Source organism: Lysobacter hankyongensis, from assembly GCF_039543145.1.
Lineage (GTDB): Bacteria > Pseudomonadota > Gammaproteobacteria > Xanthomonadales > Xanthomonadaceae > Lysobacter_I > Lysobacter_I hankyongensis.
This window is the reverse complement of the sequence record NZ_BAABJE010000012.1, coordinates 82,714-140,384: the sequence shown is the minus strand read 5'-3', so window position 1 is coordinate 140,384 and position 57,671 is coordinate 82,714. Positions and strand designations below refer to the sequence as shown.

Below are 57,671 nucleotides of genomic sequence, written 5' to 3'. Positions count from 1 at the left end.
GCGGTCGGCAGCGCCACCGCAGCCGCGCTGCGGCGTGCGGGCATCGCCGACGCGGTATCGCCCGAACGCATGGACAGCGAAGGTCTGCTGGCGCTGCCGCTGCTGCAGGACGTGCGCGGCCGCGACATCGGCCTGCTGACCGCCCCGGGCGGCCGCGACCGCATCGCGTCGGCGCTGCACGATCGCGGTGCGCGGGTCGTGCGTGCCGATGTCTACGCGCGCGAACCGGTCGCGCTGTCGCCCGCAGCGCTGGCGCGACTGCGCGCGTTCGATGGGCCGTTGCTGCTGCCGCTGAGCAGCGGCGAAGCCCTGCAGACCGCGCTGGCGGCCGCGCCCGACGACATCGCGGCACGCCTGCGCGGCGCATGCGTGCTGGCCGCGAGCGAACGTCTCGCCGCGCTCGCCCGCGACGCCGGCTGCACGGACGTGCGCATCGCCGCCGGACCGCGGCCTGCGCAGTTGCTGGCCGGCGCGGGCGCAAGCGCGGCCACGACCGCACAATCCCGTTAACATGCCGCGAACATCCATCCGGATGCCGCCGGCCAGCCCCCCATGACCGAAAGCACCGCCTCTTCCGCCGACACGCCCGCGAGCGACGCGCCCTCGCCCGCCGTCGTCGCGCCGTCGACGGCCACCACGACTCCGCCGCCCACCCGCCGCACCGGCTGGGCGTGGCTGGCGCTGCTGCTGGCGCTGGCCGGCGGCGGCGCATGGCTGTGGTACAGCGACCACCAGCGCGCCGAACGCGAACGCGCCGCGGAGATCGAAGCCGCGCAGCGGATCGAGGCGTTGGCGTCGCGGATCGAAGGCCTGCGCCGCGATGTCCGCGGCCACGGCCAGCGCCTGCAGCAGGCCGACGCCACCAACCGCGTGCTGCGCGACGAACTGCTGGGCATGGGCCAACGCGCCGCACTGCTGGAAGACCAGGTGAAGAAGCTCGCCGACGCCAACCGCGACGGCGCCCTGGCGCTGCGCATGGACGAGGCGGAACTGCTGTTGACCCTCGGCGAGCAGCGCCTGCGGCTGGCCGCGGATCTCGACGGCGCCCGCCGCGCCTATGCACTGGCCGCCGGCGTGCTCGACGGCATCGACAGTCCCCGCGCGCTGAACCTGCGCCAGGCGCTGGCGCAGGAACGCGCGGCGCTGGACGCCCTGAAGGACGATCCGCGCCGGGTGGCGCTGCGACGGCTCGATGCGCTCGCGACCGCGCTGCCCACCGCGGACACCCTGCCGCGACCGCAGGCGCCGGCCGCGAACGCGCCGTGGTGGGACCGCGTGCTGTCGCGGCTGGTCAGCGTGCGCCGCAGCGACGCACCGCAGGCGCTTTCCAGCCAGGACCGCGAAGCCGGGGAGATCGCGATGCAGCTGGAACTCGCATTGGCGCGCAACGCGATCGAACGCCGCGACGACACGGCGCTGCGCGCCGCACTCCAGCGCGCCGACGCCTGGCTGCTGCGGCTGTGGCCGGCGTCGCCGCAACGCCAGGCCGCGCGCAGGGAACTGCAGGCGCTGCGCGAGATCCCGCTGGCGCTCGAGATGCCCACCCTCGGCAGCACGCTGGCGCTGCTGCGGGCGGAGCGCGGCGGTTGAACGCGGACGGCGCATGAATCTCTTCCGCAACCTCCTCTTCTGGATCCTGCTCGCGCTGGCCGGCGCACTGCTCGCGCAGTTGCTGCTGCAGGACCCGGGTTTCGTGCTGGTGCGTTATCTCGGCACCACGGTGGAAGCGACGCTGGTCGGCGCAGCGCTGCTGTTCGCGCTCGCACTGTTCGCGCTGTGGCTGCTCTGGAAAGTGCTTGGCTGGCCGTTCCGGCTGTGGCGGCTGCGCCGCGAGCGCGCCGCGCGCACGCGACTGGCGGAAGGGCTGGATGCGCTGCATCACGGCCGCTACGCCGAAGCCGAAGCGCTGCTGGCGCAGGCCGCGCTGGACCCGCATTTCGAAGCCCCGGCGCGGGTGGCCGCCGCCCGCGCCGCCGCCGCGCGCGGCGATACAGCGGCCGCCACCGCGCATCTCGACGCGCTGGCCATGAGACATCCTGCGGCGCGCGCGATCGCCGCCGCGGAGATCGCACTGGCCGAAGGTCGGGCCGACGATGCGCTGGCCGCGCTGGAGGCCGTGACCGACAGCGCGCGGGCGCCGCGCGCCGCGACGCTGCGTGCCGATGCGCAGGCGGCGCAGGCCGCCCGCACCGGCGCTGGCTGAACGCACCGGAATGCCTTCACGCTCGGCTATGCTGCCCGCAATGCGCCACCTCCACGCCCGATGACGCCCCCCGTCCACGCCGCCCCCCGCATCGAGCTCGACGCGAACGACAGCGGGCTCGCGCGCCTGCACGGCGAATGGACCCTGCAGCATGCGCTGGCGATCGGCGACGCGCTGCGCGGCGTGCCGGAACGGGTGCGCCACCTCGACGCCAGCACGGTCGCGCGGCTGGATTCGCTGGGCGTGCTGCAGTTGCTGCGGCATGTCGCGCGCAACGGGCTCGACGACGACGCGCTGCATTTCCGCGACGATCACCGCGCGCTGGTGCAGGTGATCGAAGACGTGAAGGACGGACGGCCGAAGACCAAGCGGCCCTACGGTTTCGCGGCGGCGCTGGAACGTCTCGGCCGCGCGGTGCACGACAATGCCCGCGAAGTGGTCGCGCTGGTGAGCTTTCTCGGCGAAACCCTGGCGAAATTCGCGCGCACCGTCGCCCAGCCGCGGCGCCTGCGCCTGACCGCGACCGTCTTCCACATGGAACAGGTCGGCCTCGACGCGGTGCCGCTGGTGGCGCTGCTGTCGTTCCTGGTCGGCGCGGTCATCGCCTTTCTCGGCGCCAACATCCTCGCCGACTTCGGCGCGGCGATCTACGTGGTCGAACTGGTCAGCATCTCGTTCCTGCGCGAGTTCGCGGTGTTGCTGACCGCGATCATCCTCGCCGGCCGCACCGCGAGCGCGTTCACCGCGCAGATCGGCTCGATGAAGAGCCGCGAGGAGATCGACGCCATCCGCACGCTCGGCCTCGACCCGGTCGATCTGCTGGTGATCCCGCGCCTGCTCGCGCTGATGACGATGCTGCCGCTGCTGACCTTCATCGCGATGCTCGCCGGCATGCTCGGCGGCATGTTCGTCGGCCACACCAGCCTCGATATTCCGGTGCAGGCCTATTACGGCCGCATGCAGGAAACGATGGAGCTGCGGCACTTCCTGGTCGGCATGTCGAAGGCGCCGATCTTCGCGATGGTGATCGGCCTCATCGGCTGCCTCGAAGGCCTGCAGGTCAGCGGCACCGCGCAGTCGGTCGGCGAGCGCACGACCTCCAGCGTCGTCCAGACCATTTCGCTGGTGATCGTGCTCGATGCGTTCGCCGCGATCTGGTTCATGCACATGGGGTGGTGATGGACGCCGTCGACGCCGTCATGCCCATGGACGACAACACGCTGCGGCGCTTCGTGCAGGATTTGCTGCCTTCGGTCCGGGATTTCCACATCAAGAGGTTCAACGGTACGCTGACCATGGCGTTCGATGCGTTCGACGACTTCGTTGCCGCAAGCATCGGCGCTTCGAGCGCCAACATCGTGGCGACCGTGTTCAATACATTCGAAGGGAAGCATGCCATCCCCAGGACCATTGCAAGCTGTTCGATGCGCCTTGAACTGACGCCCGGCCTGAACGACGCACGGCTCGCATTTTTCTTCATGGAACTCGCGCTCCTGCGCAAAGCGGACGGCACGCTGCCCGAATCCTCGTTCCGGCCCCTCAATCGCGAGCCTCACGGAATCGAATCCCTGATCCGCGCAGGCGAGGACGCGCAATGACCGCCATCACTGCCCCATGACCACGCAAGACACCGCCGACGCCCCCATCATCCAGGTCCGCGGCCTGCGCAACCAGTTCGGCGATCAGGTCGTGCACGAAGCGCTCGATCTCGACGTGCGTCGCGGCGAGATCATCGGCGTCGTCGGCGGTTCGGGCAGCGGCAAGTCGGTGCTGCTGCGTTCGATCATCGGCCTGCGCGAACCCGACGCCGGCCATATCGAAGTGCTCGGCGTCGACGGCCGCTCGCGCGACAGCGAAGACCGGTTGCACATCGAGCGCAGCACCGGCGTGCTGTTCCAGGACGGCGCGCTGTTCTCGTCGCTGACCGTCGGCGAGAACGTGCAGGTGCCGCTGAAGGAACACCATCCGGATCTGCCCGAATCGCTGCTGTACGAACTGGCGCTGCTGAAGGTGAAGCTGGCGGGGCTGCCGCCCGATGCGCTCGACAAACTGCCGTCTCAGTTGTCCGGCGGCATGCGCAAGCGCGCCGGACTCGCGCGCGCGCTCGCGCTCGATCCGCCGCTGCTGTTCCTCGACGAGCCCACCGCCGGCCTCGATCCCATCGGCGCGGCGGCCTTCGACCATCTCACCCGCACCCTGCAACAGGCGCTGGGACTGACCGTGTTCCTGATCACCCACGATCTCGATACCCTGTACGCGATCTGCGACCGCGTCGCGGTGCTGGCCGAGCGCCGGGTGATCGCGGTCGGGCCGCTGGCGGAGATCGAACGTTTCGATCATCCGTGGGTGCAGGACTATTTCAACGGCCCGCGCGGGCGTGCGGCCCGCGACAGCCAACGCAGCATCGCCGCGAGGACATGACATGGAAACCCGCGCCAACTACGTGATGATCGGCGTCTTCACGCTCGCGGCGGCCGCGTTCATGCTGCTGTTCGGGCTGTGGGCGGCGAAATACACCTCCGACAAGGACTGGCGGTATTACGACGTGATCTTCGACGAAGCCGTCACCGGCCTCACCGAGGGCGGCAGCGTGCAGTACAACGGCATCGGCGTGGGCACCGTGGCCCAGCTGAGCCTGGCGCCGGACGACCCGCGCAAGGTCATCGCGCGGGTGAAGCTGCGCGCGGCCACGCCGGTGAAGGTCGATACCCACGCCAAGCTGTCGTTCACCGGCCTGACCGGCACCGCCTTCATCCAGCTCACCGGCGGCAGCCCGAAGGCGGCACTGCTGACCGCGCCGGGCGACGCGGTGCCGGTGATCCAGACCGAGGCGTCGGCGCTGCAGAACATCGCCGAGACCGCCAACAAGCTGGTGGCGCGGCTGGACAAGGTCCTCAGCGAGGACAACATCCACAACATCACCCAGACCCTCGACAACATCGAAAGCGCCACCGGTGCGCTGGCCGACCAGCGCGAGGACCTCGGCGCGCTGATCCGCAACGCGCGGGTGTCGAGCGAGAAACTGTCGGCGACGCTGGACACGACCAACACCGCGATCGCCGATGTCGACCGCGAGCTGGTGCAGAAACTGCCGCAGCTCATCGCCAAGCTCGACAGCACGCTCAACCGGCTCGATTCGGCCGCCGGCAATGCCAACGCGCTGCTCAGCGAAAACCGCGGCGCGATCAACAGCTTCACCCAGGACGGCCTGAGCCAGCTCGGCCCGACCCTGGACGAACTGCGCGCGCTGGTGCGCGATCTGCGCAAGATCTCCAGCCGTCTCGAAGACAATCCGGCCGGCTACGTGCTGGGCCGGCAGAAACCCAAGGAGTTCGAGCCGAAATGAGCCGCCTCTCCGCACGCGCATGCCTGCGCATCGCCGCGCTCGCCATCGCGACCGCATCGCTGGCCGGCTGCAACCTCCTGCCGAAGCAGGAATCGCTGGCCCTGTACCGACCCGAACCGACGATCGCCGCCGATGCCGCATGGCCGCAGGCGACCTGGCAATTGCAGATCGCCCGTCCCTACGCCGACACCGCGCACGATTCCGCGCGCATCCTCGTCCGCCCGCAGCCGGGCGAACTGCAGGTGTACAAGGGCGCGGCATGGACGCAGCCGGCGCCCGACCTGGTGCTCGACACCCTGCTGCGCGCGTTCGCCGACAGCGGACGCTTCGCCGGCGTCGCCCGTCGCGGCGAGGGCGTGAACGCGCAGTACGAACTCCTGCTGGATCTGCGCCGCTTCGAATCCGATTACGACGGCGGCACGACGCCGAGCGCGCGGATCGCGCTCGGCGCGCGGCTGGTCGACAACGCCGCGAACCGCGTCGTCGCCAGCCGCGTGTTCGACATCGACACGCCGGCCGACGGCACCGATGTGGCGCAGATCAATCGCGCCTTCGAACGCGGCCTCGGCGACGCCACGACGCAATTGATCGGCTGGACGTTGGCGGAAGGGCAGCGCGACGCACAGCGTCGGCGATGATCGGACGCCGGCAGGCAACCGCCGGCGAACAGGGCAGGCGCGACACCGCTCAGGGCCGCGGGCGGCTCAATCGCACGGCGAGAAGATCCTCCGGCGCCCATTCCGGAAGCGCACGTGCCGCGCATCGTTCCCCCGCACCGGTGCCGCAGAGCGCACCACGCAGCAGCTCGGCGCCGAGACGCAGCCCGGGACCCGCACCTTCGCGCGCTGCGATGCGCTCCACGGTTTGCCGCGCCGCCTGCAACCGTCGCGGATCGGCGCCGGGCAGGCCGACGGCGTGCCGCGCCATCAGCGCCAGCGCTTCCGCCTCCTGACGGCTGGGTTCGCGGATGGCGAGCAAGGCGTCGATCCGCGACCGCAACAGACGCCACGCACCCGCGGACTCGCCATCGAGGATGCGCTGGCGCGCGGAGGCGATCAGTCCATAGTCGGTCTGTTCCGGACTGCGCTTGCCGTCGTTGCAACGTTCGAAATAGGCGTTGGCGCGATCCCGGCGACGGGCTTCGGTCAACACCCATGCGTAAAAGCAGGGGTTGGGCGACGCGCTGATGTCCAGACCGGCGCGCTCCATCGCATCGATGCCCTCGACCGCGGCGTCGAGCTCGTCGCGCCAGAAATGCGATTCGACCTGGAGATAGAGCGCCCACGCCGGTGCCCGGGGGTGCGGATGCGGCGTCCGTTGCAGCACCTGGATTTCGGCCAGCGCATCGGTGTAGCGACGCGCGCCGACGACCTCGCCGACGACGAAATACGGATGCAGGCTGTTGCCGCCGTCGAGCCGCGCATCGCGGATGCGCTGTCGTGCGCGGCCGAGATGATCGCGCCACGCATCCGATCGATCGCGATCGATCCGGGCCAGCAACAACAGCGCCTCGATTTCCGCACGCAGTTGGCCGGACGCGCGCGCCTGCTCGACGATCGCGCGCAGTTCCTCGCGTCGGGCGACGAGCCCCGGCCCGGGCACGATCGGCGTCGCGCGCTGGACCCATACGCGGCTTTCGGCAGCCGACGCCTGGTCGCCGAGGGTCGCGAAATCGCGGGCGATCCGGGTCTGCGCCGCGGCGGCCGCTCCGCGTTCGCCGCGATGCATGTGCAACGGGCCGAGATTGGTCTGCAGACGCAGCGCCGCATGCAGCCAGCCGGCGCGCTGCGCGACGTCGCGCGCACGTTCGATTTCGTATTGCGCGCGCGGCAGTTCCTGCAGGCGCAGCAGCGCGAGGATCAGCGCATCCTCCTGCTCCAACCACTCGCCCGCACCCGCGGGCTGTGCGGACAGCCGTTCGATCTCGCGCAGCGCATCCTGGAGCTGCAGCCGTTCGACACGCGCGACCATGCCTGCGCGCGGACACGGCGCGGCGCCGAGACGATCCGGTGCGATCCGTGCGAGCAGGCGTTCGATGCGACAGCGACGCACCGGATCGGTTTCCTTCGCGGGAACCAGCGACTGCGCGGCCTCGCGGGCATCCTCGGCGCGGCCGTGTTCGAACAACAGGCCTGCCAGCGCGATGCGCGCATCGCCCATCCGCGCATCGAGCGTCAGCGCGCGCTGGAACTCCAGCAGCGCCGTCGCGCGATCGAAGCGCGCCTCGGCCAGGCGTCCGGCGACGTAGGCATCGGTGGCGGCGCCCGGCGCATGCGCGATGGCGGGCAGATGCCGGGTCAGCAGCGTCTGCAGGGCATCCAGCAGGCCTTCGGGCGGACCGCGGTAACGCTCGCGGATGCGCACGCGCCCCTGTTGGAGGATGAGTTCCGCGTCCAGCGTCTGCCGGTCGCCGCGTTTCACCCGCACCTGCAGATGCGGACCGCGGAACGGGTTGTCGACCTGCGCGCGCTGGAAGACCACGACATCGATATCGCGCAGATGCGCCTGTTCGATGGTCTTGCGCAGCAGCGTGTCGCGCAGCCACCCCAGCGATGGCGGCACCAGGACCGCAGCGCTCATCTCGACCTGCGGATCGAAGACGATCGCGCCCGCCGGCTGCCACCAGCGCCACAGCGGAATGGCCGCGGCCACGATCAGCGCTGCCAATGCGATGACGAGCGGAAAACGCCATCGGCGTCGACGCACCGCAGACGCGATCACCTGCGACGGAACGGATGCCGTCGCAGCGGCAGCACGCGCGGAAAGCGGCGCCGCGTCCGACGTAGGCGCGACATCCGTCGCCGCTGCCGATGACTCGACGGGCGGTGCGGCTGCGGTCACCCGGGCATCTTCCGGCACCACCAGCAGATAGCCGCGTTTGCTGCGGGTCTGCAGGATGTCCTTGCCTGTCGGCCCGAGCGCGCGGCGGATCTGCCAGACGCAGTGGGTGATCGCGGCATCCTCCACCACCCGCCCCGCCCAGACCGTTTCCAGGATGTCCTCGCGCGACACCAGCGCGTTGGCGCGCCGCGACAGCAGCAACAGCAGCGCCTCCGCGCGCGGCGTGAGACCGCTCGATCCGTGCTCGCCGGACACCGTGCCGCGATCGAGATCGATCGTCAGCAGGCCCAGCGTGAACCCGGTGAACACAGACCCGTCGCCCGGTTCCATCCGCCCTTCCCGTAGTGGCATGGGCCGAGTCTAGAGCCTCCCGGGCGCGTTTACATGTGCGTTACATCGCACACCCTGTCGATGGCTCGATCGTGCATGTCGTCGATACAGGATCGACGGCCGGCGACGACAACGGGACACGGGACACGACGGTCCGTGCCCCGTGGCGCACCGCATTCCGACACCGGATCACTCGACTTCCGGCGGCGTCGGTGGGGGCATCCTGCGGGCGGGACGACGCGCGCGCAGCCAGCGGCGCAGGCCGTACACGCCCAGACCCAGCGCCAGCCACAGCGGCCACACATGCACCAGCGCGATCACCAGATCCAGCACGCCATACCAGCCGATGCGCAGGGCTTCGAAGAGACGGGCGAAGAAGCCCGGGCTGTGCTTGCGGAACACGGCTTCGACATCGGCCATCTCGGTCTGCCGGATCTTCGACAGCTGATGCAGCGACAGCGTGATGGTGCTGAAGGCGACCCGGTCTTCGAACTGCTTCTGCTCGATCAGCGCTTCGTCGCGCTGCAGCTTGGCGCCGGTGCGGGCCGCGATCACGTCGGCCTTGCGGTCGAGGCGGTCGCCGTTGCGCACCGCATCGCCGAGTTCCTGCTGCGCCTGCTGCTCACGCTGCCATGCCAACTGGCGGCGCAGCAAATCGAACTGCGCGTCGGCGGCCTGGAACCCGCGCTGGTCGAGGAATTCCATCTGCGACGCGATCGCGCGCAGGAAGGCCTGGGTGTTCTCGCTCGGCACGCGGACGGTGAGGCTGCCGCGGACCGTGTATTCGGCAAGTTCGATGAGCTTGCCGTCGCCGGCCGGGCGGCGCTGCACGTTGAGCGTCTGCGCCGAGATATCGTTGCCTACGACGAAGCCGCCCTGCTGCGCGGCCGCGTCCTCGATGGCGAGCGCGGAGGTGTAGACATCCTTCACCCGGAACTGCGCCTGCGCGGTGCGGATGAACTTGCGCTCGCCATCCTTGTAGGTGGCGGCACTGGAACTGACCTGGCCGGCGTCGACGCGGGTCTCGGTCTCGACCTCCTGGCGCCGCGCGACCTCTTCGCTGGCGACGGCATTCGACGAGGCATCGGCCATTTCGGCGGACGCGACCGCATCGGCGGCCACGGCCTGTTCCGCCGGCGGCGCCATCGGCGCCGATGCGGGCATCGCACCGCCCATCGCCTTGTCGGCGGTGCCTTCGTATGCAGCGGATTCCGCAGCGGTTTCCTGTTTGCTGCAGGCGGCGATGGTGAAGCACAGCGCGGCGGTGAGGCCGCAGACGAGCACGTGGCGCAGGAACGCCTTCGAACGGATGGCACGCATGTGGATTCCCCGATGAGCGAGCGGTGGCGGTGACGACGACGGCGTGTGGAAACGTACCGGATCGCGGGATGGGGTTGCCCGGGACCGGCCACGACGAACCGTCACCGCCGTCACCCGCTTTCCGGCACTGCCTCGGCCGCACCCCGGAACTCGGCGAGGCTGTGCAGAAACGACGGGCCACAGCCCGCGAATCGCGCGAATCGCGCATCGATCCGCAACGGCCGCAATGTCGTCGCGACATACCTGATCAGCAGCAGCGACATCCCCAGTTGGACGGCCGTCGCGACGATGGGCCAATACCACCACGAGCGCGGACCGGTGAAGGACAGCGACGCGCCGACGGCGGCGGCGTTGACGAGGACGACCGCGAACACGGCCAGCGCCCGGCGATACCTGTGCAGGGAACAGAGGCCGATGGCATGCCGCGACGAATATCGCCACGCGGCGCGAAGATAGATCGCGATCACCACCGCGCATTGCAGCAGCACCAACCAGACCGCGAGCGACTCGGCGCGTGCGGGCGACCATGCCTGCAGCGCGATGGGCGTCGCCAGCACCGACAGCACGAAGACGGCCAGCCACGGTGGCACCCGCACGAAGCTCTTCGTGCGCAAGCGCGCGTCCACGGCGCCGTTGCATTTCACGCAGCGCATGGGCAACGGCCGGTGCTTCAGCACGACCAGCGTGTCGCCGTCGCGCCAGCAGTAGGTCGCTTCCTCGGGATCGACCGCCGCGGCCTCGATCAGCGCGGCGCGCGGCGCGCGATACGGATCGTCCTCGTCGCGCGCGTCCATGGTCGCGACCCGACGTGCGCGATCAGCGTTCGAGGATGGCGACCACGCCCATGCCGCCCGCGGTGCAGATCGAGATCAGGCAGCGACCGCCGCCGCGCTCCTTCAGCTGCTTGGCGGCGGTGGCGACCACGCGCGCGCCGGTGGCGGCGAAGGGATGGCCGGCGGCCAGCGAGGAACCGAGCGGATTGATCTTCGCCGGATCGATCGCGCCCAGCGGCGCATCCAGGCCGAGGCGGGTCTTGCAGTAGTCGGCGCTTTCCCACGCGCGCAGCGTGCACAGCACCTGCGCGGCGAAGGCTTCGTGGATTTCGTAGATGTCGAAATCCTGCAGCGTGAGACGGTTGCGCGCGAGCATCTCGGCGACCGCGACCGTCGGCGCCATCAGCAGGCCTTCGCCATGCACGAAATCGACCGCGGAGACGTGCGCGTCGCGGATGTGGCACAGCACGTCGTGGCCGTGCCGCGCGGCCCAGTCGTCGGACGCGACGAGGCAGGCGGCGGCGCCGTCGGTGAGCGGCGTGGAGTTGCCGGCGGTCAGCGTGCCGCGGCCGGAACTGCGGTCGAACGCGGGCTTCAGCGTGGCCAGTTTCTCGAGCGTGGTGTCGGCGCGCAGGATGTTGTCGCGCGAGACGCCGCGGAAATTCACCACGAGGTCGTCGAAGAAACCGCGCTCGTAGGCGGCGGCGAGCTTGTGGTGCGACGACAGCGCCCAGGCGTCCTGCGCCTCGCGCTCGATCTTCCATTCCTTGGCCATGTCTTCGCAGTGTTCGCCCATCGACTTGCCGGTGCGCGGCTCGCCGACGCCGGGAAATTCCGGCTTCAGTTCGCGCAGGGAAAAGCCTTTGAAGAAACGGCCGAGACGCTGCATCGGCGTCTTCGCCGCGGCCACCGACAGCAGCCGGCGACGGAAGGCCGGGTTGTGCGCGATCGGCACGTCGGAGGTGGTGTCGGAACCGCCGCCGATGCCGACCTCGATCTGGCCGGCGGCAATCTTGTTGGCGACGGTGATGATGGTGTCGAGCGACGTGCCGCAGGCGCGCTGCAGGGTGATGCCCGGGGTCAGCGGCGACAGTCCGGAGGACAGCGTGGCTTCGCGGCCGATGTTCCAGTCGCTGCTGTGCTTGAGCACCGCGCCCATCGCGACTTCGCCCAGCTGCTGGCCCTGCAGGCCGAACTTCTCGACCACGGCGCCGAGGGTGCGGACCGACATCCCGAGATTGCCGACATCGGCGTAAGCCGTGTTCTGGCGACAGAAGGGAATGCGGGCGCCGCCCAGGACGGCGACGGGACGACCATGCAGCATCGGACACCTCTCGGAGAGTGATCGCGCCGGCGGAGGTGCGGCGCATGCCATCGGATTGGACCCGCAAACGCTGGAGCAACGCCTCTAAATCGCGCTGCCCGCACGCGTGGACGGGCCGATCCGCGGATAATGCGCGAGTGTAACGCCGCACCCCACTCCGGCCAACGAGACCATGACCACAGAACCGACCGCCGCTTCCGGCCACGCTCACGATCAGGCGCCAAGGAGGGTGGTCCGCGGCGCGCTCGCGCTGGAACTGGTTCCCGGCTCGCAGCCCGGCCGCGCCGCGCTGCGGCAGACCGAGGCCGGCGCGCTGGCCGAGCGCGTGGGTCGCGATCTGGCGACACTGGCCGGCGATGTCGCCGCGCGGGATCTGGCCGCGCTGGATCTGGTGCTCGCCGGTGCCCACTACGACCCCGCGGAAATGCTGCGGCCGGGCTGGCCGCTGCATCGGCGGCTGGAAGAACTGCATGCGCGCGCGCCGCAGGCCGCAGGCCCGCGCGTGATCGCCTTCGGCGCCGACGCCGAGGGCGTGGTGCCGCTGCCGCTGCGCGCGGAACTCGAACTGCACGGCGGACCGCTGCGGGTGGTGCCATTCCTGCTGGTGGGTCCGGCCGCGCAGGCGACCGCGGTGGCCGAGGCCTTCGAACACGCGCTGCTGGAACGCGGCATGGCCGGCGCCGACACCGCGCTGACCGCGCAGGACAGCTTCGAGGCCAAGGTCGAGCATGCCCGCTACCTCACCGCCTACGATCTCGCCGCGATGATGGCGCTGCAGTACCGGCACGTCGGACTGGGCGCGCTGTGGCCGCTGCTGGAAACCGCGCTGCTGGCGCCGGACGAGGACGCCTGGCTGGACGCACCGCCGGAACCGCTGCTGCGCTACGTCGACGGCGCGGTGCGCATCGCCGCATTCGACCGAGCCGGCTGGCAGCACCGCTATGCACCGGACGAACGCGACCCGGTCCGCATCGACCGCGGTTTCGCGCATTTCGAAGCGCGTCAGCGCCAGCTCGTCGCGATCCTCAAGGTCCACGGCCTCGATGTCCACGGCGTGCCCTGCTCCGCCACCGCCGATCCGCGCGAGGCGCTGGGCTGACGCCGCGGCGTCACGTCGCGATTTCGATCACCCCGCAAGCCACCCGCGCACCGGCGTTGCCGGCCGGCTGACTGGCGTAATCGTCGGCGTTGGCGTGGACGATGATCGCGCGACCGAGGATGTCGTTCGCTGCGCCGCTGCCGAGCGTGACGCCCTGCAGGCGGATGTCGACGTGGGCCACGCCTTCGCCGTTGGCATGCAGGTTGTCCATGTCGCCGAGGTGATGCGGCGCGATGCCCGCGCGGCCATGCGCGGCGGCGCCCGGATTGAAATGCCCGCCGGCGGCGCTGCCGTCGGCGGCGCTGCAGTCGCCGCGTTCGTGCACGTGGATGGCGTGGGTACCGCCTTTTGCCAGACCACCGAGTTCGCCGTGGATGCGCACGCCGCCGTCGATGGCGGTGATCGCGAGACGTCCGCTGACCAGACTGGCGGAGGCCGGCGCCATCTTCGCCTCCGCGCGCTGCACGCGATGCTGCGGCACGGGTTCGGGCGCCTTCGGCGGCGGTGCGCTGGCGCAGGCGGCGAGCGCGGCGGCGAGCGCGGAAACGACGAGGAGACGGGTCGGCGTCATGCGAATGGCTCCAACGATGCGGGGAGTTCGATCATAAACGCAGCGGCAAGACCTGACCGCGCATCCGCATGCGCGCGTATGCCGGGCTTCAGCCGCGGCGTGGTCTGCGTCCCGGACCGAGTTTGCGCGTCAGCGTATTGCGGCCGAGACCGAGCTTCGCCGCGGCTTCCGAACGATGGCCGCCGGTGTGCGCCAGCGCGGCATCGAACAGCGCCTTGTCGAATCGCACCAGCGCTTCGGCGTGCAGATCGACGCGCCCGGCATCGAGTCGCGCGCGCGCCCAGGCCGCGAGCGCCGCATCCCAGTCGTCGGCCGTCGTCTGCGCGGCCGACGACGGCCGTGCGTCCGGGCTGGACGCACCTTCCAGAAAGATGCCTTCCAGATCCGCGGGCCCGATGCTGTCGCCGGGCGCCAGCGCGGACAATCGCCAGCACAGGTTCTCGAGTTCGCGCACGTTGCCCGGCCAGTCGTGCGCGCGCAGCCGCTGCAGCGCCGCGGGCGTGAAGCGCTTGGCCGGCGCATCGAATTTCGTCGCCGCCGCGCGCAGGAAACGTTCGGCGAGCCGCGGGATGTCGTCGCGACGCGCGCGCAGCGGCGGCAGTTGCAGCCGCACCACGTCGAGCCGATGCAGCAGGTCGGCGCGGAAGCGGCCTTCGGCGACCAGCACGTTGAGATCCTGATGGGTCGCCGCGATCACGCGCACGTCGACGCGGATCAGTTCGCGCCCGCCGACGCGGAAGAATTCGTTCTCCGCCAGCACCCGCAACAACCGCGTCTGCAGCGGCAGCGGCATGTCGCCGATCTCGTCGAGGAACAGCGTGCCGCCGTCGGCCTGCTCGAAGCGGCCGGTGTGTCGGCGGCTGGCGCCGGTGAACGCGCCGGCCTCGTGGCCGAACAGTTCGCTTTCCAGCAGTTCCGCCGGGATCGCCGCGGTGTTCAGGGCGACGAAGGGCTTGCGCGCGCGCGGCGATTCGCGATGCAGCGCGCGCGCCACCAGTTCCTTGCCGGTGCCGGTCTCGCCGGTGATCAGCACGCCCAGCGGCGCCTGCGCCAGGCGGCCGATCGCGCGGAACAGCGCCTGCATTGCGGGCGTATCGCCGATCAGCGCATCGGTCAGCGCCGCCGATGTCCCGGGCACTGCGTCCGGCGTCGCCGTATGGCCTTCGCGCTGCGCGAGCGCCTGCGCCGCCAGCGCTACCGCGACATCGAGATCGAAGGGCTTGGAGAGGAATTCGTGCGCGCCGCCGCGGAACGCGCCCGCGGTGCTGGCGATGTCTGTATAGGCGCTCATCACGATCACCGGCAGTTGCGGATGCCGCGACTTCACTGCATCCAACAGCACCAGGCCATCGTCGCCCGGCATGCGTACGTCGGTGAACAGCAGATCGGGCACCGCGCGCGACGCCATCGCATCGAGCACCGCGCGCGCCGAATCGAACGCGGTCACCGCGTAGCCGGCCTCGCGCAGCGCAGTGGCGAGCACGAAGCGCACCGCGCGGTCGTCGTCGACCACCCAGATGGTGGTGTCGGCATCAGGCTTCGTCATGGCGTTCCTTCGCGTCGTCCTCGACGTCATGGGCGTGCGGCATCGCCGCGGCATACGGCAGCAGCAGGGTGAATACGGTGTGGCCGGGACGCGAGCGATAGCTCAGCGAGCCGCGGTGCTCGCGCGCGACCTGCTGCGCCAGCGCGAGGCCCAGCCCGGTACCTTCGGCGCGGCCGCTGACCAGCGGCAGGAACAGCTGTTCCGCCAGCGACTCGGGCACGCCGCGGCCGTCGTCGGCGATCTCCAGCCGCAGCGCGCGCGCATGCGCGATGTCGCCGATGCGCACGCCGCGCTCCACCCGCGTGCGCAGGCTCACGTTCGCGGCACCGGCCTGGATCGCGTTGCGCACGAGGTTCCACACGCACTGGGTCAATCGATCGGCATCGCCCGGCAATTCCGGCAGCGACGGGTCGTAATCGCGGATCAGTTTCACCGCCCAGCCGGCATCGCTTTCGGCCAGCCGCAACACGCGTTCCAGCACGCCATGGATGTTCAGCGGTTCGTGCGCCTTCGCCGGCGCCGGCGACAACAGGCGGTCGATGAGTTCGGTCAGCCGCGCGACTTCCGATTCGATCAGGCCGGTCAGCTCGCGCGCCTCGTCGTCGTCGACCCGGCGCGACAGCAGTTGCGCTGCGCCCTTCAACCCCGCCAGCGGGTTGCGCAGCTCGTGCGCGAGGCCCTTCAGCGCCGCCGACAGCGCCGACGGCAACACCGTCGCCGGATCGTCGCCGGGAAATTCATCGACCGGATGCGCCTCCAGCCACCAGCCGCCGTCCTCGCGCCGCGACAGCAGGGCATCGGCATACAGCCGGGTGTCCGTGCCGGGAAACCCGAACGGCAAGCGCCGCAGCCGGATCTGATCGCCCGCCGGCGGCTCCGCCAGCACCCGCGCCAGCCGCTGGTCCTCCACTTCGAACGCCGCCAGCGGCAAGCCCGGTAGACGCCGCGGCCCCACACCCAGCCAGCGTGCGAACGCCAGATTCCCGCCCTGCACCCGCCCGGCGCCATCGCACCAGGCGATGGGCGTTGCGAGGGCATCGAGGGCGGCGGTATCGACCGGCATTGCACCAATCTAGTGCAATATCAAATCCAACACTAGAATGCTTCCGCTTGACCAGCGACCTTTCCGCCGCCGTCTCATTCGTCGTAGACGATATCGACACCTTTTCCGAGATAGTTCCGGATCCAGTCATCCTCCCGGTCGAATTGCTGCGCTGGATCGGACACGTCACCGTAGCCGTAATCGAACGAGAAGCGACCTTCCGGATCAAGCATGACCGTCGCGGATGAGAAGAGCGGCTGGCCAGCCTTCTTGACCGCGGAGTGCAAGTCGTTCATCGCATTGTCGATGGCGTAAAGACCCTCGGTGACGAAATGGTGGCGCCCCGAGGGATCGAGGTAATACAACCCCGTCATCGAAACGCCATCATCGATTTCCGAGCGCACCCATAGCTTGCGAAATTCGCTGGGCACCACATCGAAAGCGGCCTGGCATACCTTTCGATAGTGTTCTTCGATTTCAGGAGTCATCATCCACCGTATTGATTTCTGTAGGTCACTGGCGCCACCGGGCGCCCGTTGATCCACTGACGGACGACCAGCTGGTCAGGGCGCAACGAATTTCCGTTGAAGATCGGCTCGATCCGAACTCTGACAGTACTCCCGCCATTGATCAACCGCTCCCAATGGTTTTCAAGCCGTTTGTAGGCGGAATTGTTGAAATTCCCGTTCTGCGCGAAATGATTGAAGTCCTCGGTCGGGCCATCGAATCGTCGGCCGATGTAATGCCCACCCTGGTCATCGGGCAGTCTGTCGGCGCCGCCCGCTGCCCTCTGCGCAGTCGTATTGCGGCCTTGTGCCGGATTGAGCCTGAGCTGGCCCTCGACGCGAACGACACGGCCCACGTCATCGAGATGGTAGGTGTAGCCATTGACGGTGCGGGTCGTGAATCGCGACGCTGCTGATGCGAGATCGTCGAAGAAGCCACTGAGCCGACCAGCGCCTCCGGTTGCGAGGCTCGCACCACGCGTTGCGAGCACACGACCCAGTGTCGTGCCGGCTCGAATGGCCGCACCCGCGCCAACGGCGGTCAGGGCGATATTGACGACTTCGAAAACGAGATGGCCCGCAGCCCTGCCGAAGTCGAAGAAAGCGCCCGGCGCGAAACGCCCATCGTTCGGCAAACGATTCCAAGTGCTTTGAGTTTCTTCCAGGGCGCGGAAGAATCCACCGAAGACGGCTTCACTCGCAGCATCCCATTTCTTGCCCCAGGACGATCTCACGAAGCCCTTGACGGAGTCGACCATGTCGCTCATGGCGTTGAAGTCGGAGCGGTAGCGCTCCGCAAGGCGGTTCAGACCGACGCCTCGCAACGCGGCAAACTTCAGCGCCCCATCGACCTGGCCAGCCAGGGTCGCCAATCCCTTGACGGTATCCCATCCGTTCTCGAGGATGCCGTAAGCGACACCCACGGCCATCGCGCCACCATTGCCGAAACCGGAAAGACCGCGTTGGATCTGCTGGATGAAAGCCTGGCGCGCGGTGGCGAAGGAGGTCTGCTGGTAATAGACACCGTCGCCTTGCACATTGCTCATGATCCGGTCGGGCGTAAACAGACGCACGCTCGCCTGGAAGATCTCGTTTGATCCGGTGACGAAAGTAGAGGGCGAACCACCGACGTTCAGCGTGAACGACACATCCTTGTAATTGGATGCGAGCGCTTGCATGGCGAGCATGCCGTTGACCGCACCGGTGTCCATGGCAACACCGTTGTCGCTGGTGTACCGGATACCGGACTTGTGGGCGACCCATTCCGCAACTTCTTCCAGATAGGCCCCAAGAAGCCCTGCAGCACCTTCTGCCGTACGAGCGCCGTCCACCAGCGACCTGTTCACGAAGATGATGCCGGTCTCCGAGTCATAAGCCGCATTGGCCGCTTTTCCATCGGGTGTGGTGAGGTTTTCGACCGACTGCACCGTCAGGGAATGCCTCCCTTCCAGAACCTCGACGCGCAACATTCGCAGACGTTCCAATTCTGCGCCGCTCGCGGTCTCGATGGCCTGATCGATCATGCGCAACTGCGCTTCGGGTCCTCCCAAAGACAAAGACTGATTGCCGACTCTGGACAACTTGCCGACCGCGGCGTTGGCCAACGCATTGCCGAACGCATCGAGCGCCATGGCGCCATAGTCGATCTCGCCCCCGAGGCCGAACGCGCGCCTCGTATGCAGGGCGACGACGCTGCCGCCGAAACCGGTGACGGTGTCTCGGATGATGTCGTTGCCGATCTCCAGTTTGTCGAGGACGCTGCCGATGCCCTTGCTCACGAGCGCGCTGGCCACGGAGGTGACGGCCGAAGCGGCGATGCTGCGCCAACTGAAGCTGGCATCGAGCCCCGCGATGCGGTTGGCCGCATAGCCGCCGGCAGCGGTCAATGCGCCGGATGCCGCGACCTTGCCCCACTGCCCTGCCTGGATCAATTCCTTCGTCGGACCCATCACGCTGCCGATGCCCGCCGTGAACCCTGCGGTCAGGCCTCCGGCGACGGCACTGCGCAGGCTGAACTTGTCGACGACACCCATCGCCATGCCGACTGCCTGACTGGCCACACTGCCCATGAAGCCGCCGACCGCAGCCGCAGCCATCGTGGCGGCCGTGATGCTGCCGCCCAGCGCGACCGCCATGCCGGCGCCCGCGGCGATCGCACCGCCGGTCAACACACTGGCGCCTGCGGTCATGATCGCGCCCATCGACGTCGCCACGGAACCGAAGGCAACGCCCTGCGCGGCAGCGGACATCGCCATCGCCGCCGCGCCCGCGGTGAACACCGTCACCACCACCGCGACGACGACCATCAGGATCATCGCGATCGGGTTGCAGCTCTTCTTCGGCGGCGGCGTGATGTAGGGCAGGCCCGGGCTGGTGGGGCCGACGGCCTCGCTGGGGTCGTAGGGCCTGAACGTGCCGGCGTCGTTGTTGCTGACGGTGACCTTCGGGGTGCTGAGCTGGGTGCCGGCGATCAGGGCGCCATCCGGGTCGGACAGGCCGTTGGCGTCGGCGAGGACGTACCACAGGCTGGCGTTGCCGTAGACGCGCTGGGCGAGGCTCTGCAGGGTTTCGCCCTGCAGCACCGTCACCGAACCGCCGCCGGCGGCGTAGTTGCCGCTGCCGTTGAGCCCCTGGATCTGCGGCGTGTTGTAGGTGTAGCCGCTGTTGTAGCGGATCTGCCCGCCTTCGCGCAGTTCGGCCTGCTGCTGGCCCGCGGCGTGCACGAACTGGTAGTTCGCCTTCGCGCCGGAGGCATCGGCGACCTGGGTGAACACGCTGTTCTCGATCGTGCCCTCGCGGCGCGTCTGCACGCGACCGTCGCCGTTGTAGGTGTAGGCGCGGGCGCGGTCGTGCAGGGTGCCGTAGTTGCCCGGCAGCGGGGTGTTCTCGATCTGGCGAACGAGCTTGCCGAACGCGTCGTAGGTCAGCGTGTTGGTGGTGGCGCGATAGTTGGTGTTGGTGCTCGTACCGGTCACCACCTTCTCGACATAGCCTTCCCAGCCCTCGTAGGTGCTGGTGTAGGTGTGGGTCGCCCAGCTGATCTCCTTCGCGGTGTAGCGATAGGTCCACACCCGGCCCAGCGCGTCGTAACCGCTGTTGCCGCCGGCATCGCTGTACATCACGCGGCTGTTTTCGACCAGCACGTTGAGGTTGGTGCGCTGCTGGGTGTCGTCGTAGGTGCCCGGCTCCATCCACTGGATGCCGTTGATGCCGTTGTTGCGGTCGAGCGTGACCTGCAGGGTCATGCGGCCGTCGGCGTCGTAGGTGAAGGTTTCGGCGCCGGACAGCCAGCCGGCGACCGACATCGGCAGGCCCTCGGGGAAACCCTCGCCATCGAGCGGGGCGTTCTTCTTGGTGCCGTTCTGGTAGTAGCTGCGGGTCTCGGTGAGGCGATCCGCGGCGTCGTACACGTACTGCTTGGACAGACCGCCGAACGCGAAGCTGACCGGGTTGAGGTACTCGGCGTGGTATTCGTACTGCTTGCGGCCGCGCAGGTCGTACGTGGTGCGGTACACGATCTGATTGGTCCCGGACACCACCGCGCGACCGACCACCTGGCCGACGGCGTCGTACATCAGCTCATAGGACTGCACGCCGCTGGCGAGACCGATGTAGGTCCCCACCGCGCCCGCCGCGCCGATCAGCTGGCCGCCGACGAGCTTGAGGCGGTTCTCGGCGTCGTAGACGAACCATTCGTCCTTCACCTGCACCGGCACGCTGGTCGCCAGCGCCTTCATCACCGGCTGGGTCTCGGCGGCATTCGTCGTCGTCGGCTCGGACACGGCCGTGGCATTCTCGACCGCGGGCGCGGTGCCGCGCCCCATGTCGAAACGGTAGGTCGCGCCCGCCGACTTGGCGACGGATCCCGACGGGGCGGCGCCCGCACCGGTTCCGGCGTTCGCGTCGATCGGCGTCGACATCAGGTTGATCGGGCCGCCGCCGTTGCCTTCCTTGTACAGCAGGAAGTCGTCGTACACGCTCAGGCCGGACGGATCGGTGGCGCGCACGCGGATCGTCCAGCTCTGGTTGTTGGTCCCGAACGGATAGCCCTGGAACGTGCGGGTGGCGCCGTTGAAGCTCAGCCAGGCCGGCAGCGCGGCGCCACTGACGAGCGTCGCGGTGTAGGTCAGCGGGTTGTTGTCCGGATCGGTGAAGCTGTTCGCCGGAATCTCGTAATAGAACTCGTAGTCGCTCATCGCGTACTGGTCGTCCAGCGGAATGCTGACGACCGGCGCGCGATTCGCGGTGGGCGGATTGATGGTGAACGAGAACGTGGTGCTGGCCGTGCCGCCGCGACCGTCGCTGGCGCCGTAGGTCACGGTCCAGGTGCCGGTGGTGGTCGGCGTGCCGGTGATGGTGCGGGTGACCGGATCGAAGCTCAGCCCCGGCGGCAGATTACTGACGCTGTGGCTGAGCGCGTCGTAGTCCGCATCGGTGAACGCGGGCAACGTCAGCGACAGCGCCACGTTGATCGTGCCGGCCTGCGCACCCACCGCGGGCGCGCTCGGCGCGTTGTTGGCCTGCACCGTCAGCGTGAACGTGGTGTTGGTGACGCCGCCGTAACCGTCGTTGGCGGTGTAGGTGACGGTCCAGCTGCCGGCGGTCGGCGGCGTGCCGGCGATGGTGCGGGTGCCCGGATCGAAGCTCAGGCCCGGCGGCAGATTGCTCACGCTGTAGCTCAACGCGTGACCGTTGGCGTCGGTGAAGGCCGGCAGGGTGTAGTTGAACGCGCTGTTCTGACGCGCGGTCACCGTGCCGATGCCCGGTGCGACCGGTGCCACGTTCACGGTCACCGCGAAGCCGCCGGTGGCGCTGGCGCTGCTGGGATCGCGCGCGGTGATGCGCATGTTGTAGTTGTAGAAGTACTGGTAGCTGCCGCCGAACCCGCCCGGCGAATACAGCGCCTGCAAGGTACCGCTGACCGTGCCGTTCGACGCGATGCTCAGGCCCACCGCCGATGCCGACACCCAGGTCGGGTCGATCCAGCGGTAATCCGGCTCGCCCGGCGCGATGTAGTACAGCTCCCAGTAACCGGGACGCTCGACTTCCAGCGTGTAGGTCAAGGCATCGCCGTTGGCGTCGGTGAACGCGCCGCCGGGCATGGCCCAGGACACGCCCGTACCGGACGACCCGCTGCGCGCCGGCAAGGTGCCGTTGTAGACCGGACCGACGTTCGCGGTGGAGATGGTGAACGTGCCGGATGCGGTGCTGGTGCCGTCCGACGCCATCACCCGGATCGTCCAGGTGCCGGCGCCGCTGGGCGTGCCGCTGAAGGTGCGGGTGGCGGCGTTGAAGCTCAGCCACGACGGCAGCGCGACGCCGTTGGCGTCGGCGCTGTAGCTCAGCGTGTCGCCATTGGGATCGGTGAACGCACCGGCGGGCACGGTGTAGTTGAAGCCCACGCCCGGCGACGCCGACTGGTTGGTCAGGCCGCCGGCGTAGACCGGCGGCGTGCTCGGCGTGGTCACGGTGAAGGTGGTGCTGGCCGACACGCCCGACGTATCCGTCGCGGTGTAGGTGATGGTCCAGCTGCCAACCACGCCCGCCGTGCCGCTGAAGGTGCGGGTGCTGGTGTTGAAGTTCATCCAGCCCGGCAGGCCCGTCGCGGTGTAGGTCAGGGCGTCGCCGTTCGGGTCGCTGAACGCCGCCGGCGTGTAGCTGAAGAAGCTGCCGGCGGTCGCGGTCTGATTGGTCACGCCGGGTGCGACCGGCGCCGAGTTCGCGACGGTCAGCGTGAAGCTGGCGTTGACCGTGCCGCCGCGACCGTCGTTCGCGGTCACCGTGACCGCGTAACCGCCCAGCGCGGCGGTCGAACTGCCGCTGATCAGACCGGCGGTGCTGATGCTCAGGCCCGCCGGCAAACCGCTGGCGGTGAACGTCAGCGGGTTCGAATTCACGTCGCTGAAGTAACCCGCGACGTTGAAGTTGAACGCCTGGTTGCGGCCCGCCGTCTGCGCCGGAATCGTGCCCGCCGTCGGCGGCGTGTTGGTCACGTTGAAGGTGAACGTGCCGGTGCCGGTCAGCGAACCGTCGCTGGCCACGATCCGCGCGCTGTAGCTCGCCTGGGTCAGGTTGCTCGCCGTGCCGGTGATCTGGCCGGTCGCGCTGTTGATGCTCAGGCCGATCGCGGTGATGTTCGTCCACGTGCTGCCGATCAGCACCTGCGCGCTGTAGCTCAGCGCATCGCCATCCGGCTCGGTGAACGCACCGCCCGGCAGCGGAACGTTCACCGCACCGCCGTGCACCAGGGTCGGGCTGGTCAGGCCGCCGTTGTAGACCGGCGCGCTGTTCACCCACGGCTGGACGTTGAAGATGATGTCGCCGTCGCCGGTCGCGCCCGCGCCGCCGACGAACTGCTCGTTCGCCGCGCTCACCCGGCCGCGGCTGTCGGTCGCCTGCACCCGGATCGCGATCTGCCCGGCCGCCTGGCCCGCAGGCACCGTGCCGCTGAAGGTCCGCGTCGCCGCGTTGAACGTCATCCATGCCGGCAGCGGTGCGTACTGCACCCAGTTGTACGTCACCCACGTCGGCGGGATCGTGTCTTCCCAGTACGACTCGCTCTGCTGGGTCACCATCTGCGCGCCCAGCGCGAAGCTGTCGCCGTCGTTGTCGACGAACAGGCCGTCCGGAATCGTATAGCTGAAGCTACGGCCGATATTCACCGTCCGATCGGACAACGCCACGGCGGTGCGCACCGGCGCGGTGTCGGTGCCGATGGTCAGCGTGAAGGTGGTGCTGGTCGCCGCGCCCAGGGCATCGGTGGCGGTGTAGGTCACCGTCCAGTCGCCCTTGGTCGTGCCGGTGCCGCTGATCACCCGCGTCGACGGATTGAAGCTCAGCCCCGGCGGCAGGTTGGTCGCGGTGTAGGTCAGCGCATGGCCGTTGATGTCGGTGAAGACCGGCAGCGTGGTGCTCACCGGCGTGTTGTGCGCGAGGATGATCCGCGAAATCGACGGTGCGGTCGGCGCCACGTTCGCGGTCACCGCGAAACCGCCGGTGACGCTGGCGTTGCTCGGATCGCGCGCGGTGATGCGCATGTTGTAGTCGTAGTAGTACTGATAGTTGCCGCTGGTGTAGTACTGGGCGGGCGCGTACAGCGCCTGCAGCGTGCCGCTGATCGTACCGTTGGCCGCGATGCTCAGGCCCACCGAGGACGCGGAGATCCACGCCGGATCGACCCAGCGGAAATCCGGCTCGCCCGGTGCGATGTAGTACTGCTCCCAGTAGCCGGGGCGCTCGACTTCGAGCGTATAGGTCAGCGCGTCGCCGTTGGCATCGGTGAAGGTGCCGCCGGCCAGCGCCCAGGACACCGGCGTGTTCACCGTTGCGCCGCGGCTGGGCAGCGTGCCGTTGTAGGCCGGCCCGGCGTTCGGCGTGGTGATGGTGAAGGTCGCACCGACCTGGTTGGTGCCGTCGGACGCGAGCACGCGGATGGTCCAGGTGCCGGCCGCGGTCGGCGTACCGCTGAAGGTGCGGGTGGCGGCGTTGAAGCTCAGCCACGACGGCAGTGCGGCACCGTTGCCGTCGGCGCTGTACGTCAGCGTGTCGCCGTTCGGATCGGTGAAGGTGTTGGCCGGAATGACGTACGTGAACGCCTGCGACGGCTGCGCGGTCTGGTTGGCCAGCGAGCCCGGGGTATAGACCGGCGGCGTGCTCGGCGTGGTCACCGTGAAGGTGCGGCTGGCGGTGGCGCCCGCAGTGTCGGTGGCGGTGAGCGTGATCGACCAGCTGCCGACGACACCGGGCATGCCGCTGAAGACGCGGGTGGTGGCGTTGAAGGTCATCCAGCCCGGCAGGCCCGACGCCGTGTAGGTCAGCGCATCGCCGTTGGGATCGGTGAACGCAGGCGCGGTGAAGCTCCACGCCACGCCCGCGGTTGCGGTCTGATTGTTGATCGTCGGCGCCACCGGCGCCGAATTGGCGACGGTCAGCGTGAAGCTGGCGTTGACCGTGCCGCCGCGACCGTCGTTCGCCGTCACCGTCACCGTGTAGTTGCCCAGCGCCACCGTGGTGGTACCGCTGATCAGACCGGCGGTGCTGATGCTCAGGCCCGCCGGCAGGCCGCTGGCGGTGAACGTCAGCGGGTTCGAATTCACGTCGCTGAAATAGCCGGCGACGTTGAAGTTGAACGCCTGGTTGCGGCCCGCCGTCTGCGCCGGAATCGTGCCCGCCGTCGGCGGCGTGTTGGTCACGTTGAAGGTGAACGTGCCGGTGCCGGTCAGCGAACCGTCGCTGGCCACGATCCGCGCGCTGTAGCTCGCCTGGGTCAGGTTGCTCGCCGTGCCGGTGATCTGGCCGGTCGTGCTGTTGATGCTCAGCCCGATCGCGCTGATGTTCGTCCACGTGCTGCCGATCAGCACCTGCGCGCTGTAGCTCAGCGCATCGCCGTCCGGCTCGGTGAACGCACCGCCCGGCAGCGGAACGTTCACCGCGCCGCCATGCACCAGGGTCGGATTGGTCAGGCCGCCGTTGTAGACCGGCGCGCTGTTCACCCACGGCTGCAGGTTGAAAACGATGTCGCCGTCGGCGGTATTGCCCGCGCCGCCGACGAACTGTTCGTTCGCCGCGCTCACCTGGCCGCGGCTGTCGGTCGCCTTGACCCGGATCGAGATCTGCCCGGCCGCCTGGCCGGCGGGCACGACGCCGCTGAAGGTCCGCGTGGCCGCATTGAAGGTCATCCATGCCGGCAGCGGTGCGTATTCCACCCAGTTGTACGTGACCCACGTCGGCGGCATGGTGTCTTCCCAGTACGACTCGGTGTACTGGGTCACCATCTGCGCGTTCAGGGTGAAACTGTCGCTGTCCGCATCCGCGAACAGGCCGTCCGGAATCGTGTAGCTGAAGCTGCGCCCGATGCTGAGCGTGCGATCCGCCAGTGCGACCGCGGTCCGCGCCGGCGCGGTATCGGTACCGATCGTGATCGAGAACGACTTGGTACCGGTGAGACCGGCGATGTCGGTGGCGCGCACATCGAAGGTCAGCGTGCCGGCCTGGGCGTTGGTGTTCGGCCGGCCGGAGAAGGTGACCGTGCCCGCCGCGTAGTCGACGTTCATCCGCAGCCACTGCGGCAGGGTCGAACCGTTCGGCCAGATCGTGGTGAGGTTCAGGCCGTCGTTCTCGGGATCGCTGAAGAAGCTCGAGATCGCGAAGGTCTGGCTGTAGTTGTCGTTGACGCGCAGCGGCGGCAGCGTCTGCGTGCCGCCGGTCGGGGCCGGCGCGCGGTTCGCGAACACGCGGACCACCAGCGTGGTGGACGTGGACGCGCCATCGACGTCGGTGGCGGTCATCACCACGTTGTAGACGCGGCCGTTCACTTCGTCGGCCGGCACGTTGCCCGAGAACACGATCTCCGGCGTCGCCTGGTCGTACAGATACTGGAACGACATCCACGCCGGCAATGCGCTGCCGTCGGACAGGCGCGCGGTCACCTGCATGCGGTCGCCTTCGGCGTCGGTGAAGACGTTGGCGAGCGGGCGCGTCCATTCGAACTGGCGGGTGAGGATCGCGTCGACCGGCTGCGGCACCGCGACCACCTGCGGCGCCGCGTTCGGCGCGGTGGTGATCACGAACTGCTTGACGATGTAGGCGCCCTGCTGATCGGTCGCGCGCAGGCGCACGGTGAACGTGCCCGACGTCGTCGGCGTGCCACTGAGGCGGATCGCATCGGGATTGCTGGCGTCGACGGTCAGCCACGACGGCAGCGAGGCCTGATTCTCGATGCTCAGCGCCAGCACGTCGCCGACATCGGCGTCGCGGAAATGCTCGCTCGCGACCAGATCCTTGTTCCAGGGCTGATTGGTCTTGACCCGCACGGCCACGTCGCCCGGCTGCACCAGGGTCGGCGCGGTATTGGTGCGCACGCGCACCACGAAGGTGGTGCTGGTGGTGTTCGCGGGGTTCGCGGTTTCGGTCGCGGTGAGGCGCACCACGATGTCCTGGTCGGCCAGACCGGCGCCCGGATTCGCGGTGAAAACGATCTCGCCGGTGTCCGGATCGCGGGTGGCGACCAGCCAGGCCGGCAGCGCGCTGCCGTCGCTCTTGGCGATGGTCAGGCTCAGCGCATCCTGTTCGGCGTCGCGGAAAATGTCGGTGAACAGCAGACGGAACTGCGAGGTGAGGCCCTTGCGGACCGTGCGATCCTCGACCGCGCGGATCACCACCGGCGCGGCGTTGGTCACCACGATGCCGTCGACGTTCGGGCCGTAACCCGAGACCGCGCTGACGTGGCGGCGGTTGCCGTTGGCGTCGTACTCGGTGATCAGGTCGAAGATGCGCTTGTTCAACAGCTGGTCGTGCTGGGTGACGCGCTCGACGCGGTTGTTGCTGTCGTAGGTGGTGCGGGTGACGGTGTGCACCGACAGGCCGTAGATGTCGGAGGTGATCACCTCTTCCATCGTGCGGTTGCCGGTGGCGTCGTATTCGTAGCGATAGGTCGTGCTGCCCTCGACCACCTGACGGATGCGACCGTTGGCGTAATAGCTGACGGTCTTGGTGCCGTTGCCGGTGGTGATGCCGAAGCCGCCCGCGGCGGTTTCCGAGGTCAGCTGGCCCGACGTCGCGTCGTAGGCGTAATTGCTGTCGCGGCCGCTGAGGTTGTTGTGGTCGATCGTGCGCCCGAAGACGTCGTAGTCCCAGGTCGCCTCGTTGATGCGGACGCTCTCGCCGTCGCGGTCGGTCAGCGAGCCGGAGGTGGTGGAGTACGCGTTGCTTTCGCGGATCTTGCGGGCGCCCGCGTCGTAGGCGTAATCCATCACCACGCCGACCGCGGTCTGGCTGCGGATCAGCTGGTTGCGGCTGTCGTAGTCGTAGCGCGCGGTCTGGGTGAGCGCGTTGGTGACCTGGATGCGGTCGCCGTTCTCGTTCAGCACGTAGCTCTGCAGCACGGCCTTGTTGCGGGTGCTGCCGCTGGCGGACGGCAGGTAATCGCCGATCGCGACGACGCGGCCGACGCGGTCGTATTCCTTGAACGACAGATAGCCCAGCGCGTTCTGGGTGATGCGCTGGTTGCCGAAGATGTCGTAGGCGAAGCGGGTGGCGTTGCCGAAGGCGTCCTTGGCCACGGTCAGGCGACCGGTCTGGTCGTATTCGTTCGCGCGCAGGTTGCCGTTGGCGTCGCGGGTGGCGACCAGACGGCCGAGGGCATCGTAATAGCGCTCGTTGACCGGGCGCTGCCAGGTCACGCCGCCGTTCTCGGACACCACCTTCACCAGCGGCCGGATCTCGCGCACCAGCTGGTTGAGGCTGTTGTATTCGTAATCGGTCTGGTAGCCGCGCGCGTCGATGATGCGCACGACATTGCCCCAGCGATCCACGGTCTGGGTGATGCTGCTGGTGGTCGAGGTGACCGCGGTATGCGACGGCAGCGTCACTTCCAGGGTGCGGCCCAGCTTGTCGACGCGCGAGACGGTGACCGCGGAGATCACGCCTTCGGCTGCGCTGAGATACGCGTTCTGCGCGCTGCGCACCAGGTGCCCGGCGAGGTTGTAACCGTAGCTGCGGGTGGCGCCGCTTTCGTTGGAGGATGTCAGCCGCCCGGCGGTGTCGTAACCGTAGATCAGCGTGCCGGTAAGGCCGTACTGGGTCTTCTGGGTGATCTCGCCGAACGCGTTGTAGACCACGGTCTCGCCGCTGTCGACGACCGTGCTCTGATAGACGCCGCTGAGCATCAGCTCGCGGTCGGTGCGGTTGCTGAGCTGGCGACCGGTCTTGTCGTAGGTGTTGGTCGACACCACCACGGCCGAACGGCCGTTGTTGCCCTGCAGGGTGTAGCGCACTTCGGTCACGTTGTCGGCCGCATCGTAACGGCGCGTCACCGTGGCGCCGGTGGCGTTGCGTTCCCACACCGCGCGGCCCTGCCAGTCGTAGCGCAGCAGCTGCACCTGGTCGCGGGTATCGTCGGCGACCGCGGCATTGGCGCCGTCCTTGCCGTTGGCGTAGCGGCGCACCACCACCGCGTTGCCGAAGGCGTCGTAGCCCATGGTCGTGAACGGCGAACGCTGCTCGTAGATCAGGCCGGTGGTGAGATCGCGGCTGGCGCTGGTGCCCAGCAGGCCGTCGACCGACTGCACCAGCACGCTGCGCGCGGCTTCCTGCACCGAAACGGCGCGGCCGATGGCGTCGTAGACGGTGCTGGTGGTGCCGGTGTCGTCGCTGATCGAGGTGACCCGGCCTTCATGGTCGTAACCGTACGTCGCGACCACGTCGCGGCTGCCGGTGCTGCCGTCGACGCGGCGATACTGGCGCACCGAGGTTTCGCTGATCTTGCGGCCGAGCGCGTCGTAACCCCAACGGGTGATGCGGTCGTAGCCGATGGCGGCGTCGCCCGGCGCCGGCAGGCCCGGACGCGAGGCCGGATTCGGCGTGCCGGTCAGCGCACGCGCGTATTCGATGGTCTCGGTCGCTTCGCCGGTGGCGTTGTATTCGGTCTTGGTGACGTAGCCCATCGCATCCACGGTCATCGTGTTGCGGCCGAGCGCGTCGTAATAGCGGGTGGCGGTCGCCCACACGGCGCCGCCGGTACCCGGCACACCTTCGATGAGATCGGATTCCAGCGTGAGATCGCCGAAGGCGTTGTAGTCGAAGGTCTTGACCGGCGAGCCGGTGGCGGCGCTGCCGTCGGCGCGGTAGTAGGTGATCGAGGACTGCGTGACCGTCGCCTTGCGGCCCAGCAGGGTGTACACGGTGTCGATGACGCGATCGTTGGCGCCGGCGGTCAGCACGCCCGCGGTCTGCAGCTGCGCCATGCTCAGCGACTGGCCCTGCGACCAGCCGGCGATCGCGCCGGTGTTCGTGACGGTCGCGTAGCGACGCAGCGATTCCACTTCGCCGAAGGCGTTGTAGGTGTAACGGGTGGCGTAGCCTTCCTGGTCGACTTCGTAGGCGACACGGCCGGCGGCGTCGTAGGCCTTGTAGCTGTAGAAGTTGCGCACGTCCTTCTGGACGACCGCCTGGCCCAGCGCGTTGTAGGTGATCTCGATCGTGGCCTGCACGCCGGTGGCTTCCAGCGCGTTGGTGGTCACGTTGTAGGCGCCGGCATCCGGGAAGATCGTGCTGACCTGGTAGCCGCGGTTGTCGTAGACGTAGCGGGTGGTGCGGCGGTCGGCGGTGACCGGCGCGTCGGCGTTGTCGACGCGGGTGAGCACGTTGCCGAACGCATCGTAGGTGTAACGGGTGGCGATCGCGCGATTGGCGGTGGAAACGTTGCCGGCGGCGTCGACGCTGGTCACCGCGACCTGCGGACTGAGTTCGGCGGTGCGGCGACCCGCGGCGTCGTACTGATAGGTCCAGACCGCATTGTTGCGATCGGTGCGGGTCAGCATCCGGTCGGCGGCGTCGTAGGTATAGCTTTCGGTGCGATTGTTGGCGTCGGTCTTGACCTGCAGGCGACCGGCGGCGTCGTAGGCCGAACGCGTGCGGCGCACGTCGACCGCGGGCTGGGCATTGGCCCAGGCCGACAGGCCGGTCTCGGTCGTGGTGGTCGCCGGCGGACGTTGCCCGTAGGCGATGGCGTCCGTGACCCGGCCGGCGCCGTCGTAGCGCCACTCGGCGAGCGCCCCGGTCGCGTCGAGCATGAAGCGCTGGCGGCCGGCGGTGTCGTAGACGTAGCGCTGGCTGCGGATCTGGGTCGCGCGGATGAGTTGATCGCTGCTCAGCGCGGCGTTGAGCGCGTTGCCGACGCCGGTTTCGGTATAGCTCGTGCCGAACGCGATGTTGACGCCGTAGCGCACCTGCGCCGTCACGCGGCCGGCGGCGTCGTACTGGGTTTCGGCGACTTCGGCGATGCCGGCGGCGGAGCGGAGGATCGTGTAGCGCTGGCGGCCGGCGCTGTCGTAGACCAGCGCCTGCGCGCGCGCGGCGGCTTCGTTGGCGGTGGCGAAAGCGGAGAAATCGGCGGCCGTGGCGGTGCCCGCACGCAGCGCGTCGCGCAGTGTCGTGGTGATCGCGAACGGCGCCGCGTAGGTGCGGGTGACGGCCATGCGTCCGGCGCCGTCGTAACCGATCTGCTGCAGGGTGCCGGCGAGATCGACCAGATGGATCACCCGTCCGGCCGCATCGTACACGCGGTATTCGCCGAGGTCGGTGGCGGCCTCGACCACCAGCGCCTGCAGCGCGGCGACGCTGGTGGCGTCGCCGACCGACGCGAAGTTCACCGTGGTGGCGTAACGGCGCGTCGCGACCACACGGCCGGCGGCGTCGTACCAGTTGCGGGTGACCGCGCCGATGGCATCGAGCACGAACACGACCTGACCGGCCGCGTCGTAAACGAAACGGATCTGTACGTCCTTGGCCGCGTTCGCACCGGCCAGCGCGCGCACCGTGTCGATGGTGGCGGTGCCCGCGGCGAGCTGCGTGCGCAGCGACGCGCTCAGCGCGGCGGGCTGGGCATAGCGCCGTTCCAGCACCTTGCGGCCGGCGCTGTCGTAGTCGATCTCGATGACGCCGCCGGTGCCGTCGACGGTCATCACCAGACGGCCGTCGCGATCGTAGATCCGGTAGTTCACCTCATCCTGCGCGTCGTTCGCCAGCGTCTGCGCGGCGACGAGCGCGGACATCTCCGCTTCGGTCGGCGCGAGCGGCAACCCGGTGATCGTCGCGACCTTCGCGTAGCTGCGGGTCATCGTCGCGCGACCGGCCGCGTCGTACACCACTTCGCTGACGCCACCGGCGTCGTCGACGCTGAAGCGCATGCGGTTCGCGGCGTCGTAGCTGTAGCGGGTGGTACGGTTGCTGGCGTCGGTCTTGCGAACGACGTTGTCGCTGGCGTCGTAGACGTAGGTGGTGATCAGGTTCAGCGCACCGGGGGACACCGTCTCGGTCACGCGACGGCCGAAGGCGTCGTAGGCATAGGCCACGGTAGTCGCCGCGGCGGTGCCGGCGCCCTGGGTCATCGTCAGCTGGCGGCCGTCGCGATCCCAGGTGTAGGTGGTGCGCAGCGCCAGCCCGTTCGGGTCCAGCACCGCTTCGATCAGATTGCCCTTGCGGTCGTAGATCAACGACGTGCGCACGTTGCTCGCGTCGGTGACGGTGAGCTGGCGGCCCTGGCCGTCGTAGGTCCAGGTGGTGGTCAGATTCAGGCCGGTCGGATCTTCGCGACGGGTCAGCGTGCGGCCGGCGGCGTCGTAGCTGTAGTCGACGCGGCGACCGCTGGCGTCGACGGTCGATGTCAGCAACCCGCGCGCATCGTAGGTGTTGTCGACGACGGTGCGGTTCAGCGCGTCGACGACGGTATCGACCTGGCCGTCCTTGTTGTAGGTGGTGGTCGTGGTGGCGACGGTGCCGTCGGGCAGCGTCTGCGTCAGCGTCAGCGCCTGGCCGAAGCGGTTGGAGACGGTGGTCGCGGACACGCCTTCCGGCGTGGTCACGGTGATGCTGCGCGCGCTGTCGCTGTGCACGTAGTTGGTGATGCGGCCCAGCGCATCGGTCTGCGTGACCACGCGATCGAAGGCGTCGTACGTCGTCGACACGCTTTCGTTGCGGCCGCTGACATTGTTCGCGGTCTGCGACAGCACGCGACCGAGGCGGTCGTAGGCGATCGTCATCGTGTTGTTGCGCGCGTCCGTACGCGTGGTCGCGCGGCCGAAGGCGTCGTAGATCACGCCGATGCTGCGACTCAGGGTGCCGCCGGCTTCGTTCTGCCCGGTCAGCAGGCCGCGGCCGTCGTAGGTATTCGTGACCGTGCGGCGGACGCTGTTGTCGAGCTCCAGATCCTGCTGGGTGCGCACTTCGCCGAACGCAGTGTAGGTGTACAGCGTGCGGTAGTTCTCGGCGTCGATCCGCTCGCTGAGCTGGCCGCGGCGGTCGTAGCGCAACTGGATGCGGCTGTCGGTCGTGGCGTTGAAGGTCAGCGCCTGGATCGCGCTCTGCGCGCTGGCGCGACTGCCGGCGACCGCAAGCGTGATCCGTCCGGTGTAGACGATGGCGTCGGATGCCTGTCCGAACGCGTTGTAGCGCGTCTCGACGACTTCGCCCCACGCGTTCTGCACGTTGGACGCGTCGTGCACGCCGCGGACCACGAAGGTCTGGCGGCCGGCGGCGTCGTAAAAATACCAGGTCTTGTTGCCGGCGGCGTCGATGCTTTCGGTGCGGCGACCGACGAGGTCGTAGCTGTGGCGCACACCGTACTGGGCGTAGATCGCGTCGATCTGCGTTTCGGTCATGCCGCCGAGCAGGCGGGTGGAGCCCTCGCCGGCGAGTTCGCCGATGAGATTGCCGAACACGTCGTAACGGCGATTGCCTTCGCGCACCTCGCTGGTGCCGGCGGCGCTCTGGGTCTTCACCAGACGCCCGGCTTCATCGTAGATGTAGTTGGTGACCGTGCCCTCGTGATTCAGCTCGGTCGCGACCTGGCCCAGCGCATTGAAGCTGCGCTGGGTCAGGCGGAACGCTTCCGTCGGTGCGCCGGTGGTGGCGCTGGTGCGCAGCGCGACGAAGGTTTCGCTGCCGCTCAGGCCGGTCAACTGCTTGGCGTAGGCCTTCACCGCGCGCTGGTTCGCGGCCTCGTCGTAGACGAATTCGGTGAGATAACCTTCGGCGTTGAGGATGCCGATCTGCTGGCCGCGCGCGTCGTAGAAATAGCGCGTGGTCTGGTCGGCGGGATTGGGCGCGACGGGACGCAGGGCCGCGAGGGTCCCGGTCGCGCGCAGCGCGACGCTGGTCGGCGTGGCGTAACGCACGCTGCGGATCAGGCGACCGCCGGCATCGTAGATCGCCTCGACCAGAGAGCCTTCGGCATCGAGCGTGCCGACCACGCGGTCGGCGTTGTCGTAGAACATCCGCTGCACGCGCGGCGTCACCGTGGCATCGCCGGGCTTGCTGAGCGTGGTCGACAGCAGGCGGTTGGCGCCGTCGTAGGCGTAGGTGGTCAGCAATCCGGCGGCGTCGGTTTCGGTCGCGATGCGGCCGCCGTTGTCGTAGGTGCGGTAGCCGTTGCGATCGTTGGCGGCATCGGTCTGGACCCAAGCCTGGCTGCCGGTGAGCGCCGGTGCGGTGGCCGCGAAGATCAGCGTGTCCTTGACGACGGTGCTGCCGGAGATCCAGCCGGTGGTGTTCACCCGGATCGCGTAGGCGACGGTCTGCACGCCGCGGCCGACGCCGTCGTAGACCGTGCGCGCCACCGCGCCGGTGGGATCGACCACCGACGACAGCCGGCCAGCCGCATCGTAGAAGTAATACGTCCGCCCGCCGGCGGCGTCCTGACTGGCGCGCAGTCGCCCGCTGGCGTCGTAGAAGTTCTGGGTGGTGCGGGTGACGAGACTGCCGCCGACCAGGCCGGCATCGCTCGCGCTCACCACCGCTCCGGCGCGGTTGTGGGTCGCGGTGCGGGTGGCGCCACCGTCGAAGTCGACCCGGATCTGATTCGCGGAATCGACGTAGGCGTAGGCGGTGAGCAGCGTCGTGGCGTCGTTCGCGGCCAGCCAGGTGGCGTAGCCGGTCGGATCGATGCGCGCGTCCGGCATCGCCGTGGTGGCGGCGGCGCGGCTGAGCTGGCTGAGCAGGCGGCCCATGCCGTCGTAGACGTAATCGACGATCTCGCTGGTCGTCGGCGCGGCGCCGGCCAGCGTGCGGCCGCTGCCGCGCACCGCGATCTTCTGGCGCAGCAGACCCTGCGCGTCGTAGGTGTAGCGCACCAGATCGGTGGCGGCATCGAGCACGCCGGTGCCGTTCACGTCGGCGCTGACGGTCGCATAGGTTTCGGTCTGCGAGACCCGGCCCTTGGCGTCGTAACCATAGACGGTCAGCGCGCTGTTCGACTTGCGCAGCGCCACCGCGTCGGTGGCCCAGGTGTTGAGCGCCGCTTCGGTATAGGTGCCGCTGTAGGTGGCGCCGAGGTAAGTGCGCTCGCTCGCGACCTGACCGATGCCGTTGCCGGTGGTCGCGTAGGTGAGTTCGCGCACTTCGCCGGCCGCGTTGACGACGAAGCGCACGCGGTTGCGGCTGTCGTAGATGTAGCGGGTGGTCAGCGCGCCGGACGGGAGATTGGTGGTGCCGGTGTGGTTCGGATCGAGGCCGTCGGCGTCGGCGACGGTGTAGCGGGTTTCGGCCGTGACCTGGTTCGCGGTGCTGTAGGTCCAGGCGATAGTGTTGCCCAGCAGATCGCGCTGCAGGGTGCGGTTGCCGTTCGCGTCGTAACGGAACACGGTGTCGAGCACCGCGGTGCCGCCGGCGGTCGCGGCCTGGCTGACGCGGATCAGATTGCCCGAGGCATCGTAGGTGTAGCTGGTCTTCTGGCGCAGGCCGTCCACGGCCGGTTCCAGCACGCCGATCAACTGGCGGTTGGCGTCGTATTCGTAGGTCCAGGTGCGGCCGGCGCCGTCGATGACGTCGGTCGAATTGGCGTTGTAGACGAAGGTGGTCGTCTGCGTGGAGCCGTCGCCGGCGCCGCCGCGGGTCACCGTCTTCACCCGGAAACCGCCGGCACCGTCGGCTTCGTAGGTGTAGGCGACGTTGACGCCGTCGCTGGTGCTCACGCTGGCGATGCGCAGATCGCTCACGGTCGTGCTGACGTAGGTGTACGACGTGCGGAAGCGCTTGCCGTCGTTGTTCGCGGCGGTGGTGGCGTCCCAGGTGTTGTCGGTGGTGATCTCGGGCGTCAGATCGGTCTGCACCCACGACAGGCGGCCGCTGCCGTCGGCGTTTTCGTAACCGTAGGTCACCTGCACGCGGGTCGTGCCGCCTTCGCGGGTGCTCACCGACGCCAGCTGGCCGGCGGTGTTGTAGGCGAAGATCAGCGAATCGGCGTTGGTGCCGCCGCCGTCGACGGCGCGCACCTGGGAGACGCGATTGTTCGCGTCGTAGAGCACGTCGTAACGCGCGGGATTGGTGCCGTCGGTCCGCAGATTGCGGATCCAGAGCAGGCGGCCCTTGAGCGTGGCGTTGGCGTGGTCAGCATAGCGCTCTTCGCGCCGGGTGCTGCCCTCGGTATAGGTCCACACCAGATTGGTGCCGTCCCACACGAGGGAATCGTGCGCGCCGTCGCCGCCGGTGGTGGTGTAGTTGTTGGCCGTGCCCGAGTACGTGAAGACCACGCTCTGGCCGTCGCCGGTGGTCAGGGTCATGGTGCTGCCGACCGCGTTGAGCGTGCCGGTGAGCGTCAGGTTGCGCTCGAACCCGGTGACCCAACCGTCCTGGCCGGTGCCGGCGACCACGCCGCGGCTGTTGTAGGTGCGCAGGAATGCGGCGCTGAGGCCACGCGCCACCAGGCTTTCGTCGAGGTCCTGCAGGACGAGATTGCCGGTCGCCAGATTGACGTACTGGCTTTCGCGGCTCTGGCCGATGCCGGCGTTGCCGCCGGTGGCGAATCCAAGCTGGGTGTACGACGTGTTGTACAGACCCAGACCACTTCCCGTGAAGACAGCGACCATGCGTGATTCCTCGAAACAGATCCGTGAAAGGCGTGGGCGCATTGGCCCGAGTTACATCGCTGTTCCAGCGCAGGGCAAAGTTGTTTAGGGGGAATTCACTTCGAGGCCGGCACGGGCGGCGCGGACGCGCGTCGGAGGATTGGCCCACGCCGGCCTCGGCCATCGATTTCGGACATCGATTCATTTCCAATCAATGACTTGAAACGACTTGGCGACGAGACGCGACGGCTTGCACCCGCACGGTCAATCAATTACGTTAGTCGTTACATAACTTCCGTCGAATACCATGGACTACATCGCCCAGCTCGGCCTCGTCGCCCTCGGCAGCCGCATGCGCGCCGTCAGCGACCGCCTCTACGCCACCGCCGACGAGGTCTACCGGCTGACCGGCCTGGAGATCCAGGGCCGCTGGCTGCCGCTGCTGCGCATCCTCCACGACCGCGGCCCGCAGACCGTCGGCGAGATCGCCGACGCCGTCGGCCAGACCCACTCCGCGGTGAGCCAGCTCGCCGACCGGCTCACCGAACAGGGCTGGCTGTCGGTGCAGCTCGATCCCGCCGACAAGCGCCGCCGCCGGCTGGCCCTGACCGCGCGCGCGGAAACCGCGCTGCGCACGGCCAAGCCGCTGTGGCGCGCGATCGAAGACCTCTTCGCCGCGCATTGCCGCGAACACGGCATCGACCTGCTGCATACGCTCGCGACCTTCGAGCGCGCGCTCACGCCGTCGCTCGCCGCCGACATCGTCGCGCGCGCCGCCGCCAGCGACCGCAACGCCCTGCGGATCGTGCCGTTCGCGCCGGCGCTGCGCGCGCATTTCTACCGGCTCAACGAAGCTTGGCTCCGGAAATATTTCTACGTCGAGGAAATCGACCACCGCGTGCTGTCGAACCCGGAAACCGAAATCCTCCAGCCCGGCGGCACGATCCTGTTCGCGATGCTGGGCGACGACGTCGTCGGCACCTGCGCGCTGATGCCCGATGCCGACGCGGACGACGGCGCGGACGGCGTCTACGAACTGACCAAGATGGCGGTCGACGAATCGCGCCAGGGCCTGGGCATCGGCCGCGCGCTGATGGAAGCGGCGATCGACGAATTCCGCCGTCGCGGCGGCCGCCGGCTGTTCCTCGAAACCAACAGCAAACTCACCCCCGCGGTGCGGCTGTACGAAAGCATGGGCTTCGAGCACCAGCCGTCGCTCAAGCCCGACTCGCACTACGCGCGCGCGAACGTCTACATGGTGTGGCGCGACCCGCAACCCGCGGCGCACTGAACGACGCGCATGCTGCAGCGCAGCGAAGACGCGACGCGCATGCGCACGCGGATGCAAACGAATTCATCCGGACGAACGACTCTGGCAGCCGCCACCGCCGCGTGGCATGGTGCGGCCAACGTCGCATCCGAGAGTCTTTCCGTGAATCTCCTCGCTCCGCTGCTGTGCTGCGCCACCCTCCTGCTCGGCGTTGCCGGCGACAGTCACGCGCGCACGCCGACACTGCGCTTCGAAACGCTGCAGCTCGAAGCCGAAACCGCGCCGCGCTGGTGGCACGGCGCCACCGTCTATGAGATCTGGCCGCGCTCGTTCCAGGATTCCGACGGCGACGGCAACGGCGATTTCAACGGCATGACCGCGAAGCTCGACGATCTCAAGGCGCTCGGCGTCGATGCGATCTGGCTGACGCCGGTGTTCGAAGCGCCGTCGTATCACGGCTACGACTTCCAGGATTTCTACGCGGTCGAGCGCGACTACGGCACGATGGCCGACTTCGAGCGCTTCATCGCCGAAGCGCACAAGCGCGACATGAAGGTCATCCTCGACCTCGTGCTCAACCACGTGTCCGACCAGCACCCGTGGTTCCTCGCCTCGGCGAAGAAAGTGAAGGGCTACGAGGACGCCTTCATCTGGCGCAGCACGCGTCCCGACGGCTGGGGCCAGGCGTGGTCGAACCAGCCGAACCCGGAAGCGGTGTGGCACTGGAACGAACAGCGCCGCGCGTACTACTACGGCGCCTTCGGCAATTCGCAGCCGGACCTCAACCTGCGCAACCCCGCGGTGGTCAACGAACTCGACGCCGTGGCCGCATTCTGGCTGAAGAAGGGCGTCGACGGTTTCCGGCTCGACGCCGTGCGCTACGCGATCGAGGACGGCCCGCTGGCGCAGCAGGCCGACACACCGGCCACCATCGATTACTGGACCGCGTTCGCGAAGAAGGTGAAGGCGATCAATCCCGACGCGCTGCTGGTCGGCGAAGCCTGGGCGTCGCTGGAGACCGGCGGTCGCTACCGCAACGGCGGCCGCGGCCTCGATTCGGTGTTCGACTTCGATTTCGGCAACATCGTCATCGCGATCCTGAATCCCGACAGCGAACGCCGCGCCGACTTCGGCACCGTCAGCGACACCGACGTCAGCCGCAAGCGCGACAGCCTCTGGGCGAACCTCAAGCAGCGCGCCGACGCCGCGCCGATGGGCTATTTCGCGCCGTTCCTGACCAATCACGATCAGAACCGGATCATGCATACGCTGGGCGGCGACGCCGCGAAGGCCAGACTCGCCGCCGGCCTGCTGCTCACCTCGCCCGGCACCGCCTATCTCTACTACGGCGAAGAAATCGGCATGTCGCAGTACAAGACCGGCGAAGACCGCTACCGCCGCGCGCCGATGCAGTGGACCGAAGACAAGGGCGCCGGCTTCAACGCCACCGGCAAGACCTGGATCGATCTGCCCGCACCGCGCGGGTATCGCGGCGATCAGGGCGCGTGGTGGGCCAAATACTGGAAACAGCAGCAGGGCCAGGGCCACTCCGTCGCCGCGCAGCAGGCGGACCCGAACTCGCTGTATCGGCACTACCAGCGCCTGCTCGCCGTGCGCAACGCCAATCCGGAACTGAAGCAGCCGACTGAACTGCGCTACTACCCGGTCGCCGCGCCCGATGTGTGGGTACTGCATGCGTCTTCACCCGCGGGCGATGCCTGGGTGGTGATCAACCTCGATCCCGCGAAACCCGCGACCTTCCCTGTGCCCACCGAACTGCAGGGCACGCGCACCGATCAGGTCAACGGCGAAGCGAAGACGCTCGGCCAAAACTTCGACCTGCAGCCGGGCGAGACGCTGGTGTTCTAGCGCCTCTCGGCGGCTGATGCTCCGACACATCGGGGGAGCGCCCCGGCCCGTCACCGGAGCCCCTGTGGGAGCGACGGAAGTCGCGACGGATTGCAGACCTTCAACAGCCGAAGGCTGGTCAAGACTGTCCGTGGACCGTCGCGACTTCCGTCGCTCCCACAGAGGTGTTTCCTGGCTCGATTCGGAGTCCGGGCGCCACGGCGCATCGATTGGCTATCCTGTGCATCCCCCACGCACAGGTCGCATCGTCATGTCCCTCGCTCGCCCCGCTGCCGCGCTGTCCAGCTGCCTGCTGGCGTTCGCCGCACCCCTGTTCGCCGGCACTCACGCCGGCGCCGAAGCGGTGAACTTCGAGCATGAGGACTGGGAACTGGTCTGCGACAACACCCGCACCTGCCGCGCGGCCGGCTATCAGGACGAAGACGCCAGCGCACCGGTCAGCGTGCTGCTCACCCGCAAGGCCGGGCCCGGCACCGCGGTCACCGGCCAGGTCGCGCTGGCCGACGACTGGGACGAAACCCTCCTCGGGGACTTGCCGAAACAATTCCGGCTGGCGCTGTCCATCGATGGCCGCGCGCACGGCAGCGTCGCGATGCAGCAGACCGACACCGTCGCCGACCTCACGCCCGCACAGGTCGCCGCGCTGCTGAAGGCGCTGGCGCGCGACACCCGCATCGAATTCAACGCCGGCAAGCACACCTGGACGCTCTCCGACCGCGGCGCGTCCGCGGTGTTGTTGAAGATGGACGAAGTGCAGGGCCGCCTCGGCACGCCCGGCGCGCTGCGCCGCCCCGGCAAGCGCAGCGAATCCGACGTGCTGCCGGCGCTGCCCGCGCCGGTGGTGCGCGCCGCCACGCCGCATCCGCCCAAGCCCACCGACGCCGGTTTCCTCGATCGCCACGGCGACGCGCTGCGCGCCGCCCTGCGCCGCGCCAGCGACGCCGACGACTGCATGGACCTCTTCGACGAGAACGACGTGCAGCCGCTGGAGATCGCCCGCCTGACGAAAACGAAACTGCTGGTCTCCACCCGCTGCTGGCTCGCCGCCTACAACGCCGGCGACGGCTACTGGATCGTCGACGACACGCCGCCGTTCAAGCCCGAATTCGTCACCGAACAGGCCAACGGCTACGAAGACGGCGCCCTGTCCGCCTCGCACAAGGGCCGCGGCATGGGCGACTGCTGGGGCTCGCAGGAATGGACCTGGGACGGCAAGACCTTCGTCGCCACCGGCGAAATGACCACCGGCCAGTGCAAGGGCTTCCCCGGCGGCGCGTGGCAACTGCCGACACTGGTGACAGACGTGGTGAATGCCAAGAAATAGGGTGCGGCCTTGGCGCACCGGTTTCTTGGCCGCAACGCGTTGTATGAACGAGCCAAGTCAGAATCGATGCTTTTCCGCACGATACGGCGCATTTGGTTGTCTTGCTTGGTCTGTGGTGTCTATTCGCGACTTGCAGCGCACGTTGAATACCGATTTCCCGTAGCCCGGGTAAGGCCGCAGGCCGCACCCGGGGATCGATCGTTGTTCATCCCGGGTGCGCTTCGCTTACCCGGGCTACTTGCTACCTAATCGGATCTTTTCGGCGGCGGCTTCATTCGTTGGATATGCACCGGGACTTCTTGTGGCCCCGCCCGCTGCATCACAGAGTTCACCATGCCTTGCACATAGACGTCCAGCAGCTCGGGCTGCGTAAGCGTGGCAAAGCTGGCGCCATGTTCCCCCATGAATTGAAGTAGCTTTTCCTTCGGAGTGCGGGCGTAAGTAGCTTTCAATCTGTCGTAAAGCTCAATTGGATCATTGATCGGATCCGGTCGTTGGCGGATCTGCCCGAAAAAGGTCTCTGGATAGCGCTTCCAAGCAGCGAATTCCTCCGGTGAGAGCTGGTTGGTATAGATCGCCCTGCCGCCTTCGTCCCGATTAATGATCAACGCGACCTCTCCGTTTGTCTCGTTGACACACGCGTCCTCCAAGGTGCCCACCGCGCCGTCATCCATCTGGTAGCGATGCCCGATCAGCAGGCGGTTAGAGGGAAGCCCGGGAATTTCCCCTTCAAACGTGGAGGGGACATCGATATGTTCTTGGATCGACGCCAAGAGCGCTTCAATCTCAGGATTACGTGCGCGCATCTCAATCTTCTGCGGCAACGTCAGCAGCTGGCCGGTCCGATAGTCGTCGACCCTGAATCCCTCGACGGTGGCTCCCGCATCGGGAACCTCACTATCCAGGTGGTGATGGTCTGGGTAATTGGTGATGAACACCACGGCAGGCGGCAAGGCCGCTGCGTTGGGTTGGCCCTCAAACTTCCGCAGTGCATTGATGCTGATCGTCCGCCAATCATTCGGGCCGCCAGGCACATAAGGATAGGCCTGCGTGTTCAGATCAACGAAGATCAAACGGTCATGTGGCGTTGCCTTCCTCAGCGCATCGCTCACTAGCCCAGCGAACTTGCCAAGGTGCTGGTTAGACTTCTTCGTAGCATCCTGATTTCGGATCTTACATTCAACGCCAAATGCCTTGCCTGTGCGCGGATAGGTGGCAGTGTATTCCACATGCTTGGATCGGCGATCCGTCTCATCTTCCCATTCGAGATCGAATCCGGCTCGCAACAGCATGGCCGCGACACGAATTTCATAACGCACCCCGACGAACTGATCTGGGCTTTTCAAGCGACCAATCAGTGATTTCCGCAGCTCAGGGGTGCGAGCTTGATCGTTGTTGTGTTCAAGGGTGTAAAGGTCATATGCCAAGGTCAGAAATGCGCTGATTGCTCCGGTCATGAATGTGTGCCGCGTCTCGCCGGGCGTAAGGTTGGCAGCTTTGGACACCGCCAGAAGCCTTTCATGCCACTCGATGATTGGGTGGCGTTCGCTTTGTTCCGACTGCGCCTGGGCGTTGAACCAATCGTGCTCTAGAACATCGAAGATGTAGCTGTAAAGGAAGTCATGGAAGGTTGGCCATGCGCCCTGAAATAGACGATGGCCCACCGTCACGATCCGCTTGTCAGCAGTCTGGGCGGCGATGATGGGGCGGCCGAGACCTTGCTGTCGCTGCTGCTGTATCCAATGGATCTCGGCCTTGCGCTGAGCCTCTGCGGCGCCTCGCGAGATCATCTCTTCGTAGTCGGCATTAGGGCCGCCGTGGCAGCGCTTGAACTTCTTGCCACTTCCACACGGGCAGGGATCGTTCCTGCCGGGCTTAGTGCCGCCCACCTGTGGCCTTTTTTTTCGCTTTGTCCTTGAGGGTGGCCTTTCCCAGTCACTCATGCACTTCTTCCAACGATTGTGTCGATGTAGTAGCAAGCACGCAGGGCGGGCCTCACCACCACCTTACAGCGTCCGCTTTGGGTCGAAACCAGCCCGTCGAAACTTACTCTCCAACCCACCCCCCCATCAACATTTCACTCCCCTAGATAGGCACGCTCACACACCACATCACACAACACCCCGTCAAAGCACCAGCGGCCTGAAGGCCGCTCTACCGTGGGGTGGTGGTCGTTGTTTGATGGCGGCGCGGGATGCTGGGCTTCGCTGCGCTCAGCGCCAGCCTACGATCCGTTGCTCAGCGCCAACCTACGATCGGTTGCTCAGCGCCAGCCTACGTCCTGTGGCTCGGCGCCAGCCTGCATGTTGCATGCATGCGCGGTGGCGGCTTTTCGCGGGCGTTGGCGGCGAAATCCGCGAAGCTGAACGCGGCGGCCCGCGCGCGATGGGGGCGGATGGCGTAGGATGGCGGCGCCAGCGCTGCATTCGCGCGTCGCGCCCGTATCCGAATCCCGATCGCACGCCGATCCCGAGTCGGAGTCCGCATCCGGTCGTTCCGCTCCCTCATCTGCGTGACCGCTCCTTTCGGGGCGTCGTCCTCCGGGAGCATCCATGCCGGGTTATCACACACGCCAAGTCACCCACGCCGTCGGCGGATTTCCGTATCGCCTGCGCGTGCTCAGCGATCTGCAGCAGTTCGCCGATCCCGACGGGCACGGCGAGCGGCTGGGCATTTCGCCGGCGCAGTGGAGTCTGTTCGGGCAATCGTGGCCGTCCGGGCGCCTGCTGGCGCAGGCGATGCATCGTTTCGACATCGGCGGCAAGCGCATTCTCGAACTCGGCTGCGGCATCGGCCTGGCGAGTCTGGTGCTGCAACGGCGCGGCGCCGATGTCGTGGCCAGCGACATCCATCCGCTGGCGGAGCCCTTCCTCGCCTACAACGCGGCGCTGAACGGTTTGCCGGCGCTGCATTACCGGCAACTGCGCTGGGACGAAGCGCTGCCGGCGCTGGGACATTTCGATGCGATCATCGCCAGCGACGTGCTGTACGAACGCGGCCAGGCCGAGCGTCTGTGCGAGGTGGTGACGCGGCATGCGTATCCGGTGGCCGAAGTGCTGGTGACCGATCCGGGCCGCGGCAACAGCGGCCGCTTCACGCGGTTGCTGGGCGAATTGGGTTTCGCGCTGGAAACCTCCGCCTGCCCGATGAACGATGAAGATCCGCCGCCGTATCGCGGCAAGGTGCTGCATTACCGGCGCATCGCGCGGGCGGCGAACGCATGAACGCAGTGCCGACGCCGTTGTCGACCGCACCGCCGCCGAAGGAAAAGCAGGTGCACTGCAGTCGCTGCGATGCACTGTGCTGCCGGTTGACGGTGGTGCTGTTCGAGGAAGATTCGATCCCTTCGCACCTGAGCGAATTCAACGAACAGGGCGTGCGGGTGATGGCGCGCGACGACGACGGCTGGTGCGTCGCGCTGGACGGTTCGAAGATGAATTGCGGCATCTACGACACGCGACCTGCGATCTGCCGCAAATTCAAGATGGCCGGCCCGTATTGCCTCGATGTGCGCGCCGAAGCGCGACGCGCGGCGCGACCGGTCGAGATCACGCTGCTGTGCTGACTCCGAACTGTTGACGCCATTCTGTTGACGCGCTTGCGTCGAGGCCCACCGATGACCGAAAAGAAAACCCCGCCGACCGCCGCACCGACCGCCGAGCCCGTCCCGGCGCAGGCGGCGAAACCCGCCGCCCGCAATCTCTTCCGCGCGACCAAGGAAGAACGCCGCAGCGCGCTGACCCACGATCAGATCGCCGACGATCTGGCCGAGTTCGAGCGTACCGGCGGGCGGATCGAAGTGCTGGGCAACACGCCGATGCTGCGCACGATTCCGCTGGCGCCGACGCCGGCCGCCACCGGCGCGCGCAAGCCCGCGGGCAAGGCCCCGGCCGAGAGCAAGCCCGCCGAGTAGGCCGCGCGTCGCCCCGGGCGGCATTGGCGGCCCCGACGGCCACCACTACACTCGCGGCATGAACCCGACCCTGCCCTCTGCGTCGCGCACGCGCCGCCCGCTCGCCCTCGCCGCCTTCGCCCTCCCTGTCCTGTTCGCCGCCGTGCCCGCGTACGCGCTGGACGGCAAATGGACGCCCGCACAGGTGCTCGACATCGATGCGCGCTGGCTCAAACGCCAAGGTTTGAAACTGCCGCCGTCGGCGCTGTGGGACGACACCCGCGGCACCGGCCTGCTGACCGGCGCGGTCAGCATCTCCGGTTGCACCGGCGCCTTCGTCTCCGACACCGGGCTGATCGTCACCAATCATCACTGCCTGTTCGGCGTGGTGCAGGAACACAGCACGCCGGCGCGCGATCTGATCACCCATGGGTTTCTCGCGCGCACGCAGGCCGAGGAATTGCCCGGCAGCACCACGCGGGTGGAAATTCCGAAGCGCTTCACCGATGTCACCGCGCAGGTGCTGGCGGCGGTGCCCGCCGGCGCCGACCCCGCAGCGCGGCTGCGGGCGATCGATGCGAAACAGAAGGCGCTGGTGAGCGAATGCCAGCGCCAGCCGGACACGAAGTGCAAGGTCGCGGCGTTCGACGACGGCGTGACCTACACCCTGATCGAATCGATCGAACTGCGCGACATCCGCCTGGTGTACGCGCCGCCGCGCGCGATCGGCGAATACGGCGGCGAGATCGACAACTGGTCGTGGCCGCGGCACACCGGCGATTTCGCCATCGCCCGCGCCTACGTCGGCGCGGACGGGCGGCCCGCGGATCGCGCGGAGACCAATCGCCCGTATGCGCCGGAATTCTTCTTCCCGATCGCGAAGGACGGCCTGGACGAAGGCGATTTCGTGATGGTACTGGGCTATCCCGGCGTGACCTGGCGCGCGCTGATCGCCGAGGAAATGCGCGAACGTCGCGAACGTTTCTTCGTGCGTCGCGAAGATCTGTTCGGCGAATGGATCGCGATCCTCGAACGCGCCAGCGCCGACGATGCGGCGGGCAAGATCGCGGTCGCCGCGAATCTCAAGGGCATCCACAACCGCTACAAGAACGCGCAGGGCCAGATCGCGGGCCTGGATCGCGGGCGCATGGTCGACAAGCAAGGCGCACAGGACGAAGCGGTGGCCGCATGGGCCGCGACGAATGCAACGCACGCCGGCGCCGTGGCCGCGCGCGACGGCCTGCGCGCGGTGCTGGCCGAACGCGAGCGCAGCTGGGAGCGCGATTTCCTGCTGAATCTGGTGCCGATGGGCACCGACAGCGTGGCCGGCGGCATTCCGCCGCTGCCCAAGGGCCTGTACTTCGGCGCGACGCTCGCGCACAACGCGATCGAGCGGGCGAAACCGGACGCCGCGCGCGCGTCGGGCTTCACCGACGCCGACCAGGGCAAGCTGCGCGATCGCCTGCGCAGCGAGCAGCGCAATTATTTCGCTGCCGCCGACCGCCGCGTGTTCGCCGCACTGGTGCGGCGCGCGCTGGCGCTGCCGGCGGACCAGCGCATCGCCGCGGTCGACGCGCATTTCGCCGGCAAGAGTCCGGCGCAGATCGACGCGGCCATCGACGCGATGTACGCCGCGTCGCCGTTGCTGGACATCGACACGCGCGAAGCGCTGCTGGGCGCATCGACCGAAGCGCTGGAAGCGCGCAGGGATCCGCTGCTGGCGTTCGGCATCGCCTGGAACCGCGACCTGCGCGCGCTGCGCGAACGCGAGCGCGACTGGAACGCGCGCGCCGCGCTGTATCGCCCGGTCTGGCGGCGCGCGGTGGCCGCGCATGCGGGCAAGCCGGTCGCGCCCGACGCCAACGGCACCCTGCGCATCAGTTTCGCCCACGTGCAGGGCTACGCGCCCCGCGACGGCGTGACCTACACGCCGTTCACTACCCTGGCCGGGGTGCTGGAGAAGCACACCGGACGCGAGCCCTTCGACGTGCCCGAGGCCGTGCGCCGGGCGGCCCAGGCGCCCGGGGCCGGGGCGCAGCGGGTGAACTTCCTGGCCGACGGCGACACCAGCGGCGGCAACTCGGGCAGCCCGGTGATCGACGGCCGCGGCCGGCTGGTGGGCATCAACTTCGACCGGGTCTGGGAGAACGTGGCCGGGGACTTCGGCTTCAACCCGGCGGTGTCGCGGAACATCAGCGTGGACATCCGCTACCTGCTGTGGCTGCTGCGGGACGTGGAGCGGGCCGACGGCCTGCTGCGGGAGCTCGGCGCCAGCCCCGACTGACGCGATATGATCGGCCGGCCGCCGCACCGGTGGCCGCAACGCCAGGGAGGGGCGTTCGATCTGCCCACGCCGGAGTCCTCGACATGTCCGCGGTCCCCCCTTCCAACCTCACCGATCTGATCAATCGGCGCACCTCGGTCGACAAGCCCGAGCTGGAAGCGCTGGCCGCGGCGCTGTGGCCGAAGCTTGAGCGGCTGGCCGCCCATCAGCTGCAGGGCCGCAGCGGACTGACCCTGCAGGCCTCGGATCTCGCCCAGGACGCGTACATCGCGCTGATGCACGAGTTCCCGGGGCGCTTCAACAACCGCGAACATTTCTACGCGCTGGCGGCCCGGATCGTGCGCAACATCGTGGTCGATTATCTGCGCCGGCGCAGCGCCGAGAAACGCGGCGGCGGGCTGCCGTTCGAACGCCTGGAAAAGGCCGAAAACGATGTGTCGGCCTCGATCGACGATTCGGTGGACTGGATTGCGGTGGACGCCGCGCTGAGCGTGCTGGCGCAGAAACACGAGGCCGCGGCCCAGGTGGTGGAACTGAAATTCTTCGCTGGCCTGACCAACGAACAGATCGCCGAAGCGATGGATCTCTCGCGCGCGACCGTGATCCGTCACTACCGCTACGCGCGTGCGTGGCTGATCGATCATTTCGGCGCGGAGCCGGCGCACGATGGTTGAAGAGACGACGCAGCCGCGGGGCGACGGCGCGATCGACGAAGGCGAGCTGTTCGAAACCTTGTGCGAATTGGAGCCCGAGGCGCAGGCGCAGCGGCTGAAGGCGCTGGAACGCGACGATCCGGCGATGGCCGCGCGGCTGCGCCGGCTGCTGGCGATCGACGAGGCCTACGGCACCCATACCGCGCGCAGCGTGCTGGCGACGGAGCTGCCCGACCCGGTCGGCGACATCAGCGACATCGGCGCGTTCCGGCTGGTGCGCCAGATCGGCCGCGGCGGCATGGGCGTGGTGTATCTGGCCGAACGCCGCACGGGTTTCGAGCAGCAGGTCGCGATCAAGATCATGCCGCGCTTCGCGACCGATGGGCCGGGGCGCGAGCGCTTCGCGCAGGAGCGCCGGATCCTGGCGCAACTGCGGCATCCGAACATCTGCAGCATCCTCGACGGCGGCGAGCTGCCCGACGGCACGCCGTGGCTGGCGATGGAATACGTGCCCGGCGAACCCCTGTGCGCCTGGTGCGAACGGCGCAGCACCGGTCTGCGCGAACGCGTCGCGTTGTTCCTGCAATTGTGCGAAGCGGTGCAGGTGGCGCACCGCAATCTGGTGATCCACCGCGACCTGAAGGACAACAACGTCCTGGTCGACGAGGCCGGGCACCTGAAGTTGCTGGATTTCGGCATCGCCAAATCGCTGTCGACCACGACCAGCGCCGCGGCGGGCACCGCCGCGCACGACCGCTTCTTCTCGCCGATGACCGCGGCGCCGGAACAACTGCAGGGCGAACGCATCACCGTCGGTACCGATGTCTATGCGCTCGGCGCATTGCTGCATCAGTTGCTGTGCGGGTTCCTGCCGTTCGAACGACCATCGCGACCGCCGCTGGAACTGCAGCGCGCGATCCTGGAGACCGTGCCGCCGAAGATGAGCGATGCGGTGCAGCGCGAACGCGATGCGGGGCATGCGCTGGCCGATGCGCAACCGGCGCAGGCGCTGCGCGGCGAACTCGATGCGATCGTGGCGCATTGCCTGCGCAAGGACGCGTCCGAGCGCTATACCGATGTCGTCGATCTGACCCGCGACCTGCGCGCCTGGCTGTCCGGACATCCGATCTCGATCTCGCAGAGCGACCGCCTTTACCGCAGTCGCAAATTCCTGCTGCGGCATCGGCTCGCGGTGGCGCTGTCCACGGTCGCGATCGTCGGCGTGCTCGGCGCGCTGGCGGTGACGCTGTGGCAGTCCGCAGCGCTGCGCCGCGAACGCGACGCCGCCGAAAGCGCGCGCCAGCGGTCGGAGATCGACCGCGACCGCGCGCGCGCCGTCGCCGGTTTCCTGCGCGACACCTTCGAGCAGGCCGACCCGGGACGCGCGGAGACCGGCGGGCTGCTGGCGCGCGATCTGCTGGAACGCGGCAAACGCCGCCTCGATGGACTGGAGGGCCAACAGGACGTGCAGGCAGAGCTGGCGCTGCTGCTGGCCGAGAGCGACGCGAATCTGGGCCTGCTGCGCGAAAGCGACGCGACGTTCCGCAGATACGCGAAGGCGATCGATGCGCTCGCGGCGACCGATGCCGACGTGCAGATGCGCGCCGGAAAACTGCGGCTGTCGAACGCGCTGACGCTGGACGAAGACAGCCCGCGGCTGGACGCGGCGCTGGCGACGCTGGCGCGATCGGCCGATACCCCGGAAGCGCGGGTCGACATCGCCCGACTGCACGAACGCCTGCTGGTCCGCCGCTCCGAATTCAACCGCGCGGCGGACGTCCTTGAAGCGGCCTGGCAGCAGTACGGCGATGCGCTGGCCCCGGCCGCTTCGCTGCAATTGCGGGTGGATCTGGGCAACGCGCTGCTCAACGTCAAACGCAACGAGGACGCGCGCCGCATCTGCGACGGCATCGACCGCACGGCGCTGCGCAGCCATGCGCCCGCGCTGCAGATCCGCGCGCTGCGGTTGATCGTGCGCGAGGCGAAGCGGCGCAAGGACACGCCCGCGGCGCAGACGGCCGCGGTGGAACAGTGGCGGCAGACCGCGGAACGGCTGTACGGCAGCGATTCGCTGGAAGCGGCGAGCGCCTACGTCTGGAAGATCGAACTCACCGAAGCGCCGGAGGAACAAGACGCGCTGATGGCGAAGGCCTACGCGATCCAGCGCGCCAAGCTGCCGGCGATCTCGTCGGCGCGCGCTTACGCCGAATTCAACATGGCGGCGTTTTATCTCGAACTGCGCGAACGCCCGGATCTCGCCGAACCGCATCTCGCCGAAGCGGTGCGGATCGGACGCCTGGCCACCGCGCGCGATCACGGCGACGTGCGCCTGTTCGAACGGACCTGGGCCGAGACCCTGAATGCGCTGGGGCGGCACCGCCGCTGCCTGGAGGTGGTCTCCGATCCTCCTGGCAACCCGGAAGACCGCGAAGACGCCGAGCGGCTGAGCGGCCTGCGTCTGGCGCTGGCCCGCGCTGCCCTGGCCCTGGGGCAACCCGCACGGGCCAGGGACGAGATCGCGGCCATCCCGGGGCTCTGGCGCACGCTCGGGCAGCCGCTGCCGGAACCCTTGGCGAGCGACCTGCGCGACCTCCGGGCCCGTCTCGGGAGCAGCGACGACGAAAGGTGATCCTGTTCACATCCTTTCGCCGAGGAGAAGCATCAAGGACTTCACTTGGGCGCCGCAAGGACACCGTCCGCGCCATCGACTCACGACCACTTCCGTCATGCACCACCCGATCACATCCACGGAGTACCCCATGCCCATACGTCGCCTTGCCCTGGCCCTCATGCTCGCCCTCGCCTGGGTCCCGACCGCTTACGCCTTTCCGCCCTGCCCGCGCGAACCGCTCGAACTGGTGCCCCTGGACGGATCGAATCCCACCGCATCGACCGGCGCACCCCACTGGTACAAGGGCTTCCACGCGCTGGTGGGCAATCCGGTCGTGATCGGAGGACTCGCGCGCTGGACCGCGGACGACGATTCGCAGGCTTCCCCCTTTCCGGATAGCCCGACAAACGGCAAATGCCACGACCGTCTGCCGATCCCCGGGGACAATGCCGCCAGCGGCAGCGTTTCGCTGACGCCGTCCTATCCCGATGGTGCCGGCTTCGGCGTGGTCGCCCTGCCCGATCTGCGCTACAACACGGAGCAGGATCTGGGCGTCCGCTACACGCTCGCCTTCACGGTCGACGACCAGGCGATGATCGAAGCGGGCGAATGGCTCGATATCGCGCAGCTCGAATTCCGCTGGAACGCGATCGACGACATCAAGGATCCGGATGCGGTCTCCGCGATGTACCGCATCCGCAAGGCCCAGCCCGAAAAAGACCGGCTCGTGCTCGAAGTGATCGAAACGCGCGTGCCCTACATCGCATCGGGCCAGCGGCCGCCGGTGTTCGAGCACGTCGTCGCGACGATCCCCGTGCAGCAGGGCGGAAACGCCACGCGCGTCGGTCTGCGCTGGGCGCAGGTCGTCGGCGATCCCGTCGAGCCTGTCGGAGACATCGATCCGAAAGGCTTCGGGGAAATCAGCCTGCCGGTCGGACCGGATCCCGAAACCACCAGCAGCGGGGGCGCCATCATCATCGGCCCACCGATCGTCACCAGGCATGAGGTCTCCTCCGTGCTGGAAGTGATCGGACCGGGCAATCGCGTCGTCTACAGAATCGCTCTGCCGCAGCAGTGGGCGAACAGCCTGTCGATGGGGCTGCTGGATTACAACATCGGCAAGGAATCCGACTACGGAAACCGGTTCGGCGCCGAAATGATCGATACCGCACTGTGCGCCGAAACGACCGGTACGACGGACTGCACCGGGGTGTTCTGATCGCGGTGCGCCGATCGTGTTCAGCCGGTCCTGTTCGGCCGATCCTGTTCGGCCGATCCTGTTCAACTGATCCTGTTCGGCTGATCCTGTTTGTCTGCGCACGACGCTGAAACCCGTGAAGCCCCCGCCGCACGGCGGGGGCCTGCACGGCCCGGAGAGGGCCACGACCCATGCAGACACACAGGAGTTTCACGACACCATGAAGATTTCACTCGCAGCATCCCTCGCCTCCCTCCTCCTCGCCGGCAATGCGCTGGCCGTCGACACGCCGAAGGCCAACGGCTTCCGGATCGAAAGCGAAGACCAGTTCGCACGCGATTACGCCGACAGCGTCGAACGCATCGATGCGGGCGTCTACCTCGTGACGAAGGGCCCGCTCGCCGGCAAGACGATCACGATGGGCGAAGCCGGCCTGTCCTACGACCTCGCCGCGCTGCGCGCGCGCGTACCGGCGTCGTTGCGCGAACGCGCGCAGATCAAATCCCGCATCAAGCGACTGGAGCGGACCGCCGAGCGATTCGAACGTCAGCATCCGGGTGTCGCCACGAAGGCCAGCAACGTGGGCAGCATCAGCTGCTATCACTACAACTGGTCGACCCGCCAGGGCATCTGGTACAGCGGCACCGCCTACGTCAGCGCGACCGCGGAGTACTACATGAGCAACGGCGGTGGCGGCCTGAACTTTTACTACGCCCGTGCGGCCGCCAGCGCCAACGGCAGTCTGAGCACGCCGCCGGGCGTGCCCTATGGCTCGGGCGCGTTGTCCGCCTATGCCGTCGCCTGGAATCACCAGACCAACGTCATGAACCAGCAGTTCGGATACGGCAACTATCCCAACGTCTCTTCGGGATACGTCTACAGCGGCCCCGCCTTCTCCCACGATCTCGAAGCGTTCTCCGGCGTGGAAGGCGATGGCGACTGCACCGGTTACGTCGGCATCGCCGACTATCTGCGATAACCGCTCCCGGCAGGACAGCCGGCGCGCACGCAAGAACGCCATACGGCGAAACGCGTCGCGGTGCCCGAAAACGAACGGCCCGGTCTCCCGGGCCGTTCGTCCGTGCGGATGCACCGGGAACGATCAGTGTTCGTACGCCGCTTCGCCGTGCGAGGCGATATCGAGACCTTCGCGCTCGGCGTCCTCGTTCACGCGCAGACCGATGGTGTACTTCACCAGGGTGAAGGCGATCAGCGAGACCAGACCGGAGAGGACCACCGTGACCACCACGCCCTGGAACTGGATCCAGACCTGCGAGGCGATGCTGTAGTCGGCCAGCGCGGTTTCGGTGACGTAGTCCCAGATGCCCGCACCGCCCAGCGACGGCGCCGCGAACACGCCGGTGAGCAGCGCACCGGTGATGCCGCCGACACCGTGCACGCCGAACACGTCGAGCGAATCGTCGGCGCGCAGCAGCTTCTTCAGACCGGTCACGCCCCAGAAGCAGACGAGGCCGGCGATCGCACCGATGGCGAGCGCGCCCATCAGACCGACGAGACCCGCCGCGGGCGTGATCGCCACGAGACCTGCGACCGCACCCGAGGCGCCGCCGAGCATCGACGGCTTGCCGCGCGCGATCCATTCCACCGCGCTCCACACCAGCACCGCAGCGGCGGTGGCGAGGAAGGTGTTGACGAACGCGAGCGCGGCCACGCCGTTGGCTTCCAGCGCGGAGCCGGCGTTGAAGCCGAACCAGCCGAACCACAGGATCGAGGCGCCGACCATGGTCTGGGTGAGGTTGTGCGGGCGGATGGCTTCGCGGCGATACCCCAGACGCGGACCGATCACGTACGCGCCGACCAGACCGGCGATGGCGGCGTTGATGTGCACCACGGTGCCGCCGGCGAAATCGAGCGCGCCCTTCGCCCACAGATAACCGGACTTCGCCAGCACGCCCTCGACCGCGGCCGTGTCGGTGAAGGCATCCGGACCGGGGAAGAACCACACCATGTGCGCCATCGGGGCGTAGGCGAAGGTGAACCAGATCACCGTGAACAGCAGCAGGCCGGCGAACTTCACGCGTTCGGCGAAGGCACCGACGATCAGGGCGCAGGTGATGCAGGCGAACGCGCCCTGGAACACGAAGAACGCCAGCTCGGGGATGTACACGCCCTTGGTGAAGGTCGCGCCCAGCGCACCGTTGAGGCCGGCACCCAACAATCTGGCGCCGCCGCCGATGAAGGCGTTGTTCTCGGTGAAGGCGAGGCTGTAGCCGTACAGCACCCACAGCACCGCGACCAGCGAGAACACCACCAGACACTGCATGAGGATCGACAGCACGTTCTTGCTGCGCACCAGGCCGCCGTAGAACAGCGCCAGCCCGGGCAGGGTCATGAAGATCACCAGCGCGGAGCAGACGAGAATCCACGCGGTGTCGCCCTTGTCGGGCGTCGGCGCGGGCGGGGCTTCCGCCGCGGCGGCTTCAGCAGGTGCGGCGTTGGCAGGCGCCGCTTCGGCAGTTGCGGGTGCGACGGCCTCCGCGGTCGCCGGCGCCGCGTCGGCGGGGGCATCGGCCGCGGGTGCGGCCGCTTCGGTGGCGACGGCGTCGGTCGCCGGCGCGGTCTGTGCGCTCGCGACGAGCGTCGTGCCGAAGGTCATCGCGCCGAACAGCAGCGCGAGCAGGGCGGCACGTTTCACAGCGGCATACTTCAGGGCAGCAGGCTTCGGAACATCGTGTTTCGGAACAGCATGGGTCTTCGACCCGGACAGGAATCCAGACATGGGACGGTCTCCGAGTGAGGGTTAGAGCGCGTCCGCGCCGACTTCGCCGGTGCGGATGCGGATGACCTGCTCCAGCGCGGTGACGAAAATCTTGCCGTCGCCGATCTTCCCGGTGCCCGCGGATTGCTGGATGGCCTCGATCGCGGCGTCGAGCCGGTCGCTCGCGACCGCCACCTCGACCTTGATCTTGGGCAGGAAATCGACGACGTACTCCGCGCCGCGATACAACTCGGTATGTCCCTTCTGTCGACCGAAGCCCTTGACCTCGGTGACGGTGATGCCGGACACGCCCATCTCCGACAAGGCTTCGCGCACCTCGTCGAGCTTGAACGGCCGGATGATGGCGGTGATCAGTTTCATGCGCTCTCCCCGTGGATGGATGAGCGCCGACGCCGTGGCGCCAGCGCCCCTGGATGAATCCCGCATCCCCGCGCATCGCCCCGGCAACCGACCGGGAACGATGCGCGGGGACCGTGGGTCCCGGGGGAACCGCAGCGCAGTCCGACGTGGGGAAGGAAGCTGCGTCCGCGTTTCCCGTGCCTCGTCTAGCCAACTCTCCGTCGCATCCCTGCGACACCGCTCCTTTCGTTACCGCTTCCGCGCGTTCGACGACTGCAAGTCGATCACTGCAGATCGACGACTACAGCTCGATCGTCATGAACACGCTGTACGGGTCTTCGACGTAATCGGCGAAGGGCCCGCACTCCTCGAAGCCGAAGCGCTCGTACATCGCGCGCGCCGGCAGGAACGCATCCGGCGATCCGGTTTCGAGGCTCAACCGCCGATAGCCGCGTTCGCGCGCCACCCGCAGGATGTGCCGCATCAGCGTCGCGGCGACGCCCTTGCGCAGATGATCGCGGGCGGTGCGCATGGACTTGATCTCGCCATGCGACGCGTCCAGCGCCTTCAGCGCGCCGCACCCCATCAATGCGCCGTCCTTCCAGACCGTCCAGAAGGTGATCTCCGGACGACGCAACTTTTCCAGATCCAGCGCATGGACGCTTTCCGGCGGCGAGTGCAGGAACATCTCGTCGAGGTGTTCCTGCAGCAACCGCGCGATCTCGGGCCCGCTGAGGTCGTCGATCCGGATGTCCATCGTTTCCCTGTCATCCCGAACGCATGTGAGGGATCTGTTTTTACCGTGGGCATCGCACGCGATCATCACGGCGTGTCGCCCCCACCCCAACCCTCCCCCGCACGCGGGGGAGGGAGATGACGCATCAGATCGTGCAATACATCTGGTATTCGAGCGGGTGAGGAAGGAATGCTCGCGCAGCACCGCCGCGCATTCCTTCCGAACGCCCGGCGCGCCGCGCCGGGCCGGACATCCGCCGGCCCGAAGCGACGACACATGGCGTCCCATTCGCGCATCAGATCGTGTAGTACATCTGGTATTCGAGCGGATGCGTCGCCGCGCGGAACTTGGTGACTTCCTGCATCTTCAGCGCGATGTAACCGTCGATGAAGTCGTCGGAGAACACGCCGCCGGCCTTGAGGAAGTCGCGGTCCTTGTCCAGCGCTTCCAGCGCCTGGTCGAGGCTGTGGCACACGGTCGGGATGTTCTTCTCCTCTTCCGGCGGCAGGTCGTACAGGTCCTTGTCGCTGGGCGAACCCGGATCGATCTGGTTCTTGATGCCGTCGAGGCCGGCCATCATCAGCGCGGCGAAGGTGAGGTAGCCGGAGTTCATCGGATCGGGGAAGCGGATCTCGATGCGGCGCGCCTTCGGATTCGCGACGTACGGGATGCGGCACGAGGCCGAACGGTTGCGCGCCGAATAGGCCAGCATCACCGGCGCTTCGAAGCCCGGCACCAGACGCTTGTAGCTGTTGGTGGTGGAGTTGGCGAAGGCGTTGATCGCGCGGGCGTGCTTGAAGATGCCGCCGATGTACCACAGCGCCAGCTGCGACAGGCCGCCGTAGCCGTCGCCGGAGAACAGGTTCACGCCGCCCTTGGCCAGCGACTGGTGCACGTGCATGCCGCTGCCGTTGTCGCCGACGATGGGCTTGGGCATGAAGGTCGCGGTCTTGCCGTTGCGGTGCGCGACGTTCTTGATGATGTACTTCATCGTCAGCAGTTCGTCGGCCTTCTGCACCAGCGTGTTGAACTTGGTGCCGATCTCGCACTGGCCGGCGTTGGCCACTTCGTGGTGGTGCACTTCGACTTCGATGCCGGCTTCTTCCAGGGTCTTGCACATCTCGGCGCGGATGTCGTGCAGCGAATCGAGCGGGGCCACCGGGAAGTAGCCGCCCTTCACCATCGGACGGTAGCCGGTGTTGCCGCCCTGGTATTCGCGGCCGGAATTCCAGTGGGCCTCTTCCGAATCGATGTGGAAGAAGGTGTGGCCCATCTCGTTGGCGAAGCGGACGCTGTCGAAGATGAAGAATTCGGGTTCGGGGCCGAAGAAGGCCTGGTCGGCGATGCCGCTGGCCTTGAGGAAGGCTTCGGCGCGCTTGGCGACGCCGCGCGGATCGCGCGAGTAGGCCTGCATGGTCGCCGGGTCGAGGATGTCGCAGGTCAGGACCAGGGTCGGATCGGCGGTGAACGGGTCGAGGAAGGCGGTCGCGGCGTCCGGCAGCAGGATCATGTCGGACTCGTTGATGCCCTTCCAGCCGCTGATCGACGAGCCGTCGAACATCTTGCCGTCTTCGAACAGGCTGGCTTCGACGATGGATTTCGGAAAGGTGACGTGGTGCTGCACGCCGCGCATGTCGGTGAAGCGCAGGTCCACGAATTCGACCTTGTGGTCCTTGATGAGTTTTTCGACGTGCTCGAGGGACATCTTCGGAAGCTCCGATGGGTGAGAAGGATGCACTTCTCTCTGCAAGGGGCGTGCCAGCGCGGGAAAGTCGGCAAGCCATTGATTTCGAAGGACGGAGATCGTCGAACGCCGGCATGACGCACCACATCCGAGCAAACTCGGCACCCCGGCTTGCACCTGATCGGTGCGAAACGGATTTCGTGTCTCCCGCGATCCGTCGGTGCGGGCAGGCATCGCGCAATGCGGTGCGGGCGCGACGGGCGGACCGGTAGACTGACGCGCTGCGGGCCCGGCGCCCGCGTCCCCACGATCCGGAAATCCGCGTCCATGCGCCTGCATTTGCTCGCCCTGCTGTGCCTCCTGCCCTTCGCCGCGCCCGCGGGGGCCGCCGAATTCGACACCTGCCTGGTGCTCAGCGGCGGCGGCGCGCGCGGCATGACCCACATCGGCGTGATCAAGGTGCTGGAGCGCGAGCGCATCCCGGTCGACTGCATCGTCGGCACCAGCATGGGCGCGGTGGTCGGCAGCCTGTACGCCAGCGGCATGAGCGCGACCGAGATCGAAACCGCGCTGCGCGCACTGGACTGGAACACGATGTTCGCCGACCGCATCGACCGCCGCGCCTTCACCCAGCGGCGCAAGGCCGAGGACCGCAGTTTCCTGGCCAAGGGCGGCTTCGGTCTGCGCGACGGCAAGCTCGGCGTGCCGCCCTCGGTGTTCGAGGGCCAGCGGCTGGCGGTGGCGCTGCGCGCGGCGCTGTTGCCGAGCGCGAACATCGCGCGCTTCGACGACCTGCCGATTCCGTATCGCGCGATCGGCACCGATCTGGA

The 57,671-nt window shown here is 68.1% G+C and carries 34 protein-coding genes and 1 pseudogene (2 of these 35 only partly in view); 21 read left to right on the top strand and 14 right to left on the bottom strand.

From position 1 onward, the window contains the following. The 8 genes in view from ABD974_RS12195 to ABD974_RS12160 are tightly spaced (at most 60 nt apart) and all read left to right on the top strand, a layout consistent with a single transcriptional unit that may run on beyond the window. Positions 1-510 carry the 3' portion of a uroporphyrinogen-III synthase gene (locus ABD974_RS12195; RefSeq protein ID WP_345303611.1) on the top strand. It extends 234 nt beyond the left edge of the window, so the window shows 510 of its 744 coding nt (coding positions 235-744); the start codon falls outside the window, past its left edge; it ends in the stop codon at positions 508-510. A gap of 42 nt (positions 511-552) precedes the next feature. Continuing rightward, positions 553-1,590, top strand: coding sequence for a uroporphyrinogen-III C-methyltransferase (locus ABD974_RS12190; protein WP_345303610.1), 1,038 nt, complete (start codon positions 553-555; stop codon positions 1,588-1,590). 13 nt (positions 1,591-1,603) lie between these two features. Continuing rightward, positions 1,604-2,203 (top strand): heme biosynthesis HemY N-terminal domain-containing protein, encoded by a 600-nt coding sequence (locus tag ABD974_RS12185; protein ID WP_345303609.1) that lies wholly within the window; start codon positions 1,604-1,606, stop codon positions 2,201-2,203. Between the two features lie 60 nt (positions 2,204-2,263). Beyond that, positions 2,264-3,382, top strand: coding sequence for an MlaE family ABC transporter permease (locus ABD974_RS12180; protein WP_345303608.1), 1,119 nt, complete (start codon positions 2,264-2,266; stop codon positions 3,380-3,382). Then, positions 3,382-3,801, top strand: a complete 420-nt coding sequence (locus ABD974_RS12175) for a hypothetical protein (protein ID WP_345303607.1) — start codon at positions 3,382-3,384, stop codon at positions 3,799-3,801. Before ABD974_RS12180 ends, ABD974_RS12175 begins: the two co-directional genes overlap by 1 nt. Positions 3,802-3,817: 16 nt before the next feature. After that, positions 3,818-4,624: an ABC transporter ATP-binding protein gene (locus ABD974_RS12170; RefSeq protein ID WP_345303606.1), complete on the top strand. Its 807-nt coding sequence runs from the start codon at positions 3,818-3,820 to the stop codon at positions 4,622-4,624. A 1-nt stretch (position 4,625) separates the two neighbouring features. Continuing rightward, positions 4,626-5,549, top strand: a complete 924-nt coding sequence (locus ABD974_RS12165) for an MlaD family protein (RefSeq protein WP_345303605.1) — start codon at positions 4,626-4,628, stop codon at positions 5,547-5,549. Further along, complete coding sequence (locus ABD974_RS12160; RefSeq protein ID WP_345303604.1) at positions 5,546-6,187, top strand: ABC-type transport auxiliary lipoprotein family protein; 642 nt, start codon at positions 5,546-5,548, stop codon at positions 6,185-6,187. Before ABD974_RS12165 ends, ABD974_RS12160 begins: the two co-directional genes overlap by 4 nt. A 49-nt stretch (positions 6,188-6,236) precedes the next feature. On the opposite strand, the gene ABD974_RS12155 is transcribed toward ABD974_RS12160, so the two are convergent. The 4 genes from ABD974_RS12155 to ABD974_RS12140 all read right to left on the bottom strand — a co-directional run bounded on the left by ABD974_RS12155 (position 6,237) and on the right by ABD974_RS12140 (position 12,137). Further along, the gene (locus tag ABD974_RS12155) at positions 6,237-8,720 is read right to left on the bottom strand and encodes a winged helix-turn-helix domain-containing protein (RefSeq protein WP_345303603.1); all 2,484 of its coding nucleotides are present in this window, start codon (positions 8,718-8,720) and stop codon (positions 6,237-6,239) included. Between the two features lie 189 nt (positions 8,721-8,909). Further along, positions 8,910-10,040 carry a DUF4349 domain-containing protein gene (locus tag ABD974_RS12150; protein WP_345303602.1) on the bottom strand — a complete coding sequence of 377 codons (1,131 nt, stop codon included), beginning with the start codon at positions 10,038-10,040 and terminating at the stop codon, positions 8,910-8,912. Between the two features lie 110 nt (positions 10,041-10,150). Beyond that, positions 10,151-10,834: a hypothetical protein gene (locus ABD974_RS12145; protein WP_345303601.1), complete on the bottom strand. Its 684-nt coding sequence runs from the start codon at positions 10,832-10,834 to the stop codon at positions 10,151-10,153. 22 nt (positions 10,835-10,856) lie between these two features. Then, entirely contained in the window at positions 10,857-12,137 is a 1,281-nt protein-coding gene (locus ABD974_RS12140; protein WP_345303600.1) for an acetyl-CoA C-acetyltransferase, read from the bottom strand. A 172-nt stretch (positions 12,138-12,309) separates the two neighbouring features. Here ABD974_RS12140 and ABD974_RS12135 point away from each other — a divergent pair, with 172 nt between their 5' ends. Then, a complete protein-coding gene (locus ABD974_RS12135; RefSeq protein ID WP_345303599.1) occupies positions 12,310-13,236 on the top strand; it encodes a hypothetical protein in 927 nt (308 codons plus the stop codon). Between the two features lie 10 nt (positions 13,237-13,246). On the opposite strand, the gene ABD974_RS12130 is transcribed toward ABD974_RS12135, so the two are convergent. The 5 genes from ABD974_RS12130 to ABD974_RS12110 form a co-directional block, all read right to left on the bottom strand. Beyond that, the gene (locus ABD974_RS12130) at positions 13,247-13,807 is read right to left on the bottom strand and encodes a superoxide dismutase family protein (protein WP_345303598.1); all 561 of its coding nucleotides are present in this window, start codon (positions 13,805-13,807) and stop codon (positions 13,247-13,249) included. A gap of 88 nt (positions 13,808-13,895) precedes the next feature. After that, positions 13,896-15,353, bottom strand: coding sequence for a nitrogen regulation protein NR(I) (ntrC, locus tag ABD974_RS12125; protein WP_345303597.1), 1,458 nt, complete (start codon positions 15,351-15,353; stop codon positions 13,896-13,898). Further along, on the bottom strand, positions 15,340-16,416 hold the full coding sequence (locus ABD974_RS12120) for a two-component system sensor histidine kinase NtrB (protein ID WP_345303596.1): 1,077 nt from the start codon (positions 16,414-16,416) through the stop codon (positions 15,340-15,342). Before ABD974_RS12120 ends, ntrC begins: the two co-directional genes overlap by 14 nt. A 74-nt stretch (positions 16,417-16,490) precedes the next feature. Beyond that, positions 16,491-16,886 carry an antitoxin YezG family protein gene (locus tag ABD974_RS12115; protein ID WP_345303595.1) on the bottom strand — a complete coding sequence of 132 codons (396 nt, stop codon included), beginning with the start codon at positions 16,884-16,886 and terminating at the stop codon, positions 16,491-16,493. Further along, positions 16,883-36,262: a putative Ig domain-containing protein gene (locus ABD974_RS12110; RefSeq protein WP_345303594.1), complete on the bottom strand. Its 19,380-nt coding sequence runs from the start codon at positions 36,260-36,262 to the stop codon at positions 16,883-16,885. The genes ABD974_RS12115 and ABD974_RS12110 overlap by 4 nt, the downstream gene beginning before the upstream one ends. A gap of 286 nt (positions 36,263-36,548) precedes the next feature. Between ABD974_RS12110 and ABD974_RS12105 the strand changes: the two genes are divergently transcribed. From ABD974_RS12105 to ABD974_RS12095, 3 genes are all read left to right on the top strand, one after another. Further along, positions 36,549-37,532, top strand: a complete 984-nt coding sequence (locus tag ABD974_RS12105) for a bifunctional helix-turn-helix transcriptional regulator/GNAT family N-acetyltransferase (protein WP_345303593.1) — start codon at positions 36,549-36,551, stop codon at positions 37,530-37,532. 141 nt (positions 37,533-37,673) lie between these two features. After that, positions 37,674-39,380 carry an alpha-amylase family glycosyl hydrolase gene (locus ABD974_RS12100; RefSeq protein ID WP_345303592.1) on the top strand — a complete coding sequence of 569 codons (1,707 nt, stop codon included), beginning with the start codon at positions 37,674-37,676 and terminating at the stop codon, positions 39,378-39,380. A 250-nt stretch (positions 39,381-39,630) separates the two neighbouring features. After that, positions 39,631-40,704, top strand: coding sequence for a DUF1176 domain-containing protein (locus ABD974_RS12095; protein WP_345303591.1), 1,074 nt, complete (start codon positions 39,631-39,633; stop codon positions 40,702-40,704). Between the two features lie 1,814 nt (positions 40,705-42,518). On the opposite strand, the pseudogene ABD974_RS19520 reads toward ABD974_RS12095, so the two are convergent. Further along, positions 42,519-42,599, bottom strand: a pseudogene (locus ABD974_RS19520) (SEC-C metal-binding domain-containing protein); the annotation flags it as partial. 657 nt (positions 42,600-43,256) lie between these two features. Between ABD974_RS19520 and ABD974_RS12085 the strand changes: the two are divergent. From ABD974_RS12085 to ABD974_RS12050, 8 genes are all read left to right on the top strand, one after another. Continuing rightward, on the top strand, positions 43,257-43,928 hold the full coding sequence (locus ABD974_RS12085) for a class I SAM-dependent methyltransferase (RefSeq protein ID WP_345303589.1): 672 nt from the start codon (positions 43,257-43,259) through the stop codon (positions 43,926-43,928). Then, positions 43,925-44,269 carry a YkgJ family cysteine cluster protein gene (locus ABD974_RS12080; RefSeq protein WP_345303588.1) on the top strand — a complete coding sequence of 115 codons (345 nt, stop codon included), beginning with the start codon at positions 43,925-43,927 and terminating at the stop codon, positions 44,267-44,269. Before ABD974_RS12085 ends, ABD974_RS12080 begins: the two co-directional genes overlap by 4 nt. A 51-nt stretch (positions 44,270-44,320) precedes the next feature. After that, a complete protein-coding gene (locus tag ABD974_RS12075) occupies positions 44,321-44,617 on the top strand; it encodes a hypothetical protein (RefSeq protein WP_345303587.1) in 297 nt (98 codons plus the stop codon). A gap of 58 nt (positions 44,618-44,675) precedes the next feature. Further along, entirely contained in the window at positions 44,676-46,880 is a 2,205-nt protein-coding gene (locus ABD974_RS12070; protein ID WP_345303586.1) for a S46 family peptidase, read from the top strand. Between the two features lie 83 nt (positions 46,881-46,963). Next, positions 46,964-47,554: an ECF-type sigma factor gene (locus ABD974_RS12065; RefSeq protein ID WP_345303585.1), complete on the top strand. Its 591-nt coding sequence runs from the start codon at positions 46,964-46,966 to the stop codon at positions 47,552-47,554. Further along, positions 47,547-50,162, top strand: coding sequence for a protein kinase domain-containing protein (locus tag ABD974_RS12060; RefSeq protein WP_345303584.1), 2,616 nt, complete (start codon positions 47,547-47,549; stop codon positions 50,160-50,162). Before ABD974_RS12065 ends, ABD974_RS12060 begins: the two co-directional genes overlap by 8 nt. 130 nt (positions 50,163-50,292) lie before the next feature. Continuing rightward, positions 50,293-51,363, top strand: coding sequence for a hypothetical protein (locus tag ABD974_RS12055; protein WP_345303583.1), 1,071 nt, complete (start codon positions 50,293-50,295; stop codon positions 51,361-51,363). 199 nt (positions 51,364-51,562) lie between these two features. Continuing rightward, positions 51,563-52,321, top strand: a complete 759-nt coding sequence (locus tag ABD974_RS12050; RefSeq protein ID WP_345303582.1) for a hypothetical protein — start codon at positions 51,563-51,565, stop codon at positions 52,319-52,321. A gap of 123 nt (positions 52,322-52,444) precedes the next feature. Here the strand turns inward: ABD974_RS12050 and ABD974_RS12045 are convergent, their stop codons facing one another. The 4 genes from ABD974_RS12045 to glnA all read right to left on the bottom strand — a co-directional run bounded on the left by ABD974_RS12045 (position 52,445) and on the right by glnA (position 56,862). Next, positions 52,445-53,959 carry an ammonium transporter gene (locus ABD974_RS12045; protein ID WP_345303634.1) on the bottom strand — a complete coding sequence of 505 codons (1,515 nt, stop codon included), beginning with the start codon at positions 53,957-53,959 and terminating at the stop codon, positions 52,445-52,447. Between the two features lie 144 nt (positions 53,960-54,103). After that, the gene (locus ABD974_RS12040; protein ID WP_345303581.1) at positions 54,104-54,442 is read right to left on the bottom strand and encodes a P-II family nitrogen regulator; all 339 of its coding nucleotides are present in this window, start codon (positions 54,440-54,442) and stop codon (positions 54,104-54,106) included. 280 nt (positions 54,443-54,722) lie between these two features. Then, the gene (locus ABD974_RS12035; protein WP_345303580.1) at positions 54,723-55,178 is read right to left on the bottom strand and encodes a GNAT family N-acetyltransferase; all 456 of its coding nucleotides are present in this window, start codon (positions 55,176-55,178) and stop codon (positions 54,723-54,725) included. 274 nt (positions 55,179-55,452) lie between these two features. Then, entirely contained in the window at positions 55,453-56,862 is a 1,410-nt protein-coding gene (glnA, locus tag ABD974_RS12030) for a type I glutamate--ammonia ligase (protein ID WP_345303579.1), read from the bottom strand. A 306-nt stretch (positions 56,863-57,168) separates the two neighbouring features. Here glnA and ABD974_RS12025 point away from each other — a divergent pair, with 306 nt between their 5' ends. Beyond that, positions 57,169-57,671, top strand: partial view of a patatin-like phospholipase family protein gene (locus ABD974_RS12025; protein WP_345303578.1) — the beginning only. Its footprint extends 1,678 nt past the window's final position; only the first 503 of its 2,181 coding nucleotides appear in the window; its start codon is at positions 57,169-57,171; its stop codon lies off the right edge, out of view.

Excerpts from the sequence above, each read along its gene's own strand:
- ABD974_RS12190 (WP_345303610.1), top strand. The coding sequence starts at position 553 with ATGACCGAAAGCACCGCCTCTTCCGCCGACACGCCCGCGAGCGACGCG.
- ABD974_RS12185 (WP_345303609.1), top strand. The coding sequence starts at position 1,604 with ATGAATCTCTTCCGCAACCTCCTCTTCTGGATCCTGCTCGCGCTGGCC.
- ABD974_RS12180 (WP_345303608.1), top strand. The coding sequence starts at position 2,264 with ATGACGCCCCCCGTCCACGCCGCCCCCCGCATCGAGCTCGACGCGAAC.
- ABD974_RS12175 (WP_345303607.1), top strand. The coding sequence starts at position 3,382 with ATGGACGCCGTCGACGCCGTCATGCCCATGGACGACAACACGCTGCGG.
- ABD974_RS12170 (WP_345303606.1), top strand. The coding sequence starts at position 3,818 with ATGACCACGCAAGACACCGCCGACGCCCCCATCATCCAGGTCCGCGGC.
- ABD974_RS12165 (WP_345303605.1), top strand. The coding sequence starts at position 4,626 with ATGGAAACCCGCGCCAACTACGTGATGATCGGCGTCTTCACGCTCGCG.
- ABD974_RS12160 (WP_345303604.1), top strand. The coding sequence starts at position 5,546 with ATGAGCCGCCTCTCCGCACGCGCATGCCTGCGCATCGCCGCGCTCGCC.
- ABD974_RS12155 (WP_345303603.1), bottom strand. The coding sequence starts at position 8,720 with ATGGAACCGGGCGACGGGTCTGTGTTCACCGGGTTCACGCTGGGCCTG.
- ABD974_RS12150 (WP_345303602.1), bottom strand. The coding sequence starts at position 10,040 with ATGCGTGCCATCCGTTCGAAGGCGTTCCTGCGCCACGTGCTCGTCTGC.
- ABD974_RS12145 (WP_345303601.1), bottom strand. The coding sequence starts at position 10,834 with ATGGACGCGCGCGACGAGGACGATCCGTATCGCGCGCCGCGCGCCGCG.
- ABD974_RS12140 (WP_345303600.1), bottom strand. The coding sequence starts at position 12,137 with ATGCTGCATGGTCGTCCCGTCGCCGTCCTGGGCGGCGCCCGCATTCCC.
- ABD974_RS12135 (WP_345303599.1), top strand. The coding sequence starts at position 12,310 with ATGACCACAGAACCGACCGCCGCTTCCGGCCACGCTCACGATCAGGCG.
- ABD974_RS12130 (WP_345303598.1), bottom strand. The coding sequence starts at position 13,807 with ATGACGCCGACCCGTCTCCTCGTCGTTTCCGCGCTCGCCGCCGCGCTC.
- ntrC (WP_345303597.1), bottom strand. The coding sequence starts at position 15,353 with ATGACGAAGCCTGATGCCGACACCACCATCTGGGTGGTCGACGACGAC.
- ABD974_RS12120 (WP_345303596.1), bottom strand. The coding sequence starts at position 16,416 with ATGCCGGTCGATACCGCCGCCCTCGATGCCCTCGCAACGCCCATCGCC.
- ABD974_RS12115 (WP_345303595.1), bottom strand. The coding sequence starts at position 16,886 with ATGATGACTCCTGAAATCGAAGAACACTATCGAAAGGTATGCCAGGCC.
- ABD974_RS12110 (WP_345303594.1), bottom strand. The coding sequence starts at position 36,262 with ATGGTCGCTGTCTTCACGGGAAGTGGTCTGGGTCTGTACAACACGTCG.
- ABD974_RS12105 (WP_345303593.1), top strand. The coding sequence starts at position 36,549 with ATGGACTACATCGCCCAGCTCGGCCTCGTCGCCCTCGGCAGCCGCATG.
- ABD974_RS12095 (WP_345303591.1), top strand. The coding sequence starts at position 39,631 with ATGTCCCTCGCTCGCCCCGCTGCCGCGCTGTCCAGCTGCCTGCTGGCG.
- ABD974_RS12085 (WP_345303589.1), top strand. The coding sequence starts at position 43,257 with ATGCCGGGTTATCACACACGCCAAGTCACCCACGCCGTCGGCGGATTT.
- ABD974_RS12080 (WP_345303588.1), top strand. The coding sequence starts at position 43,925 with ATGAACGCAGTGCCGACGCCGTTGTCGACCGCACCGCCGCCGAAGGAA.
- ABD974_RS12075 (WP_345303587.1), top strand. The coding sequence starts at position 44,321 with ATGACCGAAAAGAAAACCCCGCCGACCGCCGCACCGACCGCCGAGCCC.
- ABD974_RS12070 (WP_345303586.1), top strand. The coding sequence starts at position 44,676 with ATGAACCCGACCCTGCCCTCTGCGTCGCGCACGCGCCGCCCGCTCGCC.
- ABD974_RS12065 (WP_345303585.1), top strand. The coding sequence starts at position 46,964 with ATGTCCGCGGTCCCCCCTTCCAACCTCACCGATCTGATCAATCGGCGC.
- ABD974_RS12060 (WP_345303584.1), top strand. The coding sequence starts at position 47,547 with ATGGTTGAAGAGACGACGCAGCCGCGGGGCGACGGCGCGATCGACGAA.
- ABD974_RS12055 (WP_345303583.1), top strand. The coding sequence starts at position 50,293 with ATGCCCATACGTCGCCTTGCCCTGGCCCTCATGCTCGCCCTCGCCTGG.
- ABD974_RS12050 (WP_345303582.1), top strand. The coding sequence starts at position 51,563 with ATGAAGATTTCACTCGCAGCATCCCTCGCCTCCCTCCTCCTCGCCGGC.
- ABD974_RS12045 (WP_345303634.1), bottom strand. The coding sequence starts at position 53,959 with ATGACCTTCGGCACGACGCTCGTCGCGAGCGCACAGACCGCGCCGGCG.
- ABD974_RS12040 (WP_345303581.1), bottom strand. The coding sequence starts at position 54,442 with ATGAAACTGATCACCGCCATCATCCGGCCGTTCAAGCTCGACGAGGTG.
- ABD974_RS12035 (WP_345303580.1), bottom strand. The coding sequence starts at position 55,178 with ATGGACATCCGGATCGACGACCTCAGCGGGCCCGAGATCGCGCGGTTG.
- glnA (WP_345303579.1), bottom strand. The coding sequence starts at position 56,862 with ATGTCCCTCGAGCACGTCGAAAAACTCATCAAGGACCACAAGGTCGAA.